The sequence below is a fragment of the Rhodanobacter sp. MP1X3 genome, from assembly GCF_014207165.1.
In the GTDB taxonomy this organism is placed as follows: Bacteria; Pseudomonadota; Gammaproteobacteria; order Xanthomonadales; family Rhodanobacteraceae; genus Rhodanobacter.
Window position 1 is genome coordinate 57,672 of sequence record NZ_JACHCO010000004.1, and the last position, 57,671, is coordinate 115,342.

General features: G+C 58.3%; 52 protein-coding genes and 2 pseudogenes (2 of these 54 cut by a window edge). 21 read left to right on the forward strand and 33 right to left on the reverse strand.

Features of this window, described 5'->3' with window-relative positions; genetic code table 11:
* The 15 genes from HDE79_RS11745 to HDE79_RS11815 form a co-directional block, all read right to left on the reverse strand.
* Window positions 1-914 carry the 5' portion of a glycosyltransferase family 4 protein gene (locus HDE79_RS11745; RefSeq protein ID WP_184602176.1) on the reverse strand. It extends 184 nt beyond the left edge of the window, so only the first 914 of its 1,098 coding nucleotides appear in the window; its start codon is at window positions 912-914; the stop codon falls past the left edge of the window.
* Window positions 911-2,047 (reverse strand): glycosyltransferase family 4 protein, encoded by a 1,137-nt coding sequence (locus HDE79_RS11750; protein WP_184602177.1) that lies wholly within the window; start codon window positions 2,045-2,047, stop codon window positions 911-913. Before HDE79_RS11750 ends, HDE79_RS11745 begins: the two co-directional genes overlap by 4 nt.
* Window positions 2,048-2,051: 4 nt before the next feature.
* Complete coding sequence (locus tag HDE79_RS11755; protein ID WP_184602178.1) at window positions 2,052-3,566, reverse strand: radical SAM protein; 1,515 nt, start codon at window positions 3,564-3,566, stop codon at window positions 2,052-2,054.
* On the reverse strand, window positions 3,563-4,291 hold the full coding sequence (locus HDE79_RS11760; protein WP_184602179.1) for a class I SAM-dependent methyltransferase: 729 nt from the start codon (window positions 4,289-4,291) through the stop codon (window positions 3,563-3,565). Before HDE79_RS11760 ends, HDE79_RS11755 begins: the two co-directional genes overlap by 4 nt.
* Window positions 4,291-5,520 (reverse strand): amidohydrolase family protein, encoded by a 1,230-nt coding sequence (locus HDE79_RS11765; protein WP_184602180.1) that lies wholly within the window; start codon window positions 5,518-5,520, stop codon window positions 4,291-4,293. Before HDE79_RS11765 ends, HDE79_RS11760 begins: the two co-directional genes overlap by 1 nt.
* 4 nt (window positions 5,521-5,524) lie before the next feature.
* Complete coding sequence (locus tag HDE79_RS11770) at window positions 5,525-6,370, reverse strand: class I SAM-dependent methyltransferase (protein ID WP_184602530.1); 846 nt, start codon at window positions 6,368-6,370, stop codon at window positions 5,525-5,527.
* 254 nt (window positions 6,371-6,624) lie between these two features.
* On the reverse strand, window positions 6,625-7,464 hold the full coding sequence (locus HDE79_RS11775; RefSeq protein WP_184602181.1) for a Wzz/FepE/Etk N-terminal domain-containing protein: 840 nt from the start codon (window positions 7,462-7,464) through the stop codon (window positions 6,625-6,627).
* A 9-nt stretch (window positions 7,465-7,473) separates the two neighbouring features.
* Window positions 7,474-8,664, reverse strand: a complete 1,191-nt coding sequence (locus tag HDE79_RS11780) for an O-antigen polymerase (RefSeq protein WP_255488394.1) — start codon at window positions 8,662-8,664, stop codon at window positions 7,474-7,476.
* Window positions 8,661-9,611, reverse strand: a complete 951-nt coding sequence (locus tag HDE79_RS11785) for a glycosyltransferase (RefSeq protein ID WP_184602182.1) — start codon at window positions 9,609-9,611, stop codon at window positions 8,661-8,663. Before HDE79_RS11785 ends, HDE79_RS11780 begins: the two co-directional genes overlap by 4 nt.
* A 2-nt stretch (window positions 9,612-9,613) precedes the next feature.
* Window positions 9,614-10,864 carry an O-antigen translocase gene (locus tag HDE79_RS11790; RefSeq protein WP_184602183.1) on the reverse strand — a complete coding sequence of 417 codons (1,251 nt, stop codon included), beginning with the start codon at window positions 10,862-10,864 and terminating at the stop codon, window positions 9,614-9,616.
* Window positions 10,861-11,973 (reverse strand): DegT/DnrJ/EryC1/StrS family aminotransferase, encoded by a 1,113-nt coding sequence (locus HDE79_RS11795; RefSeq protein WP_184602184.1) that lies wholly within the window; start codon window positions 11,971-11,973, stop codon window positions 10,861-10,863. Before HDE79_RS11795 ends, HDE79_RS11790 begins: the two co-directional genes overlap by 4 nt.
* Entirely contained in the window at window positions 11,973-12,905 is a 933-nt protein-coding gene (locus HDE79_RS11800) for a GNAT family N-acetyltransferase (protein WP_184602531.1), read from the reverse strand. The genes HDE79_RS11795 and HDE79_RS11800 overlap by 1 nt, the downstream gene beginning before the upstream one ends.
* Entirely contained in the window at window positions 12,892-13,845 is a 954-nt protein-coding gene (locus HDE79_RS11805) for a hypothetical protein (protein ID WP_184602185.1), read from the reverse strand. The genes HDE79_RS11800 and HDE79_RS11805 overlap by 14 nt, the downstream gene beginning before the upstream one ends.
* Window positions 13,846-13,852: 7 nt before the next feature.
* A complete protein-coding gene (locus tag HDE79_RS11810; protein ID WP_184602186.1) occupies window positions 13,853-14,518 on the reverse strand; it encodes an acetyltransferase in 666 nt (221 codons plus the stop codon).
* Entirely contained in the window at window positions 14,503-14,940 is a 438-nt protein-coding gene (locus HDE79_RS11815) for an FdtA/QdtA family cupin domain-containing protein (protein ID WP_184602187.1), read from the reverse strand. The genes HDE79_RS11810 and HDE79_RS11815 overlap by 16 nt, the downstream gene beginning before the upstream one ends.
* A gap of 501 nt (window positions 14,941-15,441) precedes the next feature.
* Here HDE79_RS11815 and HDE79_RS11820 point away from each other — a divergent pair.
* The 8 genes from HDE79_RS11820 (at window position 15,442) to HDE79_RS11855 (ending at window position 22,148) form a co-directional block, all read left to right on the forward strand.
* Entirely contained in the window at window positions 15,442-15,951 is a 510-nt protein-coding gene (locus HDE79_RS11820; RefSeq protein ID WP_184602532.1) for a cytochrome b/b6 domain-containing protein, read from the forward strand.
* 99 nt (window positions 15,952-16,050) lie between these two features.
* Window positions 16,051-17,376, forward strand: a complete 1,326-nt coding sequence (locus HDE79_RS11825) for a cytochrome C (RefSeq protein ID WP_255488411.1) — start codon at window positions 16,051-16,053, stop codon at window positions 17,374-17,376.
* Between the two features lie 35 nt (window positions 17,377-17,411).
* On the forward strand, window positions 17,412-17,783 hold the full coding sequence (locus HDE79_RS11830) for a c-type cytochrome (RefSeq protein WP_221437496.1): 372 nt from the start codon (window positions 17,412-17,414) through the stop codon (window positions 17,781-17,783).
* A gap of 272 nt (window positions 17,784-18,055) precedes the next feature.
* Window positions 18,056-18,787, forward strand: coding sequence for a hypothetical protein (locus HDE79_RS11835; protein WP_221440141.1), 732 nt, complete (start codon window positions 18,056-18,058; stop codon window positions 18,785-18,787).
* Window positions 18,788-18,865: 78 nt separating this feature from the next.
* Window positions 18,866-19,450: a sigma-70 family RNA polymerase sigma factor gene (locus HDE79_RS11840; protein WP_184602190.1), complete on the forward strand. Its 585-nt coding sequence runs from the start codon at window positions 18,866-18,868 to the stop codon at window positions 19,448-19,450.
* Window positions 19,447-20,082, forward strand: coding sequence for a zf-HC2 domain-containing protein (locus tag HDE79_RS11845; RefSeq protein WP_184602191.1), 636 nt, complete (start codon window positions 19,447-19,449; stop codon window positions 20,080-20,082). Before HDE79_RS11840 ends, HDE79_RS11845 begins: the two co-directional genes overlap by 4 nt.
* The gene (locus HDE79_RS11850; RefSeq protein ID WP_184602192.1) at window positions 20,079-21,380 is read left to right on the forward strand and encodes a S8 family serine peptidase; all 1,302 of its coding nucleotides are present in this window, start codon (window positions 20,079-20,081) and stop codon (window positions 21,378-21,380) included. The genes HDE79_RS11845 and HDE79_RS11850 overlap by 4 nt, the downstream gene beginning before the upstream one ends.
* Before the next feature lie 75 nt (window positions 21,381-21,455).
* Entirely contained in the window at window positions 21,456-22,148 is a 693-nt protein-coding gene (locus HDE79_RS11855; protein ID WP_184602193.1) for a C-type cytochrome biogenesis protein, read from the forward strand.
* A gap of 155 nt (window positions 22,149-22,303) precedes the next feature.
* On the opposite strand, the gene HDE79_RS11860 is transcribed toward HDE79_RS11855, so the two are convergent.
* The 3 genes from HDE79_RS11860 to HDE79_RS11870 form a co-directional block, all read right to left on the reverse strand.
* Window positions 22,304-23,551, reverse strand: a complete 1,248-nt coding sequence (locus tag HDE79_RS11860) for a DUF2235 domain-containing protein (RefSeq protein WP_184602194.1) — start codon at window positions 23,549-23,551, stop codon at window positions 22,304-22,306.
* A gap of 141 nt (window positions 23,552-23,692) precedes the next feature.
* Window positions 23,693-24,586 carry a pirin-like C-terminal cupin domain-containing protein gene (locus HDE79_RS11865; protein ID WP_184602195.1) on the reverse strand — a complete coding sequence of 298 codons (894 nt, stop codon included), beginning with the start codon at window positions 24,584-24,586 and terminating at the stop codon, window positions 23,693-23,695.
* A gap of 86 nt (window positions 24,587-24,672) precedes the next feature.
* On the reverse strand, window positions 24,673-25,407 hold the full coding sequence (locus HDE79_RS11870) for an isochorismatase family protein (protein ID WP_184602196.1): 735 nt from the start codon (window positions 25,405-25,407) through the stop codon (window positions 24,673-24,675).
* 128 nt (window positions 25,408-25,535) lie between these two features.
* Here HDE79_RS11870 and HDE79_RS11875 point away from each other — a divergent pair, with 128 nt between their 5' ends.
* Window positions 25,536-26,456, forward strand: coding sequence for a LysR substrate-binding domain-containing protein (locus tag HDE79_RS11875; protein ID WP_184602197.1), 921 nt, complete (start codon window positions 25,536-25,538; stop codon window positions 26,454-26,456).
* 110 nt (window positions 26,457-26,566) lie between these two features.
* Here HDE79_RS11875 and HDE79_RS11880 read toward each other — a convergent pair whose 3' ends face one another.
* The 3 genes from HDE79_RS11880 to HDE79_RS11890 form a co-directional block, all read right to left on the reverse strand.
* On the reverse strand, window positions 26,567-27,436 hold the full coding sequence (locus tag HDE79_RS11880) for a hypothetical protein (protein WP_184602198.1): 870 nt from the start codon (window positions 27,434-27,436) through the stop codon (window positions 26,567-26,569).
* A 311-nt stretch (window positions 27,437-27,747) separates the two neighbouring features.
* On the reverse strand, window positions 27,748-28,752 hold the full coding sequence (locus HDE79_RS11885; protein WP_184602199.1) for a hypothetical protein: 1,005 nt from the start codon (window positions 28,750-28,752) through the stop codon (window positions 27,748-27,750).
* A 203-nt stretch (window positions 28,753-28,955) separates the two neighbouring features.
* Window positions 28,956-30,230: a YCF48-related protein gene (locus HDE79_RS11890; protein WP_184602200.1), complete on the reverse strand. Its 1,275-nt coding sequence runs from the start codon at window positions 30,228-30,230 to the stop codon at window positions 28,956-28,958.
* A 661-nt stretch (window positions 30,231-30,891) separates the two neighbouring features.
* On the opposite strand from HDE79_RS11890, the gene HDE79_RS11895 reads away from it, so the two are divergent.
* The 12 genes from HDE79_RS11895 (at window position 30,892) to HDE79_RS11950 (ending at window position 42,189) form a co-directional block, all read left to right on the forward strand.
* Window positions 30,892-31,452, forward strand: coding sequence for a sigma-70 family RNA polymerase sigma factor (locus tag HDE79_RS11895; protein ID WP_184602201.1), 561 nt, complete (start codon window positions 30,892-30,894; stop codon window positions 31,450-31,452).
* The gene (locus HDE79_RS11900; protein WP_184602202.1) at window positions 31,449-32,252 is read left to right on the forward strand and encodes an anti-sigma factor; all 804 of its coding nucleotides are present in this window, start codon (window positions 31,449-31,451) and stop codon (window positions 32,250-32,252) included. Before HDE79_RS11895 ends, HDE79_RS11900 begins: the two co-directional genes overlap by 4 nt.
* A 25-nt stretch (window positions 32,253-32,277) precedes the next feature.
* Window positions 32,278-33,693, forward strand: coding sequence for a deoxyribodipyrimidine photo-lyase (locus tag HDE79_RS11905; RefSeq protein WP_184602203.1), 1,416 nt, complete (start codon window positions 32,278-32,280; stop codon window positions 33,691-33,693).
* Window positions 33,694-33,921: 228 nt separating this feature from the next.
* Entirely contained in the window at window positions 33,922-34,902 is a 981-nt protein-coding gene (locus HDE79_RS11910; protein WP_184602534.1) for an acyl-CoA desaturase, read from the forward strand.
* A 3-nt stretch (window positions 34,903-34,905) separates the two neighbouring features.
* Complete coding sequence (locus tag HDE79_RS11915; protein WP_184602204.1) at window positions 34,906-36,204, forward strand: FAD-dependent oxidoreductase; 1,299 nt, start codon at window positions 34,906-34,908, stop codon at window positions 36,202-36,204.
* A complete protein-coding gene (locus HDE79_RS11920) occupies window positions 36,201-36,998 on the forward strand; it encodes a DUF1365 domain-containing protein (RefSeq protein ID WP_343205955.1) in 798 nt (265 codons plus the stop codon). The genes HDE79_RS11915 and HDE79_RS11920 overlap by 4 nt, the downstream gene beginning before the upstream one ends.
* Window positions 36,999-37,005: 7 nt before the next feature.
* A complete protein-coding gene (locus HDE79_RS11925; protein WP_184602205.1) occupies window positions 37,006-38,310 on the forward strand; it encodes a cyclopropane-fatty-acyl-phospholipid synthase family protein in 1,305 nt (434 codons plus the stop codon).
* Complete coding sequence (locus HDE79_RS11930; protein WP_184602206.1) at window positions 38,307-38,864, forward strand: DUF2878 domain-containing protein; 558 nt, start codon at window positions 38,307-38,309, stop codon at window positions 38,862-38,864. Before HDE79_RS11925 ends, HDE79_RS11930 begins: the two co-directional genes overlap by 4 nt.
* Window positions 38,861-39,643, forward strand: coding sequence for a DUF1295 domain-containing protein (locus HDE79_RS11935; protein WP_184602207.1), 783 nt, complete (start codon window positions 38,861-38,863; stop codon window positions 39,641-39,643). Before HDE79_RS11930 ends, HDE79_RS11935 begins: the two co-directional genes overlap by 4 nt.
* A 62-nt stretch (window positions 39,644-39,705) precedes the next feature.
* A complete protein-coding gene (locus tag HDE79_RS11940; RefSeq protein ID WP_255488412.1) occupies window positions 39,706-40,722 on the forward strand; it encodes a cyclopropane-fatty-acyl-phospholipid synthase family protein in 1,017 nt (338 codons plus the stop codon).
* A gap of 42 nt (window positions 40,723-40,764) precedes the next feature.
* Window positions 40,765-41,316, forward strand: a complete 552-nt coding sequence (locus HDE79_RS11945; RefSeq protein WP_184602209.1) for a lipocalin family protein — start codon at window positions 40,765-40,767, stop codon at window positions 41,314-41,316.
* 33 nt (window positions 41,317-41,349) lie between these two features.
* Window positions 41,350-42,189, forward strand: a complete 840-nt coding sequence (locus tag HDE79_RS11950) for an NAD-dependent protein deacetylase (RefSeq protein WP_184602210.1) — start codon at window positions 41,350-41,352, stop codon at window positions 42,187-42,189.
* A 25-nt stretch (window positions 42,190-42,214) separates the two neighbouring features.
* Here HDE79_RS11950 and tadA read toward each other — a convergent pair whose 3' ends face one another.
* From tadA to folD, 12 genes and pseudogenes are all read right to left on the reverse strand, one after another.
* Window positions 42,215-42,709 (reverse strand): tRNA adenosine(34) deaminase TadA, encoded by a 495-nt coding sequence (gene tadA / locus HDE79_RS11955; protein WP_184602211.1) that lies wholly within the window; start codon window positions 42,707-42,709, stop codon window positions 42,215-42,217.
* 684 nt (window positions 42,710-43,393) lie between these two features.
* Window positions 43,394-44,140, reverse strand: coding sequence for a hypothetical protein (locus tag HDE79_RS11965; protein ID WP_184602213.1), 747 nt, complete (start codon window positions 44,138-44,140; stop codon window positions 43,394-43,396).
* 72 nt (window positions 44,141-44,212) lie between these two features.
* Complete coding sequence (locus tag HDE79_RS11970; RefSeq protein WP_184602214.1) at window positions 44,213-44,647, reverse strand: hypothetical protein; 435 nt, start codon at window positions 44,645-44,647, stop codon at window positions 44,213-44,215.
* A gap of 306 nt (window positions 44,648-44,953) precedes the next feature.
* Complete coding sequence (locus HDE79_RS11975) at window positions 44,954-45,406, reverse strand: hypothetical protein (protein ID WP_184602215.1); 453 nt, start codon at window positions 45,404-45,406, stop codon at window positions 44,954-44,956.
* Window positions 45,403-51,207 (reverse strand): RHS repeat-associated core domain-containing protein, encoded by a 5,805-nt coding sequence (locus tag HDE79_RS11980; RefSeq protein WP_184602216.1) that lies wholly within the window; start codon window positions 51,205-51,207, stop codon window positions 45,403-45,405. Before HDE79_RS11980 ends, HDE79_RS11975 begins: the two co-directional genes overlap by 4 nt.
* A 64-nt stretch (window positions 51,208-51,271) precedes the next feature.
* Window positions 51,272-51,934 (reverse strand): hypothetical protein, encoded by a 663-nt coding sequence (locus HDE79_RS11985; RefSeq protein ID WP_184602217.1) that lies wholly within the window; start codon window positions 51,932-51,934, stop codon window positions 51,272-51,274.
* A 425-nt stretch (window positions 51,935-52,359) separates the two neighbouring features.
* The gene (locus tag HDE79_RS11990; RefSeq protein ID WP_184602218.1) at window positions 52,360-52,662 is read right to left on the reverse strand and encodes a HigA family addiction module antitoxin; all 303 of its coding nucleotides are present in this window, start codon (window positions 52,660-52,662) and stop codon (window positions 52,360-52,362) included.
* 3 nt (window positions 52,663-52,665) lie between these two features.
* Window positions 52,666-52,809: pseudogene (locus HDE79_RS22255) on the reverse strand (type II toxin-antitoxin system RelE/ParE family toxin); the annotation flags it as partial.
* 210 nt (window positions 52,810-53,019) lie between these two features.
* Window positions 53,020-53,313 (reverse strand): annotated as a pseudogene (locus HDE79_RS22260) (Arm DNA-binding domain-containing protein); the annotation flags it as partial.
* A gap of 218 nt (window positions 53,314-53,531) precedes the next feature.
* Window positions 53,532-55,127 carry a glutamine-hydrolyzing GMP synthase gene (gene guaA / locus HDE79_RS12000; protein WP_184602220.1) on the reverse strand — a complete coding sequence of 532 codons (1,596 nt, stop codon included), beginning with the start codon at window positions 55,125-55,127 and terminating at the stop codon, window positions 53,532-53,534.
* A gap of 217 nt (window positions 55,128-55,344) precedes the next feature.
* Window positions 55,345-56,802 carry an IMP dehydrogenase gene (gene guaB, locus HDE79_RS12005; protein WP_184602221.1) on the reverse strand — a complete coding sequence of 486 codons (1,458 nt, stop codon included), beginning with the start codon at window positions 56,800-56,802 and terminating at the stop codon, window positions 55,345-55,347.
* Between the two features lie 79 nt (window positions 56,803-56,881).
* Window positions 56,882-57,671, reverse strand: the 3' portion of a protein-coding gene (folD, locus tag HDE79_RS12010; RefSeq protein WP_184602222.1) for a bifunctional methylenetetrahydrofolate dehydrogenase/methenyltetrahydrofolate cyclohydrolase FolD. 68 nt of this gene lie beyond the right edge of the window; the window shows 790 of its 858 coding nt (coding positions 69-858); its start codon lies off the right edge, out of view — the gene reads right to left on this strand; it ends in the stop codon at window positions 56,882-56,884.

The following is a 57,671-nucleotide window of genomic DNA, read 5'->3' on the forward strand; positions in this document are numbered from 1 at the left end:
GGCGACCACTCTGCAATATGTCCAACCGCAGTACCTACAGTCGGCACGCCTGCCACAGCCGCTTCGAGCAAGACCAGCGGCCCGGCTTCATGCAGCGACGACATCACAAGCAGGTCAGCCTCCTCCATGATCGGACGCAGCGCCCGCTGCGTTTTGAAGCCAAGGAAGCGCACGTACCGTTCCAGGCCGAGTTGTTCGGCCAGCGCATATGCCCTGCCCTGCAGCGTGTCTACGCCGACGATGTCCATCTGGAACTCTACCTTCGCGTCGACGAGGATCCCCAGCGCCCGCAGGAGCGTGGACTGGTCCTTGACAGCGTTGAGGCTGGCCACATGAACCAGCCGAGCCATCCCAGTGTTGCGCCTGCGCGGGGCGAGTGGAGGCCAGATCTCGAGATCGACGCCGAGTGGAATGCGCTTCGCCTGCAGTCCTAGCGCATTGAGCGATTCAATGATTGGCGCACTGGCTGCCGAAATGGCATGCGCAGCGCGCAGCACGACCGCCTCACGCAGTCGTCCTTTCCAGTTCAGTCTTCCGCCGTAGCTGATCTCGTGCAGCGCAACGAGTTCACCACCGGCAATGTGCACCAGACTTGGCACCCGCATCAGAGTTGCCGCAGCAACCGCGACCTCGCTACAGGAACCCGAAAAGATGGCATGGACCACATCGAATGGTGCAGACCGATGCTCGTCCCAGATCGCTGCGATCGCGCGTACACGAGTCCAGCCGTCGCCGATGTTATGGATGCGGGCGCCGGCAAATTCCCAGCAATCCGCGACGGTTTCCTGTCGCAAGACGAAGACATGCACTTCGTGTAGCAGAGCAAGTCGCTTGATCAGGGCCAGAAACACCGGGATCACGCGGAATTCGCCGGTACGATCGACGCCACCGGGAACCACGATCGCGAGCTTCACCGTATCCTCCGCGCATGGTTTTCGATGACTTGCGCATACACGCCAGCCCAGCGCCGACCCACGGCGGTGAACGACAGCTCAGCGTCGAAATGCGCGCGCACCTGTTGCCGTGTCGGCGGGGTTTTCGCTGCGGTGACCAGCGCCTCGGCCAATCGACCGGCGTCGCCGCGAGGCCACAGCGCTCCGATAGAACCCTCGCCAGTCAGTATGCGAAATGACGGTATTTCGGTAACCACCGGGGCCACGCCACAAGCCAGCGCTTCCAGCAGCGCGTATCCGCAGCTCTCCCTGTGGCTGCCCGAGACGAACAGATCCGCGGCCTGCATCAATTGCTCAATGCGTGCATGCGGGACGCATCCCAGAAGATGTACGCGCCCGGCAAGCCATGGGTCGCGCTCTATACGCGTTTGAACCTCGGCAAGCAGAGGCGCATTTCCGAAGGCACACCACAATTGCAACCCGGGCAAGCTGGGCATGGCTTTGGCTATGCCGTCCAGCACGACCAGTGGGTCCTTGCCGGCGTTCAAATGCCCTACCCACAATACGCAGGGGTTGCCGTGAAGCCCGGTCTCCGCGCGGGCGATGGCGTTGCTGCCCATGACAAAGCCTGTGCTGGATTCGGGAACCGTGAACAGCTGCGCCTGCGGCGCGAACATGCCTATGCTGGTGAAAGGTAGCGCGAGCTCCGGTGCGGTAAAGACGATGCCCGCGGCGGCCATATACCAGCGCCGCCACTGCATCCGTCGCCACCAAGGCGGCGGTCGGTCGGCATGGTCCTGGATGATGATCGGCAACTCGGGCAGGCATTGCGCAATGGCAAATGCATCTTCGGCATACCGCAGACCATGCACATGCAAAATGTCCGCCTGTATTGAATCAAGCAGACTGGCGAAAGAACGGCCACGATGGGTTGCTGCCAGCTTTCCACTGACATCGATGAAGTGATAATCGATGCCGTTACGCGTGATTTTCTCCGCATACGGCGCCGCCTGGATCACCGAAATCCGCGCTCCGGAACAGAGGGCCACTTCAGCGATATCGGCCATGGAAGGCCATTTTTCAAAGATTTCCCCGGGTGCGAGGCCATCCGGAACGAGCTGAAAATTGATCTGTGCAACATGCAATGCCGGCATGGATCTAGAGGCCAGATACCTGCGGCATGCGCAGGCGTACGAGTCGGTTAGCCAGATTCAGTTCCCACGGTCGGTCGTACCTGCGCTGACGATAGCGCCAACTGGCCATCGCACTGAGGCTGCGTTTGGTCCATGGCGGCGACCGCAAGTCCTGCACTGTCGGGAAGCGACAGCGCAGCACCGTCACAAAGTCGAGGATGCGCCGACGCAGCTTGTCGGTAAGCCAGGGCGCGTCGGCGTGGCAAGCGTAGTCGACCCACCGCGGCTCCATCCACTCTTCGGGCGTTTTCGGAAAAACCACCGGTTCACCGTTGAGGTCGAGCAGTGCCATCCCGGGCCGCTTGTTGCGATCCTTTTCGTGCTTGCTGCTTTCCGGCAGCGGCGTGTAGATGTAGACGATGATCTCCGACTCCGGATTGATCCGCTTGAGATCGCGGATGAACTCGAAGGTCAACTCGGTTTCTTCTTCCGTGTTCTCAGGCGGCGCAACCATGAAGGACATCTCGGGAATGACGCCGTTGCGTCGACACAGTTCAGCCACTTCCAGTGTCTGGTCGGGCCGCGTGCCCTTGCGGATTTCCTTGAGCATCTGGCCGCTCGGCGATTCCGCGCCGATGTACGCCATTTGCAGCCGACTCTTGCGCACCAGTTTCCACGTACTCTCCGACAGGCCCAGTAGCGCATCCGAGCGCGCATAACACCACCATGGCATCTCGAGTTTCGCCATCACTTCCAGCAGCGGGATCATGTCCTGTTCGCGGTCGAAGAAATTGTGGTCGAAGAACTGGACGGAATCGGCGCCAAGCTCGTATTTGAGATAGCGCAGGTCGCGCTCGAGCCGCGCGACGGCGGGTAGCACCGTCGTACCACCAAACATCGCCGCGACGCCGCAGAAGGTGCAGCGAAAGCGACAGCCGATGGCCGCCTGGTGAGCCACGGTACGGCGACCGAGAAAGGTACGCGCCAGATAGCGCCGCGGGTCACCGAGCTTGTCGTAGGGCAACACCAGCCCGCTGTCGCCGAGCGTGAAACGGCGATTCGGGTTATGTACGACCGCGCCGTCGTGTTTCCACGACAGGCTTCCAATCTTCGCCAGATCCGGTACTGCCGGGCCAGTCAACGCGGCGATCAGCTCGGGCAAGCTTTCCTCGGCCTGGCCGCGGATCGCGTAATCGACGTACGGCGCCACCAGCGCCGTGTCCGTGTAGAGCGTCGGGAAATAGCCGCCCCAGATGATCGGTATCGCCGGATAGCGCTCGCGTATCGCTTTGGACACCTTGATGGATGGTGCAATCTGCGGGCCACCCATCACGCTGATGCCCACGGCATCGAACGCGTTCTGTTCCATCGCGTGCATGGTTGCGCCGATGACGTCGCGGTCGACGTTGCCATCGATAATCGTGCTATTGCCGCTTTGATCCAATGCTGCCGCGAGATGCAGAAGCGATAACGGAAACCGCGCACTCGATCGCGAAGTGATGGTCGGATTGATCAGCAATGTTTGAGGCAGGCGTGTCATGGGCATCGATCGGTAACCAAGGAAAATCCGGGCACGCGCCGCAGCTGAAACACCAGTGCGACGGGAACCTCGAGCGCGACAGGATCAAAGTGCGCACCGACAGGGATGTCGGCTGGATCGAGCATCGGTTCCAGCACGCGCTCGACATCAAGCCCCAGCGCTGCACAGGCAGCATGCCAATGGCTGTAGAGGTACTGCGTATGTCGCACGGCGTAGTGCCGACCGGCGGATTTGAAATCGCGCAGCCAGCCAAGCGCATGACCGATTGGGTGTACGTCGCTGCACAGCACCCTGCCACCCGGCCGGGTCACCCGGCGCAGCTCGGCCAGCGCCGGCTCCAGACTTTCAAGATGTCCAATGACCAGGCTGCAGACCGTTAGGTCTACTGAGGCGTCCGGCACCGGTAGGGCATCCAGACTGCCCAGCATCAGCTCGACCTTGGCGCCATGCTGAAATCCACCCAGCTCTGTGCGGGCGCGATCCAGCATCGCTGGCGAAAGATCCACGCCACTCACCCGCGCCGCGCCGCGTCGCAGCGCATGCAGCATGTAGCGTCCACTGCCACAGCCAGCGTCGAGCATGGCAAGTTCTCCGAGCTCCGTCGGCATCAACCCGAGCATGGCGCGCTCTTCCGCCTGCATGACCGGATTGTGCGCGTGCGCCGGATAGCTGGGCGCCCATAAGGCGTATGCCTCTGCGGGTTCAAGGATCGGGAGGCGTGACATCAGCTGCACTGAACTTCGATGGCAAGATCATGCTTCCGCTCGCTTCGATCAGGGATCAGTTCGAGCCCAGGTTCAAGCGCGACCAGTGCCGGTTCGGCAAGCGACCGGGCCATCAGCTTGGGTCTACCGTCCAACATCACTGGCACGGGGTCCATGCCGGTGATCGCAAACCACTCGGCAAAATCCGGATCGGCGATCCAGGGAATGCCGTCCCGAACCACGGCGCGAATGTGGCTGCGTTGAATGCCCACCAGACTCTGCTCCTCGCCGCCGCGATCCTCGACAATCACCAGGTCCGCTCGTGAGCCCGGCGCAAGGCTGCCGCGCAAAGGCAGACGCAAGATGCGGGCAGCCTGCGTCGTGACCAGTTCCAGCAACTGCTTGTGGCTGAGCTCGCCACGAGTCGCGATACCGTGCATTTCTTCGAGCAGATCGCGCGCTCCGCTAAGCCGCGAGTCGGTGCCCAGCGCAAGGCGGCCGGCTTCACACAGACGCCTCGGATCAAGCGATTGCCCGAGCAAGGCGCGGTTGCTGGCGGCACACCAGACCACTGCGGCACCGGCGGCAATCACGCGATCGACATCTTGCTCGCGCAGGCCCACGCCATGAACCAGTACGCTGTTCGCCGCCAGACATCCCATGTGGTCCAGCTTTGCCAGTTCCGCCTGGGCGGTGACGTCGGTACCCTCGGCCAAATGAATCATCCAGGGGCGCTCCGCTGGCGTGGCGGCAAAGCTCTGCCGAACCGGCGGGCCATACTCCGGCCAGCCCAAGGCATAGCTCCAGCCGTAATCGCGCAGCAGCGCGACCGGAAAATCCGATGCATCGAACGCTGGGTGCCACGGATCGTGATGTGCCACGCAGGTGGTGCCGGCGAGCAAGTTCTTCAGTGCGCCGTGCCGCATCCGCAAAGCCTTTGGCACGCTTAGCGCGGTACTAACCACAGGCTCCTCGAAGTGCGCTTGAAACGCGTTGATCCAGGCGTAGCTGTTGGGGAATGGCGCGCCTGCATCCAACGGCGGCACGGCATTGATATGCAGATGATCGTGCGCATTGATCAGGCCGGGAAAGATCAGGTGCTCTCGGAGATCAAATCGATAGGCCCGCGCAGCCAGCGACGAACCGATCCGCCCTGCCCTGATCGGCAGCGGCACGCGAGTGATGCCGTCTGGCGCCATCGTGATGGCACGGCACAGCGTGACATCCATCGCGGCTTGGAGAAGTTCCATGAACTCAGGGCCGCCGCATCACGATCAGGAAATGGTCGCCCATGTCACGAAGTAGCGGCAGCGCGCCCCAGCGATCGTCCAACCGTCCCAGACGGTCGCACCAGTGGCGACGGCGTCGGTAGTAGTCCACCAGATACGGCGGCGGCATGAACAAGCTCAGTCCGCGATAACTCTCCAACGAAAAGTGCTCGGCGAACGCGCTGTAGAACTCGCGCGGGAAATAGTAATAAGTCCAGATCGTACGGCGATTCATTCCCACCGCCGTCGCACCGCGCGCAGCCCGTACAGCCGCCCGCTTGAAGCGACCCCGCAAGGCATAGTGCCCCAGCTCCCAGGGACAGAGTCGACCCATCACTGAAAAAACCAATCGACCGCCGGGTCGGAGCAGGCGCGCACATTCGGCCGCGACCGCGCCGAGATCCGGCGCGCAATTCAGCGGCCCAAAATTCGAATAGATGACGTCGAACGTGTCTTCGAGTTTATCGAGCTGCTGGATGCCAAGGTGTGCCGCGGTGACACGCGACGCCATGCCCGCCTCCGCGGCACGGGCCCGCGTGCGCTCGACCATCTGCGGCGACCAATCGGTGGCAACGACCTCATGGCCCCGTTTTGCGAATTCGAGCGCATCGATGCCAGTGCCACAACCCAGGTCGAGCAATCGAGATTCGGGCTGCAGCTCACTGTACACGGTGTCCCACATGGCGAGCCGCATGCGCTGAATCAGTTCGTTATTACCTCGTGGACCGTCATAGTCGGCGGCTACGCTATCAAAAGCCTGCTGTGTCTCGAGTAGCTGTGCCTCATCTAGAGGTGTACCCGTTCCTTGCCTGCGAACGCTCCAGGCAGACATCTCTTTCTGACTAGCTTCAACCTGCTGCCCACTCATATCGATCTCCGCTGCACCGAAACGCAGCACTTAAATTCGCCGAGACTTTCGCTGCAAAGCGCGGACCGGCCTCCGCGCTGGTAACGACATTTCCGTCAGCTCATGTCGGTGAGTGCCTGAAATGGCCAATTTGGTTGAGTGGAGTGCCGAATGAATATCCGAGCTCATTCATCAAAGATGACTCGACCGCCATACCCGCCGCGGCGGATGGATGCGAACTACATCTGCTTCCGGCGCCTCACTGCATTTCTCGCTATGGCTGCAAACGCACCCAGACAGGCGCCCAACACGAGGCCGATACCCCACATCAAGGTGATGTTCGGGAACACCTGGTTATCGGTTACATAGACAGGCCACATCATCGATGTTTCATAGGTATACGTCGTACTGAGGCGAGCGATGAGATCGTCCCTTGCCTGTCGCAAGTCTCGAATTTCTTCGTCCTTTTTGGCCAAAAGTACACTTGCTAAAGAACCTGAATTGCTTTCGCTTTTCGTACCATCCTTGTCTTTTGAAGTCGCGGCTTGCACCAACCGGTCCCGATCGGCAACGGCACTCGCCAGATCGGCCTGAGCTTGATCAAGACGTGCGCGAGCCAGCGCGAGCGGCACCGCTTCAATCTGCCGGTGGACTGCCCGCAGCTGAGTGACCGTTGCCTCAGCAAATTGGCGAGCCTGTTGCGGCGATTTCCCACGAACGGTTAACCGGACCAGAGGACCTTCATAAGGCAACGGCTCCATTTTTAGACTCGCGCGAAAGAGCTGTGCCTCGGGCGTAGTCGGTGAATAGCCAATGCTTTTCATGATGTCGTTTTCGAACGGCACCAATTGCAGACGCTCGATAACCCGCAGCAACGGTTCAACCTTTGGATCTTGACCCGTCAAGACTTGCCCCACCTGCCCGATCTGTATCCAGGCGGTTGCTTGCCACTGGGGTTTCACGACATGCGTAAACGTGAATGTACAGGCAAGGACAAAAACCAACCCGCCCACAAACCATCGCCGCTCGCGGACGAAAATTCGATACATGTCGATCAGATAAATCTCATCTCGTTGCATAATTTTGACTCATTGGGAAAGTGGCGAAAACATGTCTCTATCGGTGATCGCGTTCACATCGGCATGACCGTCGGATACCCGATTCCGCGCTGTTCGGTCAGGCAGCCATGACGCCAGAACCTGCATCAAAAGGCACAAGCCAATAAAGCCAACGTTCGTCCAGGTGAATGCCTGCGGTGCAAAAGGCGACATCACGCATACATAGGAAACGCGCAAGAAAATCAGCAGGGAAAACAGCGAGACTGTTGGAAAGAGACGCCGCGCGCTCCAAAGCAGCAATGCGTACAACGCGAACATCGAAAACATCGCGCCGAAAGGGCCAAACGCCAGCAGGAATGGAAAGAACTCCGATCCCACATTGATAGTCGATGCATCCAGAGGGATGTCTGTGCCTGCCGTTGCGACGGAGCCACTCATGGGGACCACTTGATTGATAAGAAAGCTCGCGTTCGAGTAATGCTTGGCCAACATCGCGCTGAAGTTATACGGGCCGGCGCTGATATAAAGCAGCAGCCACTTGACGCCCGCCGGAGCAGCGCGATATATGGCGCTGAAAGGCAACGTAATAGCATCCAATGATCCTGACCGCAGCGCACCCAAGATCGAGAAAACACTGCCGCCCAAAAGGGCGAGAAAGCCAATCGCCTTCCACGGCAACGGTTTTGCGTCGTCTCTTCGCAAGACGAGAACGAGGGCGAACGAAAACAAGGTGGCGAAGATTCTGTTCCTGTCGATCACCAGCACCGGAAATACAAAACTAATGGCGATGAGAGTGTTGCGAAGCCATTTGCTTTTAACGCAGAGAAGCCCGATCGGAGCAAGCGTCCAGCACATGTCCGAGATGTGCCGGACGTGCTCGCGGCCATTTTCCATCGCGGCATAAGCGGCAGGATTGTCGAGCAACGGAATGGGGAAAAACGAGATATCGAGTAGGCAGAACAAAACGACCAGAGCCGCAAAAATCAGCGCGACGAACGATTCGCGCGTACCGGCATAGTGGCGCGAACGAAATTGTGCACTAGAGGGAAGCCACGCTCCGGCGAGTACATCGAACAACATGACGGCCAATGACACTGAAGCCAGCAGCAGGACGCCTTCCAGATAACCGACTGGCAGATCGTACGTGAGCAGCGCAAACCCACAGGATAGAAGAATGGGAAACCCAAGATAGGTCGAAGGGCGGCGCAGGAAGCGTTTCATACTTCCTCCAGACCATGATGGCTTACCGAGGGAAACCTGACCTTGGAGGCAACCAGCAGCAACAGATAAACCATCATGTGAAACAGCAAGGGCCAAAGCCGTCTCTCACAGTACGAGACCTTGGCACCGATGTAATGGGACTGCGCCCTGAGCAAGGTCTTGTAAGGTTCCTCGAACAAGCTTTCCAAACGTATCGCTACTTGGCGCGATTCGGCGAGATGCATGACGCGGGTTGCTACGTTTCTGGTCTTACTCAGATTGGCTTCGTGAAGGCGATAGGCGCAGACACTGACATCGATGAAGCCAAGCGCGTCGCGCGCCGCCAGACGCAGGAAGAAATCCCAATCATCAATACGCAAACCCTCAGTCCAGCGATTGACGGTTTCGAGTGCGTTCGATCTGATCAAGGCGACGGGACCGCCGATGGCCCACTGGCTGATCACCGCGCGGCGTATTCCTTCGTCGGAGCGATAAAGACGTTTGTTGGCACCGTGCAAATCACACATGCCACTGGCGTATATCTTGTTTCCGTAAGGATCGACGACGACCGAATCACCAATCACCGCGCCTTTGCACGGATGCGACAGCAGATAGCGGACTTGGGCATCGAGACCACCGGGCAGCAGATAGTCATCGCTGGCACCCAACCGTAGAAATTCTCCGTTCGCACGTGCCGCCAATTCGTTCAAGGTTGCCGCGACGCCCTTGTTCTCACGGCGTACGTACTCGATCGGAAGCGCCATGCAATGCTTCGCCACCCAATCGTCAATTCGTTCGGCGGTTTTGTCGGTCGAGCCGTCATCGATGATGATGAGCTCCTTGGATGGATAAGGGTCTTCCAGCACACTATCGAGACAGCGTTGTACGAAACGCTCATGGTTGAAGGCCGGTATCAGCACAGAAACCAGCGGCATCGCTGCCGTGTTCAGCGATACATCATCGGCCATCATCACAGCGCCCTCAGGTAACGTTGTGCGACCAGCACATTGAACGCGAGATAGAAAAGGTAGTTCACCAGGAATGCGTACATGGCGCCGATGAGGCCGAAGTGCATGGTGAACAGATAGACCAGCGCCAGATAGCTGGCAGCAAACACGCACTCGGATATCACGAACAACCGTGTCATGGCCTTGGCCAGCATCATGTAGGAAAGAATGAAGGAGGCGATCTTGATCACGTCGCCCAACAATTGCGGGCCGTACAGCGCGTTGGCAGATGCAAAGCTCTCACTGAACAACAAACGTGTCACCATGCCCCTGAAGAGATAAACCGCTGCTGCCAGAACAACGACGACTGGCAATATGTACCGGTAGGCATTGCGCAGCTCGTGTATCAACGAAGCACGCTCATGGGTCGATGCAAGCTTGGGCAAGTAATAGATGTTGATGGCTGTGGTAAGGAACAGCAGATAGGCATCCGACACCTTGCTCACTGCTTGCCAGTAGCCGACCCGCTCCCAGCCGAACTGGAGAGCGAGGTGATCGCGAACCGCGATATTGATCAAGGGAGGCAGCAGCGCAGAGGTGATTGTCATCACCGAAAACGTCGCGAGCCGCATGGTCATTTCACGGTCGAAATGCATTCGCAGCAGGCGTCGGCGGAAGTACGAACTTCGCCACCATGCAGGCAAACCGAAGGCGAGCCACAAGACCTGGCTTACGACAAGAGCCAACAAGGCACCGTACAGATGAAGCCAGCGGGACAGCCAGACCATCATCACCGTGCCGACCAGCGATCCCAGCACCTGGATAAAAGCCAGCCGGCGTACATCCATGAAGCCGTTGATCACAGCGAGAATGTAGTTAACGAGCGCAATGCCAAGCTGAGCCACGGCGAGTACGCGAATCAGGCCTTCGTAACCCGGGTCGCCCAGAAGCCAGAGAGCGATCTGCCGGCTGAATAGCAGAGCCACACATCCCATGAGGCTGGATGCACAGAGTGCGTACCAAAGCGCTGCGGAAAGGAGGCGCGACAGTCGTTGCGGATCACTGCGGTATTCGGCAACGTACTTGACGATGGCCGCACTTATTCCGCCACCGGCAAGCACGGCCAGCAACGACATGAGACTCATGAACTGACCCAGTTTGCCTACGCCTTCGGGACCGGCAAACGATGCCACCAGTTTGATGGCGACCAGACCCGCCAACAGCCGCGCCGCGGTACCGATGGCTGTATAGAAACCGCTACGTACGATGTTCACGCGTGACACTCGAACCTTCGACAAGCCTCGATGACGCGATCCGCGGCGTCATCGCTTAGCGTCGGCCCCATCGGGAGACTCAGTATTTCGTCATGCAATTGCTCGGTCAGCGGCAAATGGATTTCGCGCAGGCAGGCATAGGCCGGTTGCCGATGCGGCGGTATCGGGTAATGCACCTGGCTCTGAATGCCGTGCGCCTGCAGATGATGCTTCAGAGCGTCACGGTAAGGGCAACGAACCACGAAGAGATGCCATGCGTGCTGTTCTTCCCGCGCCACGGCCGGCAACTCGATGTGCGAATGAAGAATGCCCTCTCGGTAGCGATACGCCACGCGGCGGCGCCATGCAATGTCCGCATCGAGATACCTGAGCTTCACGCGCAGCAGAGCGGCCTGCATCTCATCCAGGCGTGAATTGAGACCCTGGAAAAGATGGTGATACTTCACGTCGGAACCGTAATTGCGCAGCGCTGCGATCCTTTTGGCCAGCAGGGCGTTGTCCGTTACCACGGCGCCGCCATCACCGAGCGCACCAAGGTTCTTGGTAGGGAAAAAGCTGAAAGCGGCGGCGTCTCCAAATGCGCCGGCTTTGCGCCCCACGCTCATCGCTCCATGCGCCTGGGCCGCATCTTCGATCAATAGCAGTTTGTACCGACGCGCTAGTGCGGCCAACGCAGGCATGTCGGCCAGCTGGCCGTACAAATGGACGGCCATGATCGCGCGCGTGCGTGGCCCGATGGCAGCTTCCACGCAAACCGGGTCCATGTTGAAACTCGCCGGATCGGGCTCGACGGGAACCGCGACGAGCCGGTTCTCGGTAATAGCCAGAAAGCTGGCAATGAATGTATTGCCAGGCACGATGACTTCGTCGCCCTCTTCGAGAGCGCCTAGCTCTTTATAGCCGCGCAAGATCAGCGAAAGGGCATCTAGCCCATTACCCACGCCCACGGCATGCCGTACGCCGCAATAGGCGGCAAACTCCCGTTCAAAGCCATCAAGTTCATCGCCTAGCACATACCAGCCCGAATCGATGACCCGCGCAGCCGCCGCTTTTAGCTCATCGGCATATCGTGCATTGCCTTCCCTGACATTGAGGAATGGAACGTCCATCAAAGCACCCATTCGTAAAAATCGTGCACGACGGCACGGGCGCCAAAGTATTCCTTTTGCGCGATCAGGCCACCGTTGAGCACTCGCCCTTCCTGTTCGCTCGATATGCCGAACGTGAAATAAAGTTTCTCGGCGTAAGTGCTGCCGATAAGTTCCGCCAGCAGAAGACTGAGCGCGTCCAGTTGTCGCCCTTTCTCCGAAACTGCCATGTACTGGGTATGCACTACCCTGCCGAAATCATAAACAAGGACGCCCGCCAGCAAGTCATCCCCAATGTGAGCTTCATGAAGCACGATTTGTTGCGGAAAGCGGTCTCTCAGCAAGCGCAACTCCGATAAGTTGTGAGTCGGTTGCACGTCGTGCTTGCGCAACACCTCCGACAGCAATGCGTGAAAAGCAGTCAGGTCTGCCCCCACTTGCAATCGGATGCCAGCCTTTCTCGCTTTGTCGACCGAATGCCTTCGGCCCTGCGTAAAGTGAAAGCTTTCCCGTAACGAAATGACCGAGGAGATGTCTCGGCGCTTCAGGCGCGCTCCCAGTCGATGCAAGGCATACAGATCCTCCTCGGCCGGGTAGGCATGAAACACATGTGGCACAGCTTTGTAGATGACCTGTTCTACGCCTAGCGTTCGATAGTGGTTACCCATCTGCTCAAACACGGCCAGCGTCGACTCGGCGCGCAGCGCATGGGTTGTTATCAGTCCGGCATAGGTCAGTCCGCCGTGACTGGTCACCTCGTTGTCCTGGATATTCGCGGGAAAAACCGCCACGGCTTCGCCATTCCGCTCGACCATCAGCGATTGGTCAACAAAACGATCGGCGTGATAATCCATGTAGCTGCGACGATGCAGAAAATTACCGTTCCTGGAACGCTCGACCAACGCATCCCAAGCGTTCGCATCGGCCTGGGCGTAGGCTCTAACCGTGAACATCTGCAACACCATCGACGAGGGCATTGCTGACCTCGGCCACGCCGAATCCATCCACGCCCATGTCGTTGCCGTTGTAGAACATCAGCAGTTTGTCGCGCTGGCGGATCAGAGCCGGATAGCAAATAACCTGCGAATCCCATCCGCTGGCGGACAGCGTCATGCCCAACGTCTCATCATGGCGTTCCCAGCGGATGCCGTCATCGCTATACGCAAGGCCAGGGAAATATTCGCCATTGGCATTGCCTCGCGTGAAATACATGACATACCTGCCGCCGAGTCGATATACGCGCGGCCGACCGATTCGATATTCGCTGCCACGTGGAATCAGACAGACATGATCCTCGCGGGGTATTGCCCGGAGATCGTCCGTCTCTACGTAGCGTATGTGGTAACGCGGGAAGGACTGATCACCGATGGTTTCCCAGTCATCGCCAACGGCATACCAGATGCGCCAACGACCGTTTTCGCGCATGACCGAATGCACCGCGCCAATGGTGCTTCGACCATGCGCACGATCTAGGATGGGTGTTTCCCACGCGCGTGAGAAATGATCTCCGCCGTCGCTGGAAACGGCCAGCCCGGTAAATGCCAGGAACTTGGCTTTGGCAACGCGCTGAAAGCCGACGTAGAACATGTGCAGACCGCCGGGCGCGTCAACGATGTCGCCCAGGATCACCCCGTTATCATCGAAACATCCGCCTCGGCCGATGTTCAGCACCGGCTCGGCACTAACGCGCACGATGACTGCAGGGTTGTCTCCCCGTACGTCGACGTAGCCGATACGGCTGACGCCGTCGATATCGCGAAATCCCGCGTAGACACGTATGAGGTCGTCATCGACACGATACGGCGTCGGCGTAAGCGCCGAGCTATGCATCCAGCCACCCACGCCATGTCGCGCGGTTTCGAACACCAGCCCTTTCTTGGTCCACTCGAACATCGGCCTTTCAAAGCCTCACATCGAGGCTGGACTTGTCGGGCACCGCACGGGCGGGCGACCCGACATAGACCCGGCCGGGTTCCGTATCGCGAGTAACCAATGCGCCAGCACCGATCACATTGTCGGCCGCCACTATCACGTGGTCATTGAAGGTCGCGTTCACGCCGACAAAGCTGTTCTCGCCAATCTCGCAATACCCTGAAATAACCGCGTGCGATGCAACGAATACGTTATCGCGTACAACCGTGCGATGCCCCACGTGATTGCCGCTCCAGAGAATGCAATTGTTTCCTATGCGAACGAAGGGTTGGATGACGTTGCCTTCGAAGATAAAGCTGTTTTCGCCCAGCTCGGCATTGCGCCATACAAAAGCCCGCGTACTGACGTACGTGGCAAACCGGTAGCCCTTGCGTTTCGCATCCTGGTAAAAGCGTGTGCGCAGACGATTGAGCTGGCTGGCTGGAATCGCGACAAACACGTCAACATCCGTTGGCGGGTAATACGTTTCCAATGTGTCGTAGGCCACCACCGGGCGATTCGCCAGCAACGGTTGCGCGAGATGATCGCGTTCGACGCTGAAAGCGACTACGTCATAGTTGCTATCGTGCTCGAAATATTCGCAGGCGATCTGTGCGAACTCACCCGCGCCAATGAGTACTAGCGGCTTTGACATGCAACCACGGCCTCCCCGTATAAAGAGCCACTGAGTTCGCTCAGAAAATCCGCGTAGTCGGTGATGTAATCGGCTGGGTCATAGAGATGGTCCGCCAGCACCATCAATACGCAGTCATCGCTGAAGTCGTAAAGCTCACGCCACACCATGCAGCCAAGCAGCAGACCTTGCGATGGATCGTCAAGCACCACTTCCACCGGTTTGGTGCCGTCATCCAAAAGAAACGTTACGGAGCCACGCACCGCCACCGCCAGCTGATTGAGATGACGGTGTGCATGCTTGCCTCGATGCACATCGCTCTCGGTAGCAAATATGTAATACACGCGCCGTATTTCGAATGGCACGTTTCGATCCTGTTCCAAAGCGATAAGCATGCCGCGGCTGTCGCCATGCTTCTGCAACTGGATCCGTTCGATTTCCATGTTTAGGCCACGCTGTAAATGCTTAGAGGACGACCACGTGCGTGGGTGCCGCTCCACTGACGAAAGGTTGCTTCGACATTTGCGAGCGCTAAAGCATTTAATTGTTTTGAGAATGGCCCGACCTGTGTCGGCGGGAGTGAGCGACTCGCCTCAGCACCCGGCTGGTCGCTTCAGAATTTTTCAAGCCATACCGCGACAGAGACCGCACCGAATCCGCTGACTACGCCATGCAACCTTTCAGCGTCCTGCAGGCACTCACTCGCACTAGACCCCGTTCAGATCGCTCGTGAGTCTTGGCGTCAGCTGCCAAAGCAGGTCATGGGGTTGCATGGGATAGGCAAGATGACAGCGACGCGCGAAGGCATCACGGATATGCAATTGGAGAAAGAGACTCTGCCAAAAGGGAGTAGCGATATGGCATTCGTTCCTCTCGTGGAAGGCAGGTTGAATAGCCCGCCCGATCAGCTTGCCGAAGAAACCGTACTCTCGCGCCCCAGGAAGATGGTGATCCTGCACTGGCTGACCGTATTTTGCCTGATTGCGGCGGTGACATTTATATTGACCCGTGACCAAGTGGACGGACGCGCGGCGCGACAGTGGCTGCTCGAGGGACATCGCCATTTCGGTTTGTTCGTGCTTGTTCTTTTCTTCGTCCGCCTGGTGCTTCGCATCCGGCTGGGCAAACTGCCGCATGACGGCAACCTGTCATGGATTGTTCGTGGCCTGGCGGGACTGACGCATGTCGCCCTGTACGTATTGCTGCTCGCCCTGCCCATGCTTGGTTGGGCTCTGAGCAATGCCCAAGACAAACCGGTCCACCTGTTTGGAGCCACCTTACCGGCGCTTGTGAGCGCTGACGAAGATCTCGCCGACACATTGCAGGCATGGCATTTGGACGCTGCATGGGTATTGCTCGGCCTGGTTTCGTTGCACGTCGCTGCAGCGCTTTGGCACCACTTCGTCCTGCGCGATGGGGTGCTCCGCATGATGCTGCCCAAGCGCCGTCGCTGATCTGCGCATGACCCCTCATTCACCGTTGCACCCTAACGAAACCAAGGAGACTTCATGCTGTCTTTTTTGAACCGACGCGCGAGGCGACGGCCCGGGAAGATGCTCCTTTGGTGCGGGATTGCAGCGCTGCTGCTTGCCAGTACCACGGCACAAGCTATTCCGGCATTCGCACGACAAACCGGAGCCGCCTGTGCAGATTGTCACGCTGGTGCCTATGGAGCCGGTGCCAATGGACCCAACCTGACGCCATATGGCATGCGCTTCAAGCTCAACGGATACACCGATACCGATGGCCAAGGTTTCAAGATTCCAGTATCCGGCCAGTTAACGGAAACGCACACTGCGCCGGCCCGTGGTCCGAGCAGCACGGATCTTACCGAAGCCGATCTCTACCTGGCGGGGCGCATTTCCGACCAAGTCGGTGGTTATGCCAAGATCGAAGCCGATCACGTCGGCCACGACACCTACAACACCAAACTGAGCAATGTCGATCTGCGTTTCGTGGCCAAGGAGCTCAAGCTCAACGGTAAGGATTTCACGCTTGGCGTGAGCGTCAACAACAACCCGGGCTTTGATGATCCCATCGCTGTCCTGCCGGCTGCCACAAGTCTTGGGCCGCCCGGCGGCCAGGGACCGACCGGCACATTGCTCAACCTGTCCAGCGCCAATGCGCCGGCTGATCGTCTTATTGGCGCGAGCGTTTACGGCCTGTACGACTCCGATTGGTACGGCGAAATCGGCACGTACCGATCGCTACCCACCTCCGAACAGGATCATCTCGGCTACAACATCGCCGGCGATCCAGGCAGGCTAAGCGATACGGGCTATTTCCGCTTCGCTTATATGAAAGACCTCAAGCGTCAGTTCTTCTCGGCAGGCATGGTGGGACTGACGACCCGACGGCAACTGCCTCGTACGGGACCCACAGACAACCTTACCGATCTGGGCTATGACCTGAGCTACCAGTTCCTGGGTAACAGGGAAAACATCGTCCAGGTTTCATACGTCAATATCCTTGAGAAGCGCAAATACGGCAGCACGCCCGTCAGTCCGATTGTTCCAGGCCTCACCGCCTTGTCCCGCGGCGCACTGCATGACGAGACATTGAGCGTCACGTATACCTTCAAGCAGACCTATGGCGTGCAACTTGCGCACCTGGAGAGCAACGGAACACGCGACGCCGTCCGTTTCGCGCCTCTCGGAAACCCGGATACCACCGCCAATCTTCTCAGCATTTTCTGGGCACCATTTGGCAAGGACAACTCATTTACGTCCATAGCGAATATGAAGATCGCGGCGACATGGTTCCGCTTCACACGATTCAACGGTGCGACGAACAACATCTTTGGGGTGCCGTTGGGTAACCCAACAACCAAACCGGGCGACCTCAATGCGTTTTCGGTTTCCGCGAGCGTGGCGTTCTAAAACATGCAAAGGAGTCAAAAGTGACGAAGCTACCATTGGGGCTATGTGCCGCCACGCTTGTCTTCGGCTGGTTGCTGGCGTCCCCTTCTGCACGAGCCGGCGATACCTCCGCAGGGTCAGACGTCTTCAAGACGGAGTGCTCCGAATGTCACAGCGTCAAGCAAGGGCGAAACAAGAAAGGCCCCAGCCTGTTTGGCATCGTGGGACGTCCCGCAGGTACGCTGCCGGATTTCAGCTATTCGGATGCCCTACGGCAAGCCCATTGGCTCTGGACGGCGGAAAAGCTGCACAGCTATTTATCCCAACCGGCGAAGCAGGCCAATCCCGGCACAAAAATGAAATACGATGGACTTAACGACCCAAAGCAGCTCGAGGATCTCATTTCCTATCTGGGCACCGTGCACTGATGACATTCCCCAAACTTGGTAGACCTATAGGTCCGACAGGCCTTTCGTCGGGTCGCTTTGCCACAAACTATCGCGGCGCCTGCTCATTCAAATGATGAAGTGATCTTGCACAACAGTCCCCTGGTCAGCATTCATGGGGTGCCTATCGCCGTGGCCTGTCCGCCGTCACGACGCCGCTTTTGTGCGCCTGAATGATGCAGGTGTCTTGCCCCTTTCCTGCGAAAGTTACTTTGCGCCGATGGGGTCGCCAGTTCAGGCGTATCTACCTTGGCATGCGTGAGGTTTCTCCTGCCCGCATCGGTGCTGGTTGCATTTCATTGGCCATCGCGACGGCTCTTTGTGCACCGCTTCATGCTCAGTCATCCGGCATCAATGGCGCGGTGGGGCTCAGTTCGCAACTGGTTGATCGCGGTATCGCGATCACGCCCGCCACGCCCACCCTGCAGGGGGCTGTATCCTGGATCTCTCCAGCGGGTTGGTCATTTGGCCTTTTGGGAAGTACTGAAGTGCGCTCGCCAGGACACCTGGTAGAGGCCTCCGCCCAAGCGTCCCGCTACTGGTCGCTTTCCAGCGACTGGCAAATGCAGGCGAGCATCCTTTACTACAGCTACCCCGGCAACGCCCGCTCAAGAGTGTTTGACCGAACGGAAACGAGCGTCAATTGGATATACCGAGACATTCTGACCTTTGGTCTTTCAGCCATACACCTCATCGGTGCCAGTGACCAGCCACGAGGGGCCGCCGATCTCGATCTCCACTGGCCTTTACCGTGGCATTTTTCCCTTTCCGCGGGGGCAGGTGTCGCGCAGTCCCTTATCGCGCCACATAGCCCCTATGGCTACAGCCATACAAGCGTCTACCGCTATGGGCACGCGGGGCTCGCATGGGATGATGGCCCATGGCGCATAGAACTCGACCGTATCACGACGGATTCAGGGCTGCGACAGCAGTGGGGCAGTCCGACCATTTCGCCCTGGGTCGCTACGATTTCGCGATCCTTTTGATTCAAAAGCAACCTTTTTGCGTCGAGACTGCACCTACGCAGCAGAATCTACCGCAATCGGATGAGCTCTCCCGAAGCCATGAACGACGCCGACATTAACACTGACGCAATAGACCGGTCGCTGCTCCAACGCATGGCGACGGGTGATCGTGCTGCGCTGGCGACGCTATACCACAGTTACCACGGCAGGTTATGCCGCTTCCTGTCCCGGCTGACAAGGCGTGCCGATGTCATCGATGAAGTCATCAACGATTGCTTTTGGATTGCCTGGCAGAAAGCCGCTGAATTCCGTGGCGACTCACGTGTTTCGACATGGATCATGGGCATTGCCTATCGCTGTGGTCTGAAGGCCTTGCGGCAGCGCGGCGACGAACCTGTCGCGGACGACACTCTGCCTGAAGAACACACTCCCTCAACAGATCCAGAGGAAGATCGCGAATTGCGGGATTGGCTGGGCAAGGGATTGGATCGTCTATCGGCCGACCAACGCGTCGTGATCGAGCTGGTCTACGGCGTGGGTCATAGCCTGGACGATGTTGCCGTCATCATGCAGTGCCCCGTGGGTACGGTGAAAGCACGTCTGTTCCATGCACGGGTCAAGCTACGCAATGTTCTTCCAGCTTTGGCTGGCAGTCCACCCATATACAAGGAGGGCGTGCGATGACGTTCCCGATGAATTCTGGCCAGGACTGTCTCCGTGCCTGGGAGGCGATGCCGTCGGTACTGCAGCACGGTGCCAGCCACGAGCAAAGCGAATGGTTGAACGAGCATATGGCGCACTGCGATGCGTGCCGAGCGGAATACGTTCAGCAAGGTCATTTGCAGCGCGCCATGTCGTTGCCGTCGGATATTTCCGTCGATGCGAGCGCCGGATTGAAGCGCTTGATGGGTCGCATCGATGCACCTGATCTTGAGGAGGTCCCCTTTCGTTCCCGATCAGCAAATTGGTTGAGCAGGGCACTGGTCGCCGTGGTGCTGATCCAGGCCTTGGGTATCGGTGCGCTGAGTTTGAAATCCTGGTCGACTAGTGGCACCCCGCTTTACCGCACGCTCAGCCAGGAGGCCGTATCCACGCCACCGGACGCGCTCCGTGTTGTGCCTGATGCAACCATGACGCTAGCCGATTGGAATGCGTTGCTTCGTGCGCTCCAATTACAGGTGGTCGGCGGCCCGAACGACGTTGGTGCATACACTGTTGCACCGACAAGCCCTGCTTCAGCGGCGCAGCATACATTGCAGCGACTACGCGCCACGAAAGGCATCCGCTTGGCAGAGCCCGTCACCGTCAAGCCATGAAATACGCTGCACTCATGCTTGTCGTTATGGGAATGGTTTTGAACGGCTGCGCGCAAACACGTTCTGCTGCGCCTGCGGACAAGCTCGCAAAACCCGGCCAGACATCCGCTGCCAGCGTGGCTGCCATGGACAGCCAGCGCGATATCGTACTGGCGGTGGCCAACCCGCTTGAGCCACTCACCACACACGCCGGCTCCAACCTTCTGGCCTATGGGCCGCCAAGGTACGGCGCCGGTCAACGCGCCGCATCCAATGTCGCTGCCTTGAAGCAGAGTTACGGATTGCATGAGGTCACGGGCTGGCCCATCAAAGCGCTCAACGTGTACTGCGTCGTAGTGGAGCCGCCACCAGGCATGACCAGGGATGTATTACTCAAGGCTCTCGTCAAGGACGAGCGCGTGCAACTCGCGCAGCCGCTTCAGGATTATTCCGTTTACGCGGAGAAGTCGCCGGACACGCATCACTACAACGATCCCTACGTCAATCTCCAACGCGGTTTCGTGGAAACCGATGCGGCCCTCGCGCATAACCTCAGTCAAGGTAATGGGGTTCATATCGCGATCGTCGATACTGGCGTTGACTTGACGCATCTGGATCTTCAGGGAAGGGTTCACGATATACACAACATGGTCGATGACGATGCGTCGGCGTTCAACCAGGATCACCATGGCACGGAAGTCGCGGGCGTTATCAGCGCCGATGGAGACAATCACCAAGGTATTGTGGGCATGGCGCCCAAGGCCGTACTCAGCATTTACAAGGCGTGCTGGTATCCGCCCGTTCCGAATGCCGGCGCGCGCTGCAACTCCTTCACACTCGCCAAGGCTTTGGCGGCGATCATGGATACGGATGTCCGCATTATCAATATGAGCTTGGGCGGCCCCGCGGATCCGCTGCTTAACAAGCTGCTTGTCCAGTTGCTGACCCAACACCGCATCGTAGTGACGGCAATGCCGCCAGATGGAACCGTCAACGGATTCCCCGACAACGCACCAGGAGTCATCGTCGTTCGTGAAAGTGGTACATCGACAGCACCCCCCGGCGTTTTGAGTGCTCCCGGAAAAGACATTCTGACTACCCAGCCTGGTGGTGGGTATGACTTCACTTCCGGATCATCCATGGCTGCCGCGCATGTGAGCGGTATCGCTGCTTTGTTGCTGTCGCTCTCGCCAAAACTGGATGCACGGACGGTCCATGATCTTTTATTACAAAGCAGCAAGGTCTCCAACGGGACGCTTCAAGTGAACGCGGCATCGGCGGTATCGGCACTGCGCGGTACAGGGCAAGCCACCCCTTGAGTTGGACAAACTGGTCATGTATCGATGCTTGGAGTCGGTGAACGACGACCACCGAACCATTGAAGGGGATGAGTGGTGAATGTTGCTTTCTATCTTGCAACGGCGGCAATGATTACCTTTGCGCTGTTGTTGATAGTCCGACCACTGATACGAGAAGGTCTCCGCACAAAACAGTCCCTGGGTTTGTTTGTTATCGCGTCGGCTGTCACGGTCTTGTTGCCGGGAATTGCGATCTATCTATATACCTTGCTGGGAACACCTGCCGCACTTGATGACCAGGTCGTTCACGGCGCGCATGTCCGTTCCAATGCCCTGCCGGCAGCCGACGTATTGAATTCGCGTGTCCAGCAGACACAACAAAATATCCAGAAGTGGATGCAAATGGCGCATACCTATGACACGCAGAAACGCGCGAATGAAGCCCGTGGCGCTTACGAACAGGTACTGAAGATTGATACCAACAATACCGCGGCGATGGTCGGTTGGGTCGAGGCAGACATGGCTCAGCATGCCGACTACGCTATCGGCGCGTACGCTCGTCAGCTGCTCGAACAAGTCATTGCGTTGGAACCAGATAATCAACGCGCGCTATGGCTAGTCGGGATAAGTGATTTCCAGCAAAGAGACTATGCGGAGGCTTCTTCAACCTGGCGGCATCTGCAACGGCTGCTGGATTCTAGTTCCGCTTTAGCACCGTCAGTTGCGCAACAAATCACGATTGCCGACGCGAAAGCAAAGACACCCCCTGCCGAGACACGTCTGCAATAACGCAGCATATCTACGGCGACATCCATCCTGCCGAACCTTTCGCAAAATGGATCAAAGCCAGCCTTCGTTTATCGTGAGTCTGCCCGGCCCAACGTCGACGGGGACTCATGACGAACGCATGCGCACCATCGAATGCGGCAAGTCCTTCGCGGCTCTTATTCTTCCGATCCGGCCACCTCTGGCCACTGTGCCACTCGGTAATCAGTTGGCAGGTTGACTGGTCGATAGGCTGTTAGCCGCTCGATCCGCTCGAACACCGTTTGGTGGATGAATGCCCCACTCGGAATGACACGCGGCTCGGCACGCGGCAGATACCAACCGAGTAGCGAACGGCGCGGCCTCCATTCCCGCCACTTGACCCTCTTGGGCAACCATTCAAGGAGCTTCCATCCCGTAGTCATCGACACGTGAAGTTTTGCCGTCGCATCTGGAGCAACGTACACATGGTTGCTTCCCTTTCTTGGACGCCCAATAACGAGATGATTCACCATCGCACGATTGACAAGGAGACCTTTGGCATGGGCTTCCTCGATCATCCAGAGGAGCGGATATTTAGAAAGGCCGCTTTCGGACTCGGGATAACCGCCACCGACATCGGCATGGACACCTGCGAACCAAACTTGAAGGACATCTTGGGGGATTTCAGAAGCCGGGTTAAAGGGAGCCGGTCGATATGGTTGGCCTTCCTTCCAAGCGTTCAGCCGGAACATTCTCCTGCGCTCGTCGATCGCCATCGCTTGTCGAAAGGTCTTGACGCTTGAATTGGTCCGAGTGAAACGCAGCGTTTGCAGGTCAGGCAGAAACGTGTCCTCGCGGGGAATAATGACCGACGCAACCGTGTCCCATACGCCTACAAACTCGATACGAATAGTCTTGACGCCGATGACACGGCTGAAATGCCAGGCCGCCTCAAGTTCCGTGCTGTGGTTTTCTTCGCCCGTGTCAGTCTTGCCATCCCCAGGCTTTCTTCGATTCACGCGCTGACTGTCGGCGCTTGATCTCTTGAAGGCTGTAAGCGCGTATCCGGCCAAATTGAGTTGATCGGGACGGAGCACACCGATGACATGGATAAAGGCAGCGAGAACGCGCACCGTGTAGGCACCTCGGCTGAACCCGAATAGCCAGACCTTGTCGCCCTCCTCGTAGGTTTGGCTCAAGAAGCGATAAGCGCCGAGCACATCGTCATCAAGCCCATAGCCAGTCACCAGGCCAAATACACCACGTGCCTCTTGTTTGAAGCGTTGCCAGGCATTCTTCTGACCAATAGTCCCGATGCCAGGATTGTAGTAAACGCGTTGGCGATCGCCCTTTTCGAGAATTCGGTAAAGCTTGAGCACATTCGAGATAGTGCTGTCGATCTGATTGCCGGTACCGTCACAGCAAATGACAATATTTTTCGGCATTGTCTCCCCTTATCCCACGCCTAACACATGACTGGACTGCTTCGGAAATTCAAGACACTTGCCCTCCTCACGCTGGGCCTGTTCAAAGGCCCAGCGCCAGATGACTATGACGGCAGGTTCGATTGTAGAAGACCAGCAGACTTATCTAAAAGACATCACGGAACCGAACTTCCCGGCTTGGAAATCTGCCACGGCTTGCGCGGCCTCTTCCTGGCTGTTCATCACGAAAGGCCCCCGTTGCACGATGGGTTCGTTGATGGCCGGACCGGCAATCACCACAAACTTTGTTGCAGTGGATAAAGCATGCAACTCGACGACACCATCTTCGCTGGCGGAGACGGTTATGGCATCGCCCGATGACAAGCTGGCTTCGAAAGCGCTCTCCAGTGCGTTACGTTCACGCGTCCTCATACCTCCGCTGCGGACGTAGAGCCATAGATTCCAGCCGGATGGCAACGGCACTGCAGTGTGAGCATCGGCATCGAGCGATCCGTCAACGATCAGAATGGGCTCTGGTGTATGCAAAGGAGAGGTCCTTCCATCCAAAGTACCTGCCAGTACACGTAAACGTAAGTTGCGGCACTCAATCGTGGGTACATCGCTGGCGCGCAACAGCATCGTGCCTGGTTCGATGCGTTTCAGACGCTGTGGCAGGTTGACGAATAACTGCAGGCCATCCAGTCGGGCGTGTTCGCCTTCCGGTTGCTGCGTATGCACGATGCCTTTGCCAGCCAACGTCCAGTGCAGGTCACCGGGCCCGATATGGTGATCGTTGTGCACGCTGTCATGGCTGCTCATCCATCCCTGAGTGTTCTCGAACAGGATGGTGACGGCCGACATGCCAGCATGCGGATGCAATTCGAATGTCGGACCGGTCATCACGAAGTGATCAGCCAATACCAGAGGGCTCATCGCACCACTGAAGTCGGTATGGCGGAACTGGCGGATATCGCAATGCGCACCGACGGGATGCGGCGCGCGCGCGACCACGTGCGAAAAACGCAGGCCCGATGAATTGAAGAGGGACGCGGACATATAGGTTCTCGTGGTGTTGGTGTAATGGCGTGCTTTGGACTTGGCAAGAGACGGAACCGCTATGCCAGCGACTCCGCTCTGGTCGCTCACTTGCCTTGCATGGCCTGACCCATGAAGTGCGAAACCGGCATGGATGGATCCAGTGCGCCGTACACGGCGCCCGCTTTCGCGGAATGGTTGTCCTTCAGCATGTCGACCAGCACGGCCGACGTGTTGACCGGAATGACGCCGGCCTGGGTCAGGCGGGCCAGCGTGATGTTCTGCAGGCTAGGGCTCCAGGTGCCTGAGGCATCCATGTCGACGTAGACGTTATAACCATCCGCCAGCGCGCCCAAGGCGGGGAATGTGGCACAGACATCCGTGGATACGCCGGCAATGATGAGGTTCTTACGGCCCGTGCGCCTGATGGCATCCACCACGCGCGGATCGTCCCACGCGCTGACCGTGCTACGAATGATCGGCTTGTCATTAGGCAGTGCATCGGTCAACTCGGGAATGGTGTCGCCGAACGGGCCACCGGTGACCATGGTCACCACGACCGGCACGCCGAGTGCCTTGGCGCCACGGGCCAGGGCCACGACGTTGCGTACCAGTTGCAACGAATCGATATCCCTGACGCCATAGATCAGCCCCGGCTGGTGATCCACCAGCAGGATGACCGAGTTGTCGGGTGTCAGGCGCTGTGTGTAGCGGCTGGTTGCGGGTGTCATCAGCGTGGCGGAACTGGTGGACTCGACCGCCGCAGCCGGCTGGTTCAGGGCGGTGCCGGCAAGGGCCAACAGGGGAATCGACAGGATCAGGCGGGATGTCAGGCGGTTCATGGAGCGTCTCCTCGTATTAGGTGACTGCACACTATCTGTCGCCGTTAATGGCTTGAACTGGCAAAAACAGCCATGCTATGTCCTGTAAATCAGGACAATTTTGGTGAATACATCTCAGGACAGAATGTATGGAAAGGCTTGATGACCTCGTCTTGTTTGCGGAAGTAGTCGAGCATGCAGGTTTCGCGGCAGCGGCGCGTAGCCTGGGCATGCAGCGATCCAAGCTGAGCCGGCGTATCGCCGAATTGGAACAACGGATGGGCGTGCGCCTGCTCCAGCGCAATACACGGCGTGTTTCGATGACCCCGGCCGGCGAGCAGGTCTACGCCCATGCACGGACGGTATCTGAGCAGGCGCGTGCTGCATTCAATGTCGCTGCTGAGTGGAATGGAGAACCGCGCGGCGCCTTGCGCCTCACCTGCCCGGCACCGTTCGCAGCGGCGGCACTGACGACCGTGGTCGCTGAATTTTGCCGGCTGCATCCGCAATTGCATGTGTTGATCGATGCCAGCGATCGGAAAACTGATCTGATCGGCGAAGGATTCGAGCTTGCGTTTCGCGCACAAGGGGCGCCGCTTGACGACTCGAGCATGGTGGCGCGATTGATCGGCGATGTCCCGATGATGGTGGTGGTCAACCCGACGTTGCTGGCATCGCGGGATAGGCTGCAGCATCCCGATCAGTTGCTTGAACTGGGCATGCTCGCCCACGCGACGCACGATGGCGTCAAGAGTCTGCAGTTTTCCCAAGGCGGGAAGAATGTGCACACGCTTCATTACACCCCGCGTCTGAGCAGCGGAAACATCAGCGTATTGCAAGCCGCCGCTATTGCCGGCATGGGGGCGGCGTGCTTGCCTCGTTACCTGTGCAGGGATGCGCTGGCGACAGGGCAGCTGATCGATGCCTTCGATAGCCAGGCCGGTTGGCGATCGGATGCTGCGCAGATATACGCGATACAGCCTGCGCGACGCGGTATCGCCTTGGCGACGCGTCTCTTTCTGGAATTTTCCATACCGCGGCTTGCCAAGGTTTTGCGCGATGAGGTGTGAGGATTCAAAAGATGTGCGCGTTTTAAACCCTTCAGCAGCTCAGAAGGTCGCGCTTCGTTCGGGTGAGGTGCCGTTGGCCACCAGGAGCAAACACACTGGCCGGCTGGGAGTCAGGCAGCCAGTCGCTTCCATAGATTGCTGGCAAAACGTTCCGCTGCATCAGGACAGGCCTCGAGGTGCAGAAAGGGTTCGATCATTTCCAACTCCATCAGCAGAAAATTCCCCCTGGAAATTACACCGTCCACCCGTGCATAGGCGATGTCGGCGTGGCCAGTCGCCACCGCGGCAGCCAGAGCACGTTTTGCGCTGGCGATAAGCGACGCATCAGGCTTGATGGGGTTTGCAGTGCCACCGAAATCGGATTGCACACGGTAATCACCCATCGCCGGTTTCTTGATCACCGCGTGACTGTACTCACCATCGAAAAATAACAGAGACCACTCGCCATCGCTGACAACTTCTGGTACGTAGGGTTGAACCAGATAGTCGAATTCCAACGGCAGTTGTGCGATGACGCGATTGAACTCCGTTTCGCCAACCACGCCGCGCGCCGTATGCCAGGCCGTGCCGCTGATCGTCGGTTTAACTACGACCTCTTGCGCGGGCATCGTGGCCAGCATTTGCTGCAATTTCTTCGCGGGTGTGATCAACGTTGGAATGATATCGACCCCCTGCTCTGCCAGGTCGAGCAGATAACTCTTGTCGCTATTCCAGCGCAGCAGGTTTTTGTTGTTGATCGTCGGAATGGAGAGCTGGTCCAACCATTGTCTAAAGGCCGGATAGTGCTTGAAATAATCCCAGATCGAACGTATCAACACGGCGTCAAATGCCGCCCAATCCACACGGGGGTCGTTCCAAACGCAGGCGGTGGATTCGACGCCGAGGCGCTGAAGCGAGACCATGAGGTGGCTATCGTCCGGATGGATGCCCGGAACGATCACGGATGTGGCAACGGCAAGACGAACATTAGAAACAGACATTGCTAAACCATCCAGTGATCAAGGACGCTCTTCCGAAGAAATCGGAACCGAACCTGGCGGATCAGCTCCGTCTCATTCCCCTCAGCTAAGACTGCACAAAGACCGACTTGTGCGCAAAAGGCAGACATCGAGTTTATATGGATTTCTATCGTAGACACTTCCTTTGGACCAGCCCAAACTAACGCGCTAGTACCATCAACGTAGTGACGATAAGGGATGGTTATCGCACACGCCGGACGCTCACCTTCGACTGAAGGCGGACTTTCTTGATTTCTTTAGAAACCAATACCTCAGGTATAAAACGTCGATGACTACGGGCCATCACTGGTATGCGCTCGTACAAATTGTTCAAGCTCGAGTAGCTTAAATAGGTCTGCGTCACTCGTATGAAAGGCCAGCTCGTCAGGTAGCGGCAGGTATAAATCAGGCAAACCGCTAAGCTCGTATAGGAAATTGTCAGAATAAAACTTCTCGATGCGCGCCAATTCGGGTACCAGTTCGCCCATGGACGAGGCGGGTGTGTAGCCTTTGCGTATCTTGGCGAACCCTTCCAGGGCGTGAGCACATTCCTCGCATCCGCTGTTTACGCCCTTCTCCCAAAGACGGTAGGCATCCAACCGATGACCTTCCATGTCGGCCAATACGCCGAGATCATTGTAGGCAGCCGCATAACCCTGGCTCAAAGCGCAGTCGAGCATGGCCTTGCCGGCCGGGCGCAATGCCTTGGATTGGATGACGATGGTTCCACCTACCAGCTCCATGGCCTCGGGGCTCCCTCGTTCGATTGCATCGGCAAGCAATTGATACATGGCCTTGTCGTCGCGACCATAGAGATAAGTCGCGTACTTGTACGCGGCAAGTGGAATACCTTGCCTCACGAGCCGCTCAAGCTGGACGCTGGCTACCCCCTGCGCCTTCCCATCCTTGGGATAGCGGATTGACCAGACACTGTCCAGATAAGTAGCCTTCCAACTGCCCGCCTTGATGGCGGCGGCTAACAGATCCTCTCGTCGCTGCTTATGAGCTGAGTCGTTCCAAAAGTTCTCGATGCGCTCACCTTGGTCGACATATTTGACTAAGTCGTCGAATGCACGCGACGCGTTGGCACTGTCTTCCGGGGTGTGGTCCTTAGCCTTGCGGCAGACAAAGGGTTTGCCACGGAATTGAGCGATCAATTCTGCATTGTTCTCCTCCGAACTCACCCCGTCCCAAACAGGGGAGTGATTTAAGCTTGCCAACGGCTGCAACGGCTGTGCCGATGCGGCGCTACCTGCCAAAACCGCAAATAGAACGCATGACAGTAGAAAAATACGCATGGAATGGAATCCTTCCGATCTAGCGAGAATAGGTCTGGCGAGTTCCCGCTTGGTGCGGCGAGTTGTCCGATCTTGCCAAGGAGACTCGTCCGAGGCGAGCTGAGCTGAAACTACAATTGTCGGCCGCACAATTTTTGATCTATTCGATTACACCGTAGCCGAGTTCATCGCGAACACCGGCCATCGCTGCAGAAACGCCAGCTTCATAAAGGCCACGAGAGAATTAATGGAGAACTGTCTAGCTGCGCCTGTCCCTGCTTGGGCGCAGTGAAACTGCCCACACCAGTGACCCAGGCACGATCTCGCCCCAGTGCCAAGCCCCAGAGTTCGACACCCTGCAGCTTGCCATGAGCAGCTTCAACCACGTTCATCCAAAGCAGCCAATGCCGGCCACCATCCGAGCTGGTGAAAATCAGGCCATTGCGCGTAACGAACCAGCCGTGATCAGCATCGCTTAAACGCAGGCGAGTGATAGCAACATCATCATTGCCATCGACGTCCCCCGGTAGATCCACCGCTGCCGGCTGCCATTGCTTCCCACCATCCCACGTGCACCACACTTTGTAGCCACCGCCGATACAACCATGTTCGGGCCCGCTGAAATTCAGCCCCATGAGATGGCTGCCTGCGGCATCCAGCGGGACAGCGCTCCAATGCGTACCGGCGTCGTCCGTACGTAAGACCGTGCCACCGCTGCCCACGGCCCAGCCGTGATGGGCATCCACGAAACCGACTTGCTGCAGGGCGATGCCTTCCAGCGATGGGGGCACGGGCACCCGCTCCCAGTGTTGACCACCATCGCTTGTACGTAGAATACCGGCCTCGATCGTGTCCCGAACGCCTGCCTGCCCGACGACTACGCCATGTTCGGCATCGGCGAATGCGACACCAAAGGCCTTCCCACGGTCGTCGCCACCAAAATTCAAATCATCATGTTTTTTATCGAGGTAAGTCGGGAATGTGGCATTGAAGGACTCCCAGTGCCCGCCTGCGTCTTGTGTGCGAAGAATTCCCGCTTCATCGCCAACCGCAAAAGCGCGCTGCGTATCGACGAGTGCAATGCCGTTTAGGGCATTGGCAAAAGGCATATGGGTCGCGATATGCCACGCTCGGGCATCCCCATCACTCGTGGCGACTTGCAGGCCAGGACCGCCAACGGCGTAAAGGCGCCCCGATGAGTTCACGACGATATCGTTGAGAAAGGTGTCGGCGCCAGCAAGCTCAATGGCGGTTGCCATGTGCCCGTTCCATTGCAGCGGCAAGTCAAACGCCTTGTAGTCTTTCGCGGAGAAGTCGTACGGATTGAGCGCATCGGACAGATCTACGCACTTGGTCCCCGTGCAGCGCGGATAAGCTGGCTGGATCGCTGTTGCAGCCGCAGTCTGATCTCGTGCCACTTTGGGGGACTCATCATGCGTAGAGCAGGCACACAGCATCAAACCACATGATATTGATATGAACCAATGGGTCATCGCCATTAGGATTGCTCTGAATTATCAGGTCGCATACTAGCCTTGATGAGCGGAAAAAATATCGAACGAGTCCGAAAAATTGTTTGGTCATTGGGCAGCATCATGAGCTTCTCTTTCCTTGGAAGACTCTACCGATGGGACCAAGTAGAGTGTCCTCTCTTCGCCGACGCCGCAGAAGCCAGTTGGGTTCGAACTCGATGCCTGATTCACCACCACGAGTACATACTCCTTCCCGTTAATCACCTTAAGAATAAGAAGCCGGAAACACGATGCTGGAGGCGCTCATGAGCGAATGCATGAATGCGGCTAAAACCCAAACAGGCTGAACTTCGTGTCGTGTTGCATTCACCTCGTACACGCGATGTCGCCTCTCTGAAATAGACGGCCGCCCGATAGTTCAACGGCCGTTGGAGGCTGTTCCTCTGCAATCGCCAGTGGGACCTTGCCCAAATTCAGGTCGGCCACCAGCTGTTTCAGCTTGCGATTTTCCTCGTCGAAGTGCCGCAAACGGCACAGTTTGACCCGCCAAAAGCGCCGACCGGTGCCCGTGCTTGCAAGCGGGCTATGGCCGCTTCATGCTACGGAAGTGCTCGCGGGCATGGCTTGTCAAAGCCGTGTGCCTCATCGCCACCGGGCGGTTTCTTCATGAACACAGGATCGTTTGCCTATGAGCGTCACCAGTCCCGCTGAGCGTGAAGAGCTGAACCGGCTGCTGATACAGACCGGGCGTAACGACCAAAAAGCCTTTGCAGAACTGTACAAGCGCACCTCGTCCAAGTTGTTCGGTGTCTGTCTGCGCATGCTGCGCGATCGCAGCGAAGCCGAAGAGGTGCTGCAGGAAACCTATACGACGGTCTGGCGCCGCGCCGCCGGGTTCGACGCCGCCAAGGCTAGCGCCATTACCTGGCTGATCACCCTGTCACGCAACAAGGCCATCGATCGGTTGCGACAGCACCGCGAGGAGCTGATGGATGACCCGTCCAAACTCGAACAGACGGTAGACGATCAGCCCACGCCGGCAGCCGATGCCGAAACCAGCCAGGAGTATGGGCGCTTGCAGCATTGCCTCGATGCACTCGAACCACAACAACGTGATTCGGTACGTGAAGCCTTTTTCACCGGAGCTACGTATAACGAATTAGCGACGCGCTCCAAGGTGCCGCTCGGAACCATGAAAAGCTGGATCCGTCGAAGCTTGATGCAATTACGGGTATGCCTGGAACAATGAATACACCAGCCGACGAGGGTAACGACAATCTGCGCTACGCCGAGTACGTGCTTGGCGTACTAGACGCCGATGCGCGCGCGGCCGTCGCTCAGGAAGTCCAGACGACTGACGAAGCCGCGGCGGCGGTCGCCTTGTGGCAGCGTCGTCTGATGCCGTTGAGCGATGAGATCGCCAGCGTCACACCAGGCGCCTACGTGTGGGTAAGGATTCATGACGACCTGCAGCTCGATGTGCCGGTGGTTGCCACGCGAACCCAGCCGAGCAAGGGACTATGGAACAACTTGCCGCTGTGGCATTGGCTTGGCATCGGCGCGAGTGCGCTGGCTGTGGCACTGCTGGTGGTCATCGCATTGCCACATCGCGAAACCGCGCCTGCAGTAACAGCGAGCGCTGGTTATATGGTTTCCACTATCCAGCAGGACAACGGAGTCACCGGCTGGACCGCCACGATGGACCTCGATCGCGCGCGGATGGTCGTGGTACCCGCTGCCCCCGTCGCGCTCGCCAGCGGGCGAGCACCCGAACTGTGGCTGATCCCCCAAGGCGGCAAGCCTATCTCGGTCGGCATGATCACGCGTGATGCACCAACAACGATCACGCTGGATTCTTCACTGCTGGCCAAGCTTGGCCCGACCGCCTTGCTTGCCGTGTCGGTGGAACCGATAGGTGGGTCACCGACCGGTCAACCCACTGGAGCGGTCATTGCCAAGGGTTCGATCAGCGGCTCACCTGACGCACATGATCACGTGGTGCGGGTAGCGACAACGTTCAATGGCATGGGCGGCGGCCGGTCCGTCTGACTCTGTCACGAGTGCCGTTTCGCGCATGAGCACAGCACTGGTTCTGTTTCGGCGCGATCTACGGCTGATCGACAACCCGGCCCTGACCGCCGCGTGCGAGTCGCACGAACATGTGCTGCCGGTGTATATCCATGACCCGGATGAAGATGGCGCCTGGGCAGCCGGCGGCGCTGGACGATGGTGGCTGCACCATTCGCTGACCTCACTGCAGACGCGGCTGCACAGTCACCATGCGGGCCTGCATATCCGTCGAGGTCACAGCCTGGCTATCCTGCAGGAGCTGATAAAGCACAGTGGCGCCGAGGCTGTCTATTGGAACCGCCTGTACGAACCCAGCGCCATCGCAAGCGATACCCGCAACAAGGCCGCCTTGCGTGAGCAAGGCATCGCCGTGCACAGCTACAACGCTGCGCTATGGCGAGAGCCGTGGCAGATCGCCACGCAACAAGGCGACCCGTATCGGGTATTTACGCCCTACTGGCGCAACCTGCGAGCACACCTGCAGGTAGTCGCGCCCCTGCCCGAACCCACGCTGCGCGGCTGGAACAAGCTTCCCGCTGGATTGGAGTTGTCGGCACTAGAACTGCTGCCGGCCATTCCATGGGACGCGGGTTTCGCTGAAAGCTGGCAGCCGGGCGAACACGGTGCCAAGCAGATGCTGGAACTCTTCTGCGATGACGCCGTGACCGACTATGCGCAGGCGCGCGACCTGCCCGCGCGGCATGGCACATCGCGCCTTTCGCCATACCTGCATTTCGGCGAGATCTCGCCGCGGCAAATCCACTTCGCCCTGATCGAGCACGTCAAACGCATGGATGCAAAGCGGCGGCCGGATATCGAGCCGTATCTGCGTGAACTGGGCTGGCGCGAGTTTGCCTATCACCTGCTCTATCACTTTCCGAAAACGCCGACGGAAAACTTCAATCCGCGCTTCGATGGCTTTCACTGGAACCCGCCCGACAAAGCGTTGCTCAAACGCTGGCAGCAGGGGCGCACCGGTATTCCGCTGGTCGATGCCGGCATGCGCGAGCTGTGGCATACGGGATGGATGCATAACCGTGTGCGGATGATCGTGGCCAGCTTTCTGACCAAGAATCTGCGACAACACTGGCACGAAGGCGAGCGCTGGTTCTGGGACACCCTGGTCGATGCCGACCTGGCCAGCAACACACTGGGCTGGCAATGGGTGGCCGGCTGTGGCGCCGACGCCGCGCCGTATTTCCGGATATTCAACCCGGTGACGCAAGCAAGGAAGTTCGATCCCGATGGCGTCTACCTGCGGCGCTGGTTGCCGGAGTTGGCCGACTTTCCGCGCGATACGCTGCACGAACCATGGAAGGACCCCGAGCGAGCGAGGCAGAGCGGTTATCCCTCGCCCATCGTTGATCTCGTGCAGTCCCGCCAGGACGCTCTCGCGGCGTATCAGACCCGAAAAGGCTGACGATTCGTTGGTACGGGTCCGCATGGAACCGCTCGCAACGTAGGCTCGTACCAGGGACCGCAAGATCAAGCGCCATCGCTGCGAGCGCAATCCCGGTACTCGTACGCACAGCAGGTGGCGAAATGCCGGCAACGCGGGCTTGTGCATGCATCCGTATCGAGCGTTGGCTCGTACTTGTAAGCACACGCTAGACAGGCAGACACCATGGCATTCTCCAAACCCGTTTCGATGCCTTGCCCCGGCCGGGTAGAGTCCTCGCTACCCTTCGCAGCGACGCCGGTGGGAAAAGGCTCATGGGTCGCTCGACAATTGCGTGCGTGGTTTGACACCTCGGCAGTAGCGGCGATTGACGACGAGCGCGCCGACCGGATCGACTGGCTGCGCGCCGCGCCGTTTATCGCGATGCATCTGGCCTGCATCGCGGTGATCTGGGTCGGCGTGTCGCCGATCGCGCTGATCGTGGCGGGTGCCCTGTATGCGATCCGCATGTTTGCGCTCACCGGTTTCTATCATCGCTATTTTTCGCATCGCACATTCCGGACCTCACGCGCGGTGCAATTCATCTTCGCGCTGATCGGTGCGTCATGCGTGCAGCGCGGACCACTGTGGTGGGCCGCGCACCATCGCAATCATCATCGCCATGCCGATACCGAACTCGACCCGCATTCGCCGACCATCTACGGTTTTATCTGGAGCCACGTCGGCTGGTTTCTGACGCCGCGCAATTTCCAGACGGATCTTTCGCGCGTGCCGGACCTGGCCAAATTTCCTGAGTTGCGTGTGCTCGATCGCTATGACACGTTGGTGCCGGTCGTGCTCGCTGTTGCGATGTATTTTTTTGGCGTACTGCTGCACCACGTGGCGCCACAGCTGGGCACCAGCGGTGGTCAGATGCTGATCTGGGGCTTCTTTGTTTCGACCGTGGTGTTGTTCCATGCCACCGTCACGATCAACTCGCTGGCGCACCGTTTCGGCTCGCGTCGTTACGAGACCAAGGACAGCAGCCGCAACAACGTCTGGCTGGCATTGATCACCTTTGGCGAGGGCTGGCACAACAATCACCACTACTTCCCTGGTTCAAGCCGTCAGGGCTTTCATTGGTGGGAAATCGACATCACCTGGTACGGCCTCAAGCTGATGTCGGGGCTGGGACTGGTGCAGGGTTTGAAGCCGGTGCCTGCCTGGGTGTACGCCAAGGCGCGGAGCTAAGCCATGCGCATCGCCGTGGTGGGATCAGGTATCGCGGGCCTTGCATCGGCGTGGCTGTTGTCGCGCGAGCACGAGGTCACGCTGTTCGAAGCCGGTGATTATCTGGGTGGTCATACGCATACCCACGACATCATGCTGCATGGGCGCAACTACCGGATCGATACCGGCTTCATCGTGCACAACCCGGCGCATTACCCGCTGCTCACACGCATGCTCAGTCAACTCGGTGTGGCGTCGCAGGCCACGACGATGAGTTTTTCGCTGCACAACGAAGCCACCGGACTTGAATACAACGCGGCCACGCTCGACACGCTGTTCTGCCAGCGCCGCAACCTGCTCTCGCCGCGCTTCATCGGCATGGTGCGCGACCTGATGCGCTTCTATCGCGAGGCACCCGCTCTGCTGGAGCAGCCGCACGACACCGTCACGCTGGGCGATTACCTCACCCAAAACAGCTACGGCACCGCCTTCCGCGATGAGCATCTGGTGCCAATGGCATCCGCGCTGTGGTCATCGCCACCCGCCCGGATACTCGGCTTCCCTGCCCGCTACCTCGTGCAGTTCATGGCCAATCACCAGATGTTGCAGATCAGCGACCGTCCGCAGTGGCGGGTGGTAAAAGGCGGTTCGTCGAGTTACGTGAAAGCGCTGCGCGCCCACTGGTCGGTGCGCGAACGACTGAATTGCACGGTGCGTTCGATCTGGCGCCATGCCGAAGGCGTGGAAGTGGAAAGCCTCGCCGGCATCGAGCATTTCGATCAGGTCGTGCTGGCCTGCCATAGCGACCAGGCGCTGGCGCTGCTGGCGGATGCGGATGATCGCGAGCAATCGATCCTCGGCGACATGCCATACCAGGTCAACGACACCGTCCTTCATACCGATGCCAGTTTGCTGCCAGTGCGCCGCAAGGCCTGGGCTGCCTGGAATGCATGGCTTCCGCGCGATCCGACCGAAGCCTGTACGGTGAGCTACTGCATGAACCTGCTGCAAGGTATCGAATCGCCCGAGCCCTTCGTCGTCACCCTGAACCGTACCGACGCGATCGATCCAGCCAAGGTGCTGCGCCGCATGCGTTACGAGCACCCGGTCTACAGCACCACCTCGGTGGCTGCGCAGACTCGCAAGGCCGAGATCCAGGGCCGTCGCCACACATGGTTCGCTGGCGCCTACTGGGGCTGGGGCTTCCATGAGGACGGCATGCGCAGCGCGGTCGAAGTGGCCGAGGCGCTTGGCGTGCGCTGGTCCGCCGATACCAATCCGTTCCATGAAGACGAGCCTCACGAAGAGGCGCTGCCAGCGTGAACGCCAGACTCTCCATCGAGAGTGCACCCGCACCGGCGCCATTGGCTAGCGCCATCTATGAAGGCGTGGTGCGTCATCGTCGGATGGGGCCACACCCGCACAGCTTCGATTACAAGATGGCGCAGGTCTATCTGGATCTCGACGAGATCAACACGGTTTTCGAGCAGCGCTGGTTGTGGTCCAACGAGAAGCGCAACCTGGCGCAATTTCGCCGCGATGATTATCTGGGCCCCACCGAATTGTCGTTGGCCGATGCCGTGCGTCAACGCGTCGAACAAGCCACCGGTGAACGACCGGCCGGACCGATTCGTCTGCTGACGCATCTGCGTTACTTTGGCTACGCCTTCAATCCAGTGAGCTTCTATTACTGCTACGCCGAAGACGGTGTGACCTTGGTCTGCATCGTTGCGGAAATCACCAATATGCCGTGGCGTGAGCGTCACGCTTATGTGCTCCCCATCGATACCGCCGAAACGCATGGTCGCGCCATGGGCTGGATTTTCCCCAAGATCTTCCACGTTTCGCCGTTCATGCCGATGGCTCGCGACTATGCCTGGCGCTTCACCGCGCCCGGGGAGGATCTACGCGTGCATATGGACGTATTACGTGACGGTGAGCGTGAGTTCGACGCCACCCTGACCCTGCATCGGCGCCCTTTGAACAGCGCATCGCTTGCACGCGTGCTGTGGCGCTATCCGCTAATGACGGTGCAGGTCGTCAGCGTCATCCATTGGCAAGCGCTTCGCCTATGGCTAAAACGCAACCCTGTTTACGATCACCCGCAACCGCTTTGAGGTCCACATGAACGCCGTCGTCAAATCCAACGTCACTCAAACTACCCATGCGTCGACGGTGTCCGCTGGCGCACGTTTCCTGCGCCAGCGCTTGCTCGCACAGATGGCGGGACTCCAGCAGGGGCGACTGGTTCTGACCGATGCATTGGGCAAGATCGAACTGGGCACGCCAGCCAACCAGCCGACCGATATCGTCGTGCATCTCGACGTACTCGACACGGGTTTCTACCGCGCGGTCGCAGCCAATGGCAGCGTTGGTGCAGGCGAAGCTTATATGGACGGCATGTGGCGCTGCGACAACCTGGTCGGGCTGATCCAGCTGCTGGTGCGCAACCGCGATCTGCTCGACGGCATGGAGATCGGCATGGCACGGATGGGCGGCATGGCGATGCGCGCGTGGCATGCCCTGCAACGCAATACGCGTACCGGCAGTCGACGCAATATCGCTGCGCATTACGATCTGGGCAACGATTTTTTCGAACTATTCCTGTCGTCGGATCTGATGTATTCCTCGGGGATCTGGGACGGCGCCAACGACACGCTGGAAGCCGCCTCTACACGCAAGTTGGAGCGCATCTGCCGCAAGCTCGATCTCAAGCCGACCGACCACGTGGTCGAGATCGGCACCGGCTGGGGTGGCTTTGCGGTTTACGCCACTCAGCACTACGGCTGCCACGTCACCACCACCACGATCTCCAAAGAGCAACACGCGCTGGCCAGCGAACGCATCGCTGCTGCCGGCATGAGTGCGCACGTCACCCTGCTGCTGGAGGACTACCGCGACCTCACTGGCACCTACGACAAGCTGGTGTCGATCGAAATGGTCGAAGCGATCGGCGCGCAATATATCGACACGTATTTCGCCAAGCTCGGCTCGCTACTGAAACCCGATGGACTGGCACTGCTGCAGGCCATCACCATCGAGGATCACCGCTACGCAAAGGCCGTAACGGAAGTCGACTTCATCAAGCGGCACGTGTTTCCGGGCAGCTTCATTCCGTCGATCAGCGCGATGCTCGATGCCAAGACGCGCACGACCGATCTGGCGTTGGTGCAGCTGGAAGACTTCGGCGAATCCTACGCGCGTACTTTGGAAGCATGGCGTGGTCGATTCATCGCACGATTGTCGCAGGTTCGCGCGCAGGGCTTCGATGATCGTTTTATCCGGATGTGGGAGTTCTATCTCGCTTACTGCGAGGGCGGTTTCCGCGAACGTTCGATCGGCGTCTCCCATCTGTTGCTGGCGAAACCAGACAATCGTCGTCCATCGCTGCTGCCGCCGCTTGGAGCGGTAACCAAGGTCCATGCATGAAATTCTGGGTCTGCCTCATCGGCTATCAGTCGGTCTGGTTCGCTGCCGTGATTGGCGCGGAGCACGGGCTGGCGTGGCCGGGCGTGCTTGGCATGTTGATCTACGCCTCGTTCCAATTGGGTCTGCTGCATAACTACAAGACGCACCTGTCGCTGATGGCTGCGGCACTCGTCATGGGCTGTGTGGTGGATGGTGGCCTGGCATATACAGGCTTGGCGCGTTTCGGTGCGCCGTGGCCATCAGCCTCGTTTGCACCGGTGTGGATTCTTGCACTGTGGATGACGTTTTCGTTGACCTTCACCCTATCGCTGGCCTATTTGCAGAAACGTTTGTGGGTTGCCGTTCTGTTCGGCGCCATTGGTGGACCGGTGGCGTATATGAGTGCGAGTCGGGGATTCGATGTGGTGACGTTTGCCGACCCGAGCTGGCGCGGCCTGCTATGGCTGGGAATCGGCTGGGCGCTGGCGACACCGGCGCTGGCCTGGCTGGCAAAACATTCGTCGCCGACAGAAAGGACCGAGCCGGCGACAGCACTGCAGGGACACGCATCATGAATCCCTGGATTCAGCTCGCCTGCCTTTGGGCATTGGCCGCGCTGATGATGACCCTCGGCTGGATGTGGCAGCGTCTGCGATCCAACGCCGGCATCGTCGATGTGCTCTGGTCGTGCGGCGTTGGCGGCAGCGCCGTGCTGTTTGCCACGTTAGGCGATGGCGCTACGTGGCCGCGGCTGATCATGGCCGTACTCGGTGGCTTGTGGTGCATACGTTTGGCCGCCCATTTGTGGAAGCGCGTCAGCGGCGAGCCGGAAGACGGACGCTACCATCATCTGCGTGAACACTGGAAAGGCAATCAGTTTTACTTCTTTCTGTTCTTTCAGTTTCAGGCGTTTTTGATCGTGCTGTTTTCGCTGCCGTTTCTCGCGGTCGCACACAACGCCGAGACGCACGGTTCATGGATGCTGGCAGCCATTGTCATCTGGCTGATCAGCGTTATCGGTGAATCGGTTGCTGACCGCCAACTGGCAAGGTTTCGGGCCGATGAATTGAATCGCGGAATGACTTGTCGCGCTGGCCTGTGGCGCTACTCGCGCCATCCCAACTATTTCTTTGAATGGATCCACTGGTTCGCCTACGTCTGCCTCGCCGTGGGTTCGCCCCGCTTCTGGCTGGTGTGGTCGGGACCGGTGGTCATGTACATCTTTCTGCGCTGGATCAGTGGCATTCCCTATACCGAGACGCATGCGCTGCGTAGTCGCGGTGACGATTACCGCGATTACCAGCGCACCACTCCAATGCTGTTTCCCTGGTTTCCCAAGAGGACCGAACGATGAGTCATCCAGCCGTTGTCACCGCCGAACTGCCGCAGGAAAAGCCTGCTCCCGGCCTGCTGGGCATGGCCGAGCGCGGCCATTTGCCTGACGCGCTACTGCGTCAAGGCATACGCCGTATGTGCGCACAGCGTCTGCGCGAAGAAATGGCTGGCGGACTCGATGAGCAGGCCGCGCGTTTTGCCGAACGGATCGAGATGCTGCGCCAGAGCCCGGTGGCGATCCACACCGATGCCGCCAATGCTCAGCATTACGAATTGCCGCCTGCGTTCTTCGAGCAATGCCTCGGCAAACGCCTGAAATATTCCGGTTGCTACTACCCGCGCGGCGACGAAACGCTGGAGCAGGCCGAGGAAGCGATGCTGACACTTTACGGTCAGCGCGCCGAGCTGGCCGATGGCCAGAAGATTCTCGAACTCGGCTGCGGCTGGGGTTCGCTCACGCTATGGATGGCCGAACGTTATCCGAATGCGCAGATCACCGCTGTCTCCAATTCCAGTCCGCAGCGCAAACATATCGAAGCGCAATGCGTGAAACGCGGTTTGTCCAACGTGCACGTGATTACTCAGGACGTGAATCAACTCGAGCTGGATTCCGCACAGTTTGATCGCTGCGTGTCGATCGAGATGTTCGAGCACATGCGCAACTACGAAACCTTGCTGGGTCGGGTGGCTAGGTGGCTGAAACCTGGCGGTAAGCTCTTCGTGCACATTTTTGCGCACAAGACCCTGATGTATCCGTTCGAGACGGAGGGTGACGACAACTGGATGGGTCGCCATTTCTTCACCGGCGGCCTGATGCCGGCGTCGGACACGCTGCTGTGGTTTCAACGTGATCTGCAAATCGAGCAGCGCTGGCACGTCGATGGAACGCATTACCAGCGTACCGCCAACCATTGGCTGGCGAATCAGGATGCGCGCAAGCAGCAGATCATGGTCACCCTGACCGAAGCCTACGGCGCAAAGGCCGCCGCATTATGGTTTCAACGCTGGCGGATGTTCTGGATGTCGTGTGCCGAATTGTTCGGCTATGACAATGGCCAGGAATGGTTGGTCGCCCACTATCGGTTTGTTCGTCCTTGATGCATTGCCTAGCCGTAGCCGTAATCGACACCGGAGTAATCCATGCGCTTTACCAAAGCCATTCTGATGATCGGCGTGCTGGCGCTGATATCAGTAACTTCGCTCGCGGCCGATATGGCGCCGATCAAGCCGGTCGAGAAAGTCGACCTGCAGCGCTTCATGGGCCCGTGGTACGTGATTGCCTCGATTCCATCGGCGCTTGAGAAGAAAGCCTACAACGCCGTCGAGACCTACACGCTGGCACCCAATGGCCACATCGATACGGTGTTCCGCTATCGCAATAGCGCCTTCACCAATCCGATCAAGACCATCAAATCGACCGGCTTCGTGACGCCGAATACCAACAATACCGTCTGGGGCGTGCAGATCGTCTGGCCGATCAAGGCGCAGTACGTCATTGCCTATCTGGACGACCATTACACCGAAACCATCATCGCCCGCGACAAGCGCGATTACGTCTGGATCATGGCACGCACGCCAACTATCCAGCAGGCGGACTACGATGCGATGGTGGCCCGCGTCACCGCGATGGGTTACAAGGTGTCTGACATCCGCAAAGTGCCTCAGCAATGGCCTGAAGCGGGCAAGAACTAGATCGCTTAACCGGCTTCTCTGACACGGATTCGCATGTTGGCCAGTATTGCTCCAGCGCTCGATACCTCGGCAGCAAGTACTCCGCTGTCCGATTTTTTGGCATCGCATCGACGTTTGTTCGTGTTGACCGGAGCCGGCTGCAGTACGGATTCCGGTATTCCCGATTACCGCGATAGTCATGGCGCGTGGAAACGCACGCCACCGGTGACTTATCAGGCTTTCGTCGGCAGCGAAGTGACGCGACAGCGTTACTGGGCGCGCAATCTGGTCGGCTGGCGGCGATTCGGCACCGCGCTACCCAATGGCACGCATCGCGCCCTGGCAAAGCTCGAAGCCCAAGACAAACTGGTGCTACTGCTGACACAAAATGTCGATCGCCTGCATCAGGCTGCCGGTAATAAAAACGTGATCGACCTGCATGGACGGATGGATGTGATCCGCTGCATGGGTTGCGAGCAGCGACTACCGCGCGGCGAATTCCAGGCTGAACTGCTGCGACTGAATCCCGCATGGGCCGATATCGATGCACTGGATGCCCCTGACGGCGACGCTGATCTGCAAGAGCAGGATTTCTCCGGCTTCAATGTTCCGGTCTGTTTTCAATGCGGTGGCATGCTGAAACCTGACGTGGTGTTCTTTGGCGAAAACGTTCCGCGTGATCGCGTCGATGCGGCCATGCAGGCAATGCGGGAATCCGACGCCGTCTTGGTCGTCGGATCGTCGCTGATGGTGTATTCAGGCTACCGCTTCGTGCATGCCGCCGTTGCTGCAGGCAAACCCGTCGCAGCCATCAATAGGGGTCACACGCGCGCCGATCCGCTACTGACATTGAAAGTCGACCAGTCGTGCGCGCAGGCGCTGGCTTTTATTTAGAACGATAGCGCTATCGTGTAGAGGACTAGCGGCGGGCGCGAAAAAATTCGCGCAACAATGTGGCCGACTCATCAGCCAGCAAACCACCACTGACATCAATACGATGGTTGTGCTTTTCGGATATCAACGTATCGAACACGCTACCCGCCGCGCCGGTCTTTGGATCCACCGCAGCGTAGACCACACGCCCTACCCGCGCATGGATCATCGCCATCGCACACATCGAACACGGCTCCAGCGTCACGTAAAGTGTGGCACCCGACAGACGATGATTGGCCAGCTTTTCTCCCGCTGCACGCAGCGCCTGAATTTCGGCATGCGCAGTGGGATCATGCAAAGTGATATTCCGATTCCAGCCCAGCCCGACAATCTCGTTGTCGATCACCAGCACAGCACCGACCGGCACCTCGTTTTCGGCATCACGCGCGTGTTCCGCCAGCTGCAGCGCGCGACGCATATAACCAACGTCGTCGGCGCTGAACGATGAAGCATTATCCATGATGGTCACTTCGTCACTCATGCCCGAGTTTGGCGATCCGATGTTGAAAGATATCCCGGAGGCACTCTACGGAGTTATTCCCACTCGATTGTCAACTAGTCAGTGAAACCTGCACGGATGCTGGCTTTCAAGCGAGGGCGCTTCAGTCATACCGTCAAGGATACCGTAAAGCCAGTAACACCCCCTTGGTTAAGTCGATATCAGGGTGCTCGAAGCTAGGGGACTATGTCCGATCCACCATTCTCATTCACTGGCAACATCTCCAACAAGCCACCGGCGTACAACTTCGGAACGCCACATCGGCATACGCACTCCGAATCGCGGGTCAGGCCGCGGGAATCGGCCGCTCTTTTGCAGGCGCCAAAAAGTGCTATTGCTGATCCCGAGGACTTGCAGCACGATCTTCTTCCGGACGAGCCCGCTCTCAGGAAGTACTCCAAAAGGTTTTTCGTTGGCTGTCATCAAGCTCTCCTATAGCTAGTGGATGGAGTCTGATGTCACGACGAGAAATGTTGAGAAACGCCAGGAAACGATAGGAGTGCGAATTCAACTAGTGCGCCTGAATATGCGATCCCACCCTGTTCTACTTTGCCTTCGCCAGCGGCGGCCGGCGGCGATCGTGCAGCTGTTCCGAATCTGCGTCCTGACCATGTGAGCACCCGTTGTTGCTGAGCCGTCAATCGCAAAGTTGGATCCACCATATCGCTACTGCGACGTGCTGGTGTTTCCAGAGCCGCCATCGCAACGCACGAATATCTTGTCGAGCTGATCCTTCAAGCAAGCGTCGAGTGGCGCAATACCAGCAACTGCGGCGGAGTCGTCAATGTTCATCGAACTTCTCTGGACTTCCGGATTCATATCGTTACCGGAGGGCAAGCTCCAGTCCGCTTGGAGGTGATATTTCTTAGCGATGGCCGCACCAGCTTTCTTATCAGCCAGATCAGAGTCCATGTCCTTCTCGATATAGCCTTCATGAAGCGCATCGTAGTCTTCGTAAAGATCTACATCCTTCTGCGTCGAAAGACCGCTCGGATCGGCCTGCAGAATTTTCCACTTCTGTCCATCACGCCAAACAGAGTGTGCTGGATCAGGACTGTAATAGACGTGCGCAACCTCCCGGAACCGAACACCCTGCTTCTCATGGATGTCATTCCTACGCACGGACACTTCCACTGAATCGACGCCCTGACCCGCTATTTTTTCTGCTACGGCAATGCCCGTTGCTGTCCACTCCTTCGAAGAGCCACCATCGACACCCACGCCGATTGTGGCGAGCTTCAAATCACCCTGAAACGCCCCGTTGCGCATCGCGCTCTCGACAGTGATGGGCAGCGCCTTGACCGTCGGAGCGCCCGCATACTGTTGGATGGCGGGTGCGTCGTCATCTGATCCACAGGCGCTCAAAGCGCAAACCAGCGCAGCGAACAAAATCACTTTTTTGATGGTTTCCATGCCTTTTCCTGCGCGGTTGTTTGTCACGGCGTCGAATGTTCACTGGCGACTAACGGATAGGCATTTGTCGCTCTATTCTTGCTGATCCTCCTCGTCGTTACCGTAACCAAAATGCGTGAAGTAGCGGCTGGGCTTTCCTTTCTTTCGCCACTCCGGTGTAAATTTTTCGATTCCAGCTTTGACACCCTTTGTCCCGATCCCATCGACGTCGGTAAGAAAGAGCACATCGAACTCATCGTAGTTGTCGAGGTCATCAATGGTATCGTAGGTGCAAATGAGCCCTTTGCTGTTGACCATATACGTCAGCAGTAGCACATCGTCGCCTTCTTCTTTTCCCCATCGTTCGGGACGACGCTTCAACTCCTCTGAAATGGCATTCTTCCGGTGCATTTTTGTCGAGCGCATGCCGATTTCAACAATGACGACGTCATGTTCTAGAAGGTCATCACAGATTTCGCTGTCCGTCTGGTCCGGATTCGTGTCGATCAAAATCGTGCCAATGGCCATGGGCCTCACTTCCTCATTCTCGTTCTGCGCATTCTTTTCACCTTTTTTGCTGTGCCGTGCGGCGCACCAAAGTGCGGCTCACCGTATCGAGCAACGCGAAGTTGGTGGAGCCGCTAAACGCCAAGGCGCATGCAAGTCCTGCAAGCCCCGGTTCTGGGAGCAGGACGGCACCGCCCACAATTCCAGCCCATTTGCACGAAAAAATGAGTCGGAAAGTGGCGTGTAGTCATCTTGGAAGTGAACCTGACACCGTTTTGGCCTGAAGGCGAACCATCACCCGGCGCTTGGCGGTCGCGTAGCGAGCGCTTAGCGGCCGTCGGTGCGGCGGACTTTCCGGGAATCGTGTGGCAATACAAGACGCGGCCCCGAGTGCTTTGGAATTTTAGCTAGCAGGCAAAACGATAAAGAAACAATCGCCCCTGCAATTGCAGAAATAGCCATAAGGAAACCACTTTCTTTTAGTGCACCTAGATTAGAGGTATACAAAAATATAATAAATACAGTTATTAGCCCACCCAGCGCGCCAGACAGTATAATAGCGACGCTATTTAACTTATTAAGTTTTGACAGAATAAATAAAATTGGAGCTCCGTAAATGAAGCTAAACAAATAGCTGAAAGGAAGGATGCCAGCTAAAGTCTCAAAAACAGTTTTTCTGAAGTAACTTGCATCGTCGTGATCAAAGAAAATCATTTTCCCAGCGAAAAACAATACCGGAAGTATGATCGGCGAGATCAAAGCCGCATAAGATTTTTTCATTGGCTGCGCCTTATAGTTACAGTTTGGCCTTGACGAAAGCCCCAGTCGTTATTAACCACATTTCCGTCAATGCCAGCGGCCCAGGATGACATTGGAAATGCTGCCGAAACTGTTCCAGGCGATCCATCTGATAGCGGGCTATATATGCCCACATGTGACCCATTCGACACTATATCCCCCGCTTGAAGTGGCTGGCCTTGAGGGACAACATCATAGCCTGGGATATTCACATTAGGATTGCCCCATTCAGAAGCTGAAGGAATTCTTCCATCAGACATGCGCCCAGCAGGGTCGCCGCTTGCGTTTAAGGCATCCCATACAAACTTATTGCATTTTTCTGAGGGTATGCCATTGGTTTTTTGCCTTAACCATCCTCTCGCTTCCGAGTTAGGATCGAAATAGCCGTAGCCACCTTGGCCTACCTTACTAAATGCCCAATCACGCGCGGATTGCCCATAATCAATTCGTCCCGGCCCTTCGGGCGATAACGGCCCCATAGGCGGAGGTACACCCGGAGGCGAAAGCCCCGTCGGATCGACATACATCAGCGGGCTGTTGAACCCGTAGACGTACAGATCGATGCCGCCGTTAAAGCCGGAAGGATCGGGCTGATCGAAGCCACCACGAGCCGAGTCGTAGTACCGCGCCCCGTTGTACATCAAGCCGGTTTCCACATCGTAGTACTGGCCAGGGAAGCGTATATTGAACGCCGTGCTTCCACTCGATAGCTGATCCCCGAACGCATTGTTCAACCACGGCCAGATGTAGTCCTTGGTGCCAGCGGTTGTGACGGCTGCGCGCAACGTGCCCAGGTGATCGGCATACAGATAGTGGATAGTCGAGGGTACCGTCGCACCTGCATCGGCGGTTGCGGAGGCTACCACCATGCCATCGAGGTACACGTACTCGTTGTAATACGCGGCGGGATACGTGACGCCAGGAGTATTGATATCCATATTGAAGTAGGTGCCATACATATTGCCCGTGCCGGTGGGGTCGTAAACCGGCTCCGTCTCGACTGGGTTAACACCAGGCTCGGTGACATTCCCTAATACGCGCTGGCCTAGGCCGTTGTACTGGTAGCTGGCGATGGTATTGCTGCCACTGGTGACTGCCGTAAGGTGATTCGATTGGTCATAGCCCAGACCGATCAGTGCGCCGCCAGCATCGGTCATCGCCGTGGTATTACCGGCCGCATCCACGCTACGCGGCAAACCACCCACGCTGCTCAACTGATGCGTACCCGCTGTGTAGACGTAGGTCTGCGCGCCCTGCCCCGCCACGGTCTTGTTGAGACGATCGCCGGTAGCGTTGTAGGTAAAGCTTTGTTCCATCGAGCCGCTGGCATTGAGCAATGCAGTCACGCGATCGAGCGGATCGTACTGATAGGTTTCACTGGTCGGTGAGGCGCCGGGACTGTTGCCTTCAGCCTCGATACGGCCCTTCGCATCACGCAGGAAATGCAGCGTCAGCCCGCTACCGACGAGATCCGTCAGGCGGTAGTTGGCGTCATAACCACGGGTGACCGATTGCCCGTTCTGCGCATAGGAGTAGCCGGAGACCGGTCCGAACGGCAGATACGACACGCTGGTGATCAACGGTGTCACCGTACTGGTGGTGTAACTGCTGAATTCGGCAGTGGGCTGCGAGTAGCCCATGCTGTTGACCCGCCCATCGGCATCATGGCCGTACTGCACTTCGAAGCCGGAGGGATATTGCAGGGATGTCACGCGCCGGCCCGGGGTGTAGGAATAGGCAATCGGAAACTCGGTGTAATTAGTAGTTTCCATCGCTTGGGAGATGTCACCCTGATTGGTGTAGCACCACGAGGTCGAGTAGCCGTCAGGGCCATCAGGATTGCCTATGCCGACAAGATGGCCGTTGTTATAGCAACCCTGCTGGGCAGAATCGTAGCCGTAGCTGAAGTCGAGGGCTGAATTCGCCGGATAGTGCACCTTAGTGAGCCGTTTTAGTCCATCGTAGCTGTACTGCGTGACCACGCCGCGCGCATCGGTTCGGCTCGTGAGATTGCCGACAACATCGTACGTATTGGTGGTGGTGCCGGTATCGGGGCTTTTTACCTGCAGCGCCTGACCCACCGCGTCATAGGTGTATTGGGTGGATAGCTGATCCGGATCGGTGACCGCGATCAGCCGATTATCCGCGTCATAGGTGTCATTCGTTTCAGCAACGGCTGCTCCGCTGTCAGTCGCACCCCGTGCGACGCTTGTCAGGTTGCCGACCGCGTCATAATTCTTGACGGTGTGATAGCCGAGCGGGTCACGAATGTCGTGAATTCGGCCATTGACATCGAAACCCACCGTGGTCGCCTTAGCGTAGGCGTCCAGCATGCTGATTTGCTCGTTGGCGGCATCATACGTGTAGGACTCGGACTCACTTGAACTCGTACTTTTAGATGCGAAGTCCGCTAGCTGCTGAAGATTGCCCACCGCGTCGTAGCTGCTTGTCCGAGCATTACCCAGCGCATCGCCCATGGCTGTCCGGCGGTGATCGGCATCGTAGCTGTAGCTGGTCGCCACGCCATCGGGATCGGTCACGCCCGTCACATCACCGATGGCATCATAAGTGAGGGTGGTCGTGGCATCGGTGGACGAGGACGTGCCATTGGCGTTGGTACGCACCGTATGTGTGAGGGGCCAGTTTCGCGGCGAGTAGGTGATATCCGTAATGACGCCGTTTATATCCGTCAGACGAGTAAGCCGGCTATCCACGTCATACGTGTAATTGGTGATCTGGCTTAGTGGATTGGTCAGACTGCTGCGCACGTCCGTGGCCGCATCGTAGGCGATGCTGGTCGTGTAACTACGCGCATCGGTCACTGACGTGACACGGCCTTCCAGATCACGCTGCAAGGTGGTCGTATGTCCATTGGCGTCGGTACGCGACTGGAGCAGCTTATTCGGGTAATAGGCATACGTCGTGGTGTTGCCCAGCGGATCCTCGCTGCTAAGGCGATCGCGCACGCCGTCGTAGGTGTAAGCGGTAGCATGACCGTTGCGGTCACGGAAGGTGCCGATATCCAGCTTGTTCCAGGTGGTCAGTTCGTTGCTGCTGTCCGGATAGGTGGTCTGCACTAGCCGATTAAGTGCGTCATAGCTGTACTGCGTGGTGCGGTTCAGAGGATCAGTGACGGAGGCCAGCCGCCCCACGGCATCGTAGCCGTAGGTGGTGACATGCGCGTTGGCATCGGTCATCGACTGCAGGTAACCCTGCGCGTTGTAGCTATAGGTTGTGGCGTGCCCCAGCGCGTCAGTAGTGGAAAGCAACTGGCCGGCTGTGTTGTAGGTGTGCTGCGTGACCGCACCCGTTTCATCGGTATGGCTCAATACATCGTGCTGGTTGTCGTAGGTGAAAGTCTCAACCGTTTGATAGCCGCCGGACGCCGTACGCCCAATCTGCACGACATCAAGTTGATTGGCGGCATAGGTATACGTGGTCGTGAGCCCTGACGGATCTGTCTCGCTTAGTAAGTTCCCCAAGGTGTTGTAGGTATTTTGCGTGAGCTGGGTTGTACCATCTGACAGTACGCGGCCAATCAACGTCGGCGTATTGAGGGTGCCGGAACCGCCGGCAATGTCGTTGGGATGGTTATACCAAATGCGATTTTCCAGCGGAAACTTGATGCTCTCCAGGGAATCGGATGCGACACTGGTGAGGCCACCGTTCGAGGTGAGGTGGTTCCAGTGATAGATCAACGCCTTGGTGTAATCGCTGGGATACTGCTTGTACGCCTGCGCATCCCAGTAAAAACTGTCGCGGCTGTTGATATACAAGTTGAAGGCGTTAATACCGTTTGGCACCTGGCTTTCACTATAGGGAACGCCCGACACGGACTGATTGAATTCCATGCGCGAGGTGTTGCCGTTGGGGTCGGTCACGTTGATCCAACGTTGCGTGCCGGACTGCCCAGTGACGAAATTAGTGGCGCCATAAGGAGTGGTGAGCGACGTGACCGACGTGCTCGAGTCATATCCCACGCTGGACGTCATGCCGATGGCGTCGGTGATGCTGCTCAGCCGGCCGCTACTGTCGTAGCTGAGCGTGGTCGTGCGACCAAAAGCATCGCTGACACTGGTGAGAAGTAGCGGCTGGCTGGTGTTGCCGTAATTAAAGGTCACCACTTGGCCGAGCGCGTCCGTCAGCGTGGCAAGCCGGCTCTGACTGTCGTAGGCAAGCTGGACGACGTTGCCATGCGTGTCGACCCGCTGGGTCTGAAAGATATGGCGCGGATAGACAGTGCTGTTGTCGCTGACGGCGTAGACGTCCTTGCTGCCGTCCTGGAAGCGTCGCTCGTAAACTATCGGCGAGCTTGAGACCTCGACGAGCTGTGCCCCCGTTTCTGGTTCAGGAGCGAAAGCCCCGGTGCTGCTGCTGAAGCCACTGTAAAGGCGGCCTGGGCCACTGGGCAGATAGACCAATACGTTGCTGCCCGGCGCACCCGGATTATCTTGCACATAGCTTAGCCAGTTATGCGTCCACTTCGGCCCTACATTGCCGTACGTAAACGTGGTCGGCTGATCACCATCAAGCTGGTTGTAACTCAAGGTGATGTCGATCGCGGGTCCTTTGGGCGGGACATAGCTCAGGGGCGTATCACTCAGGCTCAGGCTGATCAACATCGGGCTAATGTTGTAGGTAGGCATACCCGGTGCTGGCGCGCTGGTCGCGCCGGGCGAACCACCGCCGGTACCGCCGCCCATGCCTTGAGCCCCGCCCGACGATCCGCTAGGCCCTTTGCCGCAAGAGCAGGGGCATGTTCCACAGGAAGGAAATCCGTGTGGATCGCTCGAACTGACGGTGCCGGCTCCGTAGACCAGTCTGGCCTCATCAGCACTTACCGCACGATCCGCCACAGCCAGTTTGGCCTGGTCGGCGGCAGATACCAGAAAATAACCGCTGCCCTCCGCATGCAGCGCCGCCTCGGTCATCCACAGCGCCCCCCCTTCCACCGTGGGGTCAACCACCTCATAGCGGTTGTTTGCTCGTGCCAGAATCGTGGCGAAGTGTCCGCTCTTCCAATGCACCACCGAAGGCACCGGAATGACGCTATCGGCATCCCGATGGATCGCCACCATCGGCTGATGTGCCTGCTCTGACATCGCCACCAGTTGCTGCAGGGTGTATCCCGGATGCGCCGGATCCATCGGCATCGTCGGCGTATTGCCTATCTGGATTCCGTGTGCCTGCCACAACGTGCGCAGCGCCATCCAACCGCATTGAAAGGCGGTTTGCGGGTGATGGTGCATATCCCACAAGCCTTGCTCCGCCAGTGACATCGCCAGGGAATCCTTCGCGGAAACGCCCAGACTCTGCGCCGTCTTCAGCAATGTCGTCACCGCCTGCGGATGGCCCAAACGGGTTTCCAGCGTTAACTGTTCACTGAGTGCACGAACAGCGATAGGACGTAGCGAGGCATCGCCGCTGGCCTGCGTCTGTGCCTCTGCGAAAGCACCCAAAGCATCGCTAAAGCGTCCGGTGGTGCGCTCGGCCAAGCCGATATTCAACCACAGGGAGGCACGCCACGGGTTCCGCGGATACGTGATGAGGAAGTGCTCCAGCGCGGCAGTGTCACCCGTATCGCCGGTCTGGCGATATGTATCGACAGCCTGCGTCAACGCGCGCGATGCCTCCGGAGTGGGCGCACCAGCAGCTATCAAAGGCTCAGCAAATACCCCAAAGCGCTCTGACCCTGCAGAAACAGATGCAGGCTGCGCCGCTGTCGCGAATCCCAGCGAGACCAGTACAGCTGTGAAGGTGACACGAAACAGTGTCTTACCCATGAACATGATCCGTTCCTTTGAATGAGAATCCAGCGCTCCATCACCGCACAAGGTGATGGAGCGCCTAGAGCACTTTTCCTGAGCTACGAATGGGTAGCAGGGACTGAACATCAATGACCGTGCCTTGTGGCAACGGCTTAAAGGTTTTCGGTGATATGGCCATACCATCCGGGCGGCGGAAGACACCTTGCGCATAACGGCTGAAACACGCCCTGTCCTGCGCTCGACAGATCACTGCGACACAGCCGTCAATAGACCAGTAGGCACGCGCCTTTGGATCCGTCGGTGGAAGCTCATAAGCACCAAAGTGCGGTGAGTAGCGAACTAGATCACCGGGCTTAGGTGTGGTGGCGTAAACCTCATCCTGCGCCATTAGCACGGCCAACGCATTGCCATCAGTGAGCGTGATGCTTACTGGCTGGAGAGAAGCGTAGAACGCTGCAGGATCATCGGGCAACGACAACCAACGATGCTGCGTTCGCGTGTCAATGAACAGCTGCTGGCTTTGCTTTACCGTCGCCATCGCCTGAAACAGGCCGATCACGATATAAGGATAGGACCCTTGCGACGGCATAGCGCAGTAGCGCGCATCGCAATGAAAAATATCTGCCGTCCGAACGGGAGCCGGAAGTTTGATAGAAGCACTATCACCGGCCTTTAATGACCCTGCCCCAAGGATTGCCAGAATTCCTGCTGCGACCGTTACCATCCACGGACGAATATGCATCCATTACCCCTAATCCCTTTGTGGATCACTTGATGGTATCCGCATGCGCACATGCGCAATAGACGCAAAATAAGATTGTGTGAAGCGCAGCACTAAAGGTACAGCTGACCTGCTGACGCAGCATCGCGGCGGCTTGGCCCGGCGGGATCTCACGGAAACGCTCCGGGTCATCGACTCACTGAATGTCACGAGCGTTGCCGCGCGCAACAGAACTAACGCCGTGCTGTCCGAGATTTCCAGGCCCTCAGCTTGCCGCTTCTCGGGCGTCGAGCGAGCGCAATGACGCAACCATCTAAACGGTGATGATCTGGATCTGAAGCAATCCAACGCCGCCGCATGCAGCATCCAGCATGCACGACGCTCCGTTCTCCGCGCCTCGGTGCCCGCAAAGCAGCCTCAGTTTCTAATCACGACTTGCAGTGTGGTTAAGCGGCATGAGGGTGAATGTGCTTTAGTGCGTCGCCAAGCATGCGCCTGGCAGACTCAAGCTCATAATTCACCTGCAAATTGATCCAGCTTTGCGGGTCAGTCTTGAAGTAGCGCGCCAGACGCAACGCGGTATCTGCGGTGATGCCGCGCTTTTCGTTCGCAATCTCATTGATGCGCGCAGGAGTGACTCCAATGGCGCGCGCGAGAGCATTCGCCGACAAGGCAAACGGCTTCATAAACTCCTCGCGCAGGATCTCGCCGGGGTGCACTGGCGGTAGCTTTTTCGTGTTCATTGTCATACCTCAGTGGTAGTCACAGATTTCGACGTTATAAGGTTGCGCGTTTTCCCATTTGAAGCAAACGCGAAACTCGTCGTTGAGGCGGATGCTGTACTGACCAGCGCGGTCGCCCTTGAGTGCCTCAAGGCGATTACCCGGCGGTAGTCGCTTCAGTCGAGTGGGAGTGATCTCCTCAAGCTTCAGCTTTCCAAATGCCGGATCGAGCACACGTCGAAAGGTGGATCTGCGGAATGCCAACGTACTTTCGGCCAGCATCTCCGCGCCGCTCTTCGGGTCTTCCTTGTGGGCGAAATAAGCAACGGCCCAACCAGCGAATGAGAGCGCTTCGTCGGCAATAGTCCGCTTCTCGACCTTTGTCCGAGATGGTGAGACGCCCCGCTCCACGTCGCGCCTAGCTCGGTCGAGCAGTGTGCGAGCCTCGCGCAGTGATAAACCCACACCGTACTGAAGTGCTTCGGGATCCCGAGTTAACTTGTATGACGGATCGTAGCGCCCGATCGCCAGCGTCTCTCGGCGACCGTTGAGGCGATAGTCGAAGCGGAAGCTAACGTTGCCCGAAGGGAGGACGGCGGCATACAGGCCGTCTCGATCCGTTATTTTGAAAAGCCTGTCTTTCGGCTTGATGTTCGCCAGTTCGCGATCTGTAAGCATGGTCGTCCCACGTTGATTCGCCGCTTGATACCGTCAGCCCATCTGACGGTATCAAGTAAGGCAATTCTGGAGTTTCAAACCATACCGTCACGAGTACCGTCAGGTGACATGCGATTGGGTGAAACGACCTGACACGCCCTGGGACAGCTAAACCCTTGTGGCGTAGGGATTCATCGCAAAATTTGGTACGTTCTGAAACAACGTGAAACGACTCTAGATCACTCCCACTCAATCGTGGCTGGCGGCTTGCCGCTGATGTCGTAGACCACGCGGGAGACACCGCGTAGTTCGTTGATGATCCGGTTCGATACCTTGCCCAGAAACTCGTACGGCAGATGCGCCCAGTGCGCGGTCATGAAGTCGATGGTTTCCACGGCGCGCAGTGCGATCACCCATTCGTAGGCCCGCGCATCGCCGACCACACCCACCGATTTCACCGGCAGGAATACCGCGAAGGCCTGGCTGGTCTTGTCGTAAAGATCGGCCTTGCGCAGCTCATCGATGAAGATCGCATCGGCCTGCGCCAGCAGCTCAGCGTATTCGTGCTTCACTTCGCCAAGAATGCGCACACCCAAACCGGGACCCGGGAACGGATGGCGATAAACCATCTCGCGCGGCAGGCCCAGCTCAACGCCGATGCGCCGTACCTCGTCCTTGAACAGCTCGCGTAGCGGCTCGACCAGCTTGAGCTTCATGTGCGCCGGCAGGCCGCCGACGTTGTGGTGACTCTTGATCACATGTGCCTTGCCGGTCTTGCTGCCGGCCGACTCGATGACGTCAGGATAGATCGTGCCCTGGGCCAGCCACTTCACCGCGCCTGCGCCATCGGCAGTGAGTTTTGACGATTCCTCGTCAAAGATTTCGATGAACAGGCCGCCGATGATCTTGCGTTTGGCCTCCGGATCCGCAACGCCAGACAGCGCATCAAAATAACGGTTCTGCGCATTGACGCGTATCACCTTGACGCCCATGCCGTGATCATCGGAGGCCGCCGCCATCGTGGCCATCACCTGATCGCCTTCCTTCCAGCGCAGCAAGCCGGTATCGACGAACACACAGGTGAGCTTGTCGCCGATCGCGCGATGTAGCAAGGCGGCGACCACTGACGAATCGACGCCGCCGGAAAGCCCCAGCAGTACATGATCGTCGCCAACCTGCTCGCGCACCCGCGCAATCTGGTCGTCAATGATGTTGGCTGCTGTCCACAGTGTTTTGCAGCCGCAGATCTCGGTGATGAAGCGCTTCAGCAGCGCCCCGCCCTGCTTCGTATGCGTTACTTCGGGATGGAACTGCACGCCATACCAGCGCTTCTCATCGTTTTCCATCACCGCAACAGGAATGCGATCGGTGCTGCCAGTGACCACGAAACCCGGCGGCGCCTTGGCCACGTGATCGCCATGGCTCATCCACACGTCGAGACGACGGCTGTCGACGTGATCGGTGAGATTCTTGAACAGACGGCTATTTGAAACGATATCCACTTCGGCGCGACCAAATTCCCTGGCATCAGCCGCTTCGGTGGCACCACCAAGCTGCGCTGCCATCGTCTGCATGCCGTAGCAAATACCAAGTATCGGCAGACCCGAATCGAACGCCTGCTTCGGTGCCTTGGGTGCATCGGCCAACGTGGTGGATTCGGGTCCACCGGAAAAGATGATGCCTTTCGCACCAAATGCAACGATCTCATTCGGATCGTGATCCCACGCCCAGATCTCGCAATACACGCCGATCTCGCGAATGCGCCGTGCGATCAGCTGCGTGTACTGCGCGCCAAAATCGAGAATGAGGATCTTGTCGCTGTGGATATTGGTCATGGGTTGGCGGCTTGGCGGATACGGGCGAATGGAAATTATGGTTCAGCGCGTTTAGTAGCATTTGAAAGCGACGAGGGGCGAGTAGCGAGGGCTAGGAAACGATGCCCCAGGAACAACGCTCAAAAGCCGGCAAGCGTCCGCGAACTCAGCGCAAGCTACGCAGGTAGCGAAAGGCACAGGTCATCGCGCCCTCGCTACTCAACTCAACCCTCGCACGTCAGGAATTCAGCCGATAATTCGGCGCTTCCTTGGTGATCTGGATATCGTGCGGGTGCGCTTCGGTGACGCCGGCCGAGGTAACCTTCACGAACTGCGCCTTGTGACGCACATCCTCTATATTGGCCGCGCCCAGGTAACCCATCGACGCACGCAGTCCACCGATCAGCTGATGGATGATGTTGCGCAGCGGACCGCGGTACGGCACGCGACCTTCGATACCCTCGGGTACGAGCTTGTCAGCGTCCGCTTCGTCCTGGAAGTAGCGGTCCTTCGAACCGAGCTGCATCGCACCGATCGAGCCCATGCCGCGATAGCTCTTGTACGAGCGGCCCTGAAACAGCTCAACTTCGCCCGGTGATTCTTCGGTGCCGGCAAACATCGAGCCCAGCATGACGGTGGAAGCACCGGCAGCGAGTGCCTTGGGGATATCGCCGGAATAGCGAATGCCGCCATCAGCGATCAGCGGAATTTCGTCCTTCAGCGCATTGGCGACCATATCGATCGCGGTGATCTGCGGTACACCGACGCCGGCGACCACGCGAGTCGTGCAGATCGAGCCAGGACCCACGCCTACCTTGACCGCATCCACGCCCACGTCGAGCAGCGCACGCGCCGCATCACCAGTGACGATATTGCCGGCCACCACCTGCACCTGTGGATAATTTTTCTTGACCCAGCCGGCACGTTCAATCACGCCCTGCGAATGGCCATGCGCCGTATCGACGACGAGCACATCGACGCCGGCTTCGACCAGCGCGGCAACGCGCCTTTCGGTGTCGCCGCCCACACCGACCGCCGCACCGACCAGCAGCGCTTCCTGCTGATCCTTCGCGGCATGCGGATTGTCGCGGGCCTTCTGGATGTCTTTCACGGTGATCAAGCCGCGCAGTTGGAAGTCGTCGTTGACGACCAGCACTTTCTCGATGCGGTGCTTGTGCAGCAGCAGCAGTACATCATCCTGGCTGGCACCTTCGCGCACCGTCACCAGCTTTTCCTGACGGGTCATGATGTTGCGCACCGGATCATCATGCTTGCGCTCGAAGCGCAGGTCGCGGCTGGTGACGATACCGACCAGCTTCGCACCATCGACCACTGGCACGCCGGAGATGTTGTGTGCGCGGGTCAGACGCAGCACTTCGCTGATCGACGTATCCGGGCTGACGGTGATCGGGCGGCGGATCACGCCCGCCTCGAACTTCTTCACCAGCCGGACCTCCGCCGCCTGTTGCTCGACGGTCAGATTCTTGTGGATGATGCCGATGCCACCGCATTGGGCCATGGTGATGGCAAGCCCGGCTTCGGTCACCGTATCCATCGCGGCGGAAACGATCGGGATGTTCAGCCGCAGGTTACGGGTGAAGCGTGTGGTCGTGTCTACATCGCGCGGCAGCACGATCGAGTGGCCAGGAACAAGGTAGACGTCGTCGTAGGTCAGGGCCTCGGCGAGGATGCGCATGAGTAGTCCTGCTGCAAAGAGGGAATTATACGCGCCCTGCCGTGATGCTCGCCAGATCAGCGACTGAATGTCGCTGTACTCAGCCGATGGGACGCGCCTCGGCGGCTTCCAGGGTGTTCTCGATCAGCGTGGCGACGGTCATCGGGCCCACGCCGCCGGGCACCGGCGTAATCCAGCTGGCGTTTTCAGCGGCCGCATGGAAATCCACGTCGCCGACCAGCCGGCCGTCGTCCAGGCGATTGATGCCCACATCGATCACCACCGCGCCTGGTTTGATCCACTCGCCCTTGACCAACCCGGGCTTGCCGACCGCCACGATCAGGATATCCGCCTGACGCACGAAGCTCTCCAGGTCGCGAGTAAAGCGATGGCACGAGGTGGTGGTGCAGCCGGCGATCATCAGCTCCAGCACCAGCGGACGTCCGACGTGGTTGGACACGCCGACGACCACCGCGTGCTGACCACGCACCGGCCGATCAGTGTGGCCGAGCAAGGTCATCACACCTTTCGGTGTGCAGGGGCGTAGGCCGAACCGGCGCAGCGCGAGGCGTCCCACGTTCACCGCCTGAAAACCATCCACATCCTTGGCTGGATCGATGCGATCGACCAGCGCGTCCTCGTCGATATGCTCCGGCAGCGGTGACTGCACCAGGATGCCATGTACATCCGGGTCGGCGTTGAGGCGATCGATCAGCGCGAAGATTTCTGCCTGGCTCGTATCGGCCGGCAAGTCGTGATCGAACGAACGAAAACCGACCTGATGGCAAGCCTTGCGCTTGTTGCGCACGTAGACCGAGGATGCGGCATTGTCACCAATCAATATAACGGCGAGACCGGGAGCGGCAAGCCCTTGCGCCAGCCGCTCGGTG

Excerpts from the sequence above, each read along its gene's own strand:
- HDE79_RS11845 (WP_184602191.1), top strand. The coding sequence starts at position 19,447 with ATGACGTTCCCGATGAATTCTGGCCAGGACTGTCTCCGTGCCTGGGAG.
- HDE79_RS11800 (WP_184602531.1), bottom strand. The coding sequence starts at position 12,905 with ATGTTCACGGTTAGAGCCTACGCCCAGGCCGATGCGAACGCTTGGGAT.
- tadA (WP_184602211.1), bottom strand. The coding sequence starts at position 42,709 with ATGAGTGACGAAGTGACCATCATGGATAATGCTTCATCGTTCAGCGCC.
- HDE79_RS11900 (WP_184602202.1), top strand. The coding sequence starts at position 31,449 with ATGAATACACCAGCCGACGAGGGTAACGACAATCTGCGCTACGCCGAG.
- HDE79_RS11810 (WP_184602186.1), bottom strand. The coding sequence starts at position 14,518 with ATGTCAAAGCCGCTAGTACTCATTGGCGCGGGTGAGTTCGCACAGATC.
- HDE79_RS11975 (WP_184602215.1), bottom strand. The coding sequence starts at position 45,406 with ATGAAAAAATCTTATGCGGCTTTGATCTCGCCGATCATACTTCCGGTA.
- HDE79_RS11890 (WP_184602200.1), bottom strand. The coding sequence starts at position 30,230 with ATGGCGATGACCCATTGGTTCATATCAATATCATGTGGTTTGATGCTG.
- HDE79_RS11930 (WP_184602206.1), top strand. The coding sequence starts at position 38,307 with ATGAAATTCTGGGTCTGCCTCATCGGCTATCAGTCGGTCTGGTTCGCT.
- HDE79_RS11880 (WP_184602198.1), bottom strand. The coding sequence starts at position 27,436 with ATGTCTGTTTCTAATGTTCGTCTTGCCGTTGCCACATCCGTGATCGTT.
- HDE79_RS11885 (WP_184602199.1), bottom strand. The coding sequence starts at position 28,752 with ATGCGTATTTTTCTACTGTCATGCGTTCTATTTGCGGTTTTGGCAGGT.
- HDE79_RS11780 (WP_255488394.1), bottom strand. The coding sequence starts at position 8,664 with ATGAAACGCTTCCTGCGCCGCCCTTCGACCTATCTTGGGTTTCCCATT.
- HDE79_RS11905 (WP_184602203.1), top strand. The coding sequence starts at position 32,278 with ATGAGCACAGCACTGGTTCTGTTTCGGCGCGATCTACGGCTGATCGAC.
- HDE79_RS11775 (WP_184602181.1), bottom strand. The coding sequence starts at position 7,464 with ATGCAACGAGATGAGATTTATCTGATCGACATGTATCGAATTTTCGTC.
- HDE79_RS11990 (WP_184602218.1), bottom strand. The coding sequence starts at position 52,662 with ATGACAATGAACACGAAAAAGCTACCGCCAGTGCACCCCGGCGAGATC.
- HDE79_RS11760 (WP_184602179.1), bottom strand. The coding sequence starts at position 4,291 with ATGTCACGCCTCCCGATCCTTGAACCCGCAGAGGCATACGCCTTATGG.
- HDE79_RS11795 (WP_184602184.1), bottom strand. The coding sequence starts at position 11,973 with ATGGACGTTCCATTCCTCAATGTCAGGGAAGGCAATGCACGATATGCC.
- HDE79_RS11985 (WP_184602217.1), bottom strand. The coding sequence starts at position 51,934 with ATGCATATTCGTCCGTGGATGGTAACGGTCGCAGCAGGAATTCTGGCA.
- HDE79_RS11870 (WP_184602196.1), bottom strand. The coding sequence starts at position 25,407 with ATGAACCGCCTGACATCCCGCCTGATCCTGTCGATTCCCCTGTTGGCC.
- HDE79_RS11865 (WP_184602195.1), bottom strand. The coding sequence starts at position 24,586 with ATGTCCGCGTCCCTCTTCAATTCATCGGGCCTGCGTTTTTCGCACGTG.
- guaB (WP_184602221.1), bottom strand. The coding sequence starts at position 56,802 with ATGCGCATCCTCGCCGAGGCCCTGACCTACGACGACGTCTACCTTGTT.
- HDE79_RS11840 (WP_184602190.1), top strand. The coding sequence starts at position 18,866 with ATGAACGACGCCGACATTAACACTGACGCAATAGACCGGTCGCTGCTC.
- HDE79_RS11950 (WP_184602210.1), top strand. The coding sequence starts at position 41,350 with ATGTTGGCCAGTATTGCTCCAGCGCTCGATACCTCGGCAGCAAGTACT.
- HDE79_RS11750 (WP_184602177.1), bottom strand. The coding sequence starts at position 2,047 with ATGCCGGCATTGCATGTTGCACAGATCAATTTTCAGCTCGTTCCGGAT.
- HDE79_RS11910 (WP_184602534.1), top strand. The coding sequence starts at position 33,922 with ATGCCTTGCCCCGGCCGGGTAGAGTCCTCGCTACCCTTCGCAGCGACG.
- HDE79_RS11860 (WP_184602194.1), bottom strand. The coding sequence starts at position 23,551 with ATGCCGAAAAATATTGTCATTTGCTGTGACGGTACCGGCAATCAGATC.
- HDE79_RS11965 (WP_184602213.1), bottom strand. The coding sequence starts at position 44,140 with ATGGAAACCATCAAAAAAGTGATTTTGTTCGCTGCGCTGGTTTGCGCT.
- HDE79_RS11765 (WP_184602180.1), bottom strand. The coding sequence starts at position 5,520 with ATGGAACTTCTCCAAGCCGCGATGGATGTCACGCTGTGCCGTGCCATC.
- HDE79_RS11940 (WP_255488412.1), top strand. The coding sequence starts at position 39,706 with ATGGCCGAGCGCGGCCATTTGCCTGACGCGCTACTGCGTCAAGGCATA.
- HDE79_RS11935 (WP_184602207.1), top strand. The coding sequence starts at position 38,861 with ATGAATCCCTGGATTCAGCTCGCCTGCCTTTGGGCATTGGCCGCGCTG.
- HDE79_RS11805 (WP_184602185.1), bottom strand. The coding sequence starts at position 13,845 with ATGTTCGAGTGGACCAAGAAAGGGCTGGTGTTCGAAACCGCGCGACAT.
- HDE79_RS11980 (WP_184602216.1), bottom strand. The coding sequence starts at position 51,207 with ATGGGTAAGACACTGTTTCGTGTCACCTTCACAGCTGTACTGGTCTCG.
- HDE79_RS11820 (WP_184602532.1), top strand. The coding sequence starts at position 15,442 with ATGGTGATCCTGCACTGGCTGACCGTATTTTGCCTGATTGCGGCGGTG.
- HDE79_RS11915 (WP_184602204.1), top strand. The coding sequence starts at position 34,906 with ATGCGCATCGCCGTGGTGGGATCAGGTATCGCGGGCCTTGCATCGGCG.
- HDE79_RS11835 (WP_221440141.1), top strand. The coding sequence starts at position 18,056 with ATGCGTGAGGTTTCTCCTGCCCGCATCGGTGCTGGTTGCATTTCATTG.
- HDE79_RS11755 (WP_184602178.1), bottom strand. The coding sequence starts at position 3,566 with ATGACACGCCTGCCTCAAACATTGCTGATCAATCCGACCATCACTTCG.
- HDE79_RS11785 (WP_184602182.1), bottom strand. The coding sequence starts at position 9,611 with ATGGCCGATGATGTATCGCTGAACACGGCAGCGATGCCGCTGGTTTCT.
- HDE79_RS11895 (WP_184602201.1), top strand. The coding sequence starts at position 30,892 with ATGAGCGTCACCAGTCCCGCTGAGCGTGAAGAGCTGAACCGGCTGCTG.
- HDE79_RS11770 (WP_184602530.1), bottom strand. The coding sequence starts at position 6,370 with ATGTCTGCCTGGAGCGTTCGCAGGCAAGGAACGGGTACACCTCTAGAT.
- guaA (WP_184602220.1), bottom strand. The coding sequence starts at position 55,127 with ATGACCAATATCCACAGCGACAAGATCCTCATTCTCGATTTTGGCGCG.
- HDE79_RS11815 (WP_184602187.1), bottom strand. The coding sequence starts at position 14,940 with ATGGAAATCGAACGGATCCAGTTGCAGAAGCATGGCGACAGCCGCGGC.
- HDE79_RS11970 (WP_184602214.1), bottom strand. The coding sequence starts at position 44,647 with ATGGCCATTGGCACGATTTTGATCGACACGAATCCGGACCAGACGGAC.
- HDE79_RS11825 (WP_255488411.1), top strand. The coding sequence starts at position 16,051 with ATGCTCCTTTGGTGCGGGATTGCAGCGCTGCTGCTTGCCAGTACCACG.
- HDE79_RS11925 (WP_184602205.1), top strand. The coding sequence starts at position 37,006 with ATGAACGCCGTCGTCAAATCCAACGTCACTCAAACTACCCATGCGTCG.
- HDE79_RS11875 (WP_184602197.1), top strand. The coding sequence starts at position 25,536 with ATGGAAAGGCTTGATGACCTCGTCTTGTTTGCGGAAGTAGTCGAGCAT.
- HDE79_RS11850 (WP_184602192.1), top strand. The coding sequence starts at position 20,079 with ATGAAATACGCTGCACTCATGCTTGTCGTTATGGGAATGGTTTTGAAC.
- HDE79_RS11945 (WP_184602209.1), top strand. The coding sequence starts at position 40,765 with ATGCGCTTTACCAAAGCCATTCTGATGATCGGCGTGCTGGCGCTGATA.